Annotated in this window: 54 protein-coding genes and 1 pseudogene (1 of these 55 running past the window's edge); 35 read left to right on the top strand and 20 right to left on the bottom strand. The window is 67.8% G+C overall.

What is annotated here, in order from left to right; all coding sequences use genetic code 11:
- From F3087_RS44690 to der, 6 genes and pseudogenes are all read left to right on the top strand, one after another.
- Nucleotides 1-419, top strand: partial view of a ParA family protein gene (locus tag F3087_RS44690; protein WP_150408303.1) — the final stretch only. It extends 526 nt beyond the left edge of the window; only the last 419 of its 945 coding nucleotides appear in the window; the start codon falls outside the window, past its left edge; the stop codon is at nt 417-419.
- Between the two features lie 395 nt (nt 420-814).
- The gene (locus tag F3087_RS44685) at nt 815-1,705 is read left to right on the top strand and encodes a segregation and condensation protein A (protein ID WP_150408302.1); all 891 of its coding nucleotides are present in this window, start codon (nt 815-817) and stop codon (nt 1,703-1,705) included.
- 590 nt (nt 1,706-2,295) lie between these two features.
- Nucleotides 2,296-2,940: an SMC-Scp complex subunit ScpB gene (scpB, locus tag F3087_RS44680; protein ID WP_150408301.1), complete on the top strand. Its 645-nt coding sequence runs from the start codon at nt 2,296-2,298 to the stop codon at nt 2,938-2,940.
- Between the two features lie 597 nt (nt 2,941-3,537).
- Nucleotides 3,538-4,629, top strand: a pseudogene (locus F3087_RS47035) (pseudouridine synthase); the annotation flags it as partial.
- Nucleotides 4,629-5,372, top strand: a complete 744-nt coding sequence (gene cmk, locus F3087_RS44670) for a (d)CMP kinase (protein WP_150408283.1) — start codon at nt 4,629-4,631, stop codon at nt 5,370-5,372. The pseudogene F3087_RS47035 and the gene cmk, both read left to right, overlap by 1 nt.
- Nucleotides 5,373-5,383: 11 nt before the next feature.
- On the top strand, nt 5,384-6,793 hold the full coding sequence (gene der, locus F3087_RS44665) for a ribosome biogenesis GTPase Der (RefSeq protein WP_150408300.1): 1,410 nt from the start codon (nt 5,384-5,386) through the stop codon (nt 6,791-6,793).
- 197 nt (nt 6,794-6,990) lie between these two features.
- Here der and F3087_RS44660 read toward each other — a convergent pair whose 3' ends face one another.
- Complete coding sequence (locus F3087_RS44660) at nt 6,991-7,737, bottom strand: alpha/beta fold hydrolase (protein ID WP_150408282.1); 747 nt, start codon at nt 7,735-7,737, stop codon at nt 6,991-6,993.
- 211 nt (nt 7,738-7,948) lie between these two features.
- Between F3087_RS44660 and F3087_RS44655 the strand changes: the two genes are divergently transcribed.
- Nucleotides 7,949-8,707, top strand: coding sequence for an acyl-[acyl-carrier-protein] thioesterase (locus F3087_RS44655; protein ID WP_150408281.1), 759 nt, complete (start codon nt 7,949-7,951; stop codon nt 8,705-8,707).
- Nucleotides 8,708-8,720: 13 nt separating this feature from the next.
- Here the strand turns inward: F3087_RS44655 and F3087_RS44650 are convergent, their stop codons facing one another.
- A complete protein-coding gene (locus F3087_RS44650; protein ID WP_150408280.1) occupies nt 8,721-10,208 on the bottom strand; it encodes a mannitol dehydrogenase family protein in 1,488 nt (495 codons plus the stop codon).
- A gap of 101 nt (nt 10,209-10,309) precedes the next feature.
- Between F3087_RS44650 and F3087_RS44645 the strand changes: the two genes are divergently transcribed.
- From F3087_RS44645 to F3087_RS44620, 6 genes are all read left to right on the top strand, one after another.
- The gene (locus F3087_RS44645) at nt 10,310-11,311 is read left to right on the top strand and encodes a sugar-binding transcriptional regulator (protein WP_150408279.1); all 1,002 of its coding nucleotides are present in this window, start codon (nt 10,310-10,312) and stop codon (nt 11,309-11,311) included.
- Complete coding sequence (locus tag F3087_RS44640) at nt 11,298-12,659, top strand: ABC transporter substrate-binding protein (protein ID WP_150408278.1); 1,362 nt, start codon at nt 11,298-11,300, stop codon at nt 12,657-12,659. The genes F3087_RS44645 and F3087_RS44640 overlap by 14 nt, the downstream gene beginning before the upstream one ends.
- A gap of 2 nt (nt 12,660-12,661) precedes the next feature.
- Entirely contained in the window at nt 12,662-13,627 is a 966-nt protein-coding gene (locus F3087_RS44635; RefSeq protein ID WP_150408277.1) for a carbohydrate ABC transporter permease, read from the top strand.
- An 83-nt stretch (nt 13,628-13,710) separates the two neighbouring features.
- Complete coding sequence (locus F3087_RS44630; protein ID WP_223885827.1) at nt 13,711-14,505, top strand: carbohydrate ABC transporter permease; 795 nt, start codon at nt 13,711-13,713, stop codon at nt 14,503-14,505.
- A 9-nt stretch (nt 14,506-14,514) separates the two neighbouring features.
- Nucleotides 14,515-15,624 carry an ABC transporter ATP-binding protein gene (locus F3087_RS44625; RefSeq protein WP_150408275.1) on the top strand — a complete coding sequence of 370 codons (1,110 nt, stop codon included), beginning with the start codon at nt 14,515-14,517 and terminating at the stop codon, nt 15,622-15,624.
- A 126-nt stretch (nt 15,625-15,750) separates the two neighbouring features.
- Nucleotides 15,751-16,830, top strand: coding sequence for an amidohydrolase family protein (locus tag F3087_RS44620; RefSeq protein WP_150408274.1), 1,080 nt, complete (start codon nt 15,751-15,753; stop codon nt 16,828-16,830).
- Between the two features lie 72 nt (nt 16,831-16,902).
- On the opposite strand, the gene F3087_RS44615 is transcribed toward F3087_RS44620, so the two are convergent.
- Nucleotides 16,903-17,652 carry an IclR family transcriptional regulator gene (locus F3087_RS44615; RefSeq protein WP_150408273.1) on the bottom strand — a complete coding sequence of 250 codons (750 nt, stop codon included), beginning with the start codon at nt 17,650-17,652 and terminating at the stop codon, nt 16,903-16,905.
- Nucleotides 17,653-17,954: 302 nt separating this feature from the next.
- On the opposite strand from F3087_RS44615, the gene F3087_RS44610 reads away from it, so the two are divergent.
- From F3087_RS44610 to F3087_RS44590, 5 genes are all read left to right on the top strand, one after another.
- A complete protein-coding gene (locus F3087_RS44610) occupies nt 17,955-18,776 on the top strand; it encodes a hypothetical protein (RefSeq protein ID WP_150408272.1) in 822 nt (273 codons plus the stop codon).
- Nucleotides 18,777-18,887: 111 nt separating this feature from the next.
- Entirely contained in the window at nt 18,888-28,103 is a 9,216-nt protein-coding gene (locus F3087_RS44605; protein ID WP_150408271.1) for a Tc toxin subunit A-related protein, read from the top strand.
- A gap of 1 nt (nt 28,104) precedes the next feature.
- On the top strand, nt 28,105-29,364 hold the full coding sequence (locus F3087_RS44600; protein ID WP_150408270.1) for a Kelch repeat-containing protein: 1,260 nt from the start codon (nt 28,105-28,107) through the stop codon (nt 29,362-29,364).
- A complete protein-coding gene (locus F3087_RS44595; RefSeq protein WP_150408269.1) occupies nt 29,361-30,536 on the top strand; it encodes a Kelch repeat-containing protein in 1,176 nt (391 codons plus the stop codon). Before F3087_RS44600 ends, F3087_RS44595 begins: the two co-directional genes overlap by 4 nt.
- The gene (locus F3087_RS44590; RefSeq protein ID WP_150408268.1) at nt 30,533-31,672 is read left to right on the top strand and encodes a Kelch repeat-containing protein; all 1,140 of its coding nucleotides are present in this window, start codon (nt 30,533-30,535) and stop codon (nt 31,670-31,672) included. Before F3087_RS44595 ends, F3087_RS44590 begins: the two co-directional genes overlap by 4 nt.
- A 4-nt stretch (nt 31,673-31,676) precedes the next feature.
- On the opposite strand, the gene F3087_RS44585 is transcribed toward F3087_RS44590, so the two are convergent.
- Nucleotides 31,677-31,874, bottom strand: a complete 198-nt coding sequence (locus F3087_RS44585) for a hypothetical protein (protein ID WP_150408267.1) — start codon at nt 31,872-31,874, stop codon at nt 31,677-31,679.
- 64 nt (nt 31,875-31,938) lie between these two features.
- Nucleotides 31,939-32,145 (bottom strand): CsbD family protein, encoded by a 207-nt coding sequence (locus tag F3087_RS44580; protein WP_150408266.1) that lies wholly within the window; start codon nt 32,143-32,145, stop codon nt 31,939-31,941.
- 167 nt (nt 32,146-32,312) lie between these two features.
- Between F3087_RS44580 and F3087_RS44575 the strand changes: the two genes are divergently transcribed.
- From F3087_RS44575 to F3087_RS44530, 10 genes are all read left to right on the top strand, one after another.
- Nucleotides 32,313-32,879, top strand: coding sequence for an RNA polymerase sigma factor (locus tag F3087_RS44575; protein WP_223885824.1), 567 nt, complete (start codon nt 32,313-32,315; stop codon nt 32,877-32,879).
- Nucleotides 32,870-33,472, top strand: coding sequence for an Asp23/Gls24 family envelope stress response protein (locus F3087_RS44570; RefSeq protein ID WP_150408264.1), 603 nt, complete (start codon nt 32,870-32,872; stop codon nt 33,470-33,472). The genes F3087_RS44575 and F3087_RS44570 overlap by 10 nt, the downstream gene beginning before the upstream one ends.
- On the top strand, nt 33,469-33,846 hold the full coding sequence (locus F3087_RS44565; protein WP_150408263.1) for an Asp23/Gls24 family envelope stress response protein: 378 nt from the start codon (nt 33,469-33,471) through the stop codon (nt 33,844-33,846). The genes F3087_RS44570 and F3087_RS44565 overlap by 4 nt, the downstream gene beginning before the upstream one ends.
- Entirely contained in the window at nt 33,843-34,160 is a 318-nt protein-coding gene (locus F3087_RS44560) for a hypothetical protein (protein WP_150408262.1), read from the top strand. The genes F3087_RS44565 and F3087_RS44560 overlap by 4 nt, the downstream gene beginning before the upstream one ends.
- 97 nt (nt 34,161-34,257) lie before the next feature.
- Nucleotides 34,258-34,770, top strand: a complete 513-nt coding sequence (locus tag F3087_RS44555; protein WP_150408261.1) for an Asp23/Gls24 family envelope stress response protein — start codon at nt 34,258-34,260, stop codon at nt 34,768-34,770.
- On the top strand, nt 34,770-34,958 hold the full coding sequence (locus F3087_RS44550; RefSeq protein WP_150408260.1) for a hypothetical protein: 189 nt from the start codon (nt 34,770-34,772) through the stop codon (nt 34,956-34,958). Before F3087_RS44555 ends, F3087_RS44550 begins: the two co-directional genes overlap by 1 nt.
- The gene (locus F3087_RS44545; protein ID WP_150408259.1) at nt 34,955-35,281 is read left to right on the top strand and encodes an Asp23/Gls24 family envelope stress response protein; all 327 of its coding nucleotides are present in this window, start codon (nt 34,955-34,957) and stop codon (nt 35,279-35,281) included. The genes F3087_RS44550 and F3087_RS44545 overlap by 4 nt, the downstream gene beginning before the upstream one ends.
- Complete coding sequence (locus F3087_RS44540) at nt 35,278-35,814, top strand: DUF6286 domain-containing protein (RefSeq protein WP_150408258.1); 537 nt, start codon at nt 35,278-35,280, stop codon at nt 35,812-35,814. Before F3087_RS44545 ends, F3087_RS44540 begins: the two co-directional genes overlap by 4 nt.
- Nucleotides 35,814-36,389, top strand: coding sequence for an Asp23/Gls24 family envelope stress response protein (locus F3087_RS44535; RefSeq protein ID WP_150408257.1), 576 nt, complete (start codon nt 35,814-35,816; stop codon nt 36,387-36,389). Before F3087_RS44540 ends, F3087_RS44535 begins: the two co-directional genes overlap by 1 nt.
- A gap of 235 nt (nt 36,390-36,624) precedes the next feature.
- Entirely contained in the window at nt 36,625-36,993 is a 369-nt protein-coding gene (locus tag F3087_RS44530) for an STAS domain-containing protein (protein WP_150408256.1), read from the top strand.
- Nucleotides 36,994-37,017: 24 nt separating this feature from the next.
- On the opposite strand, the gene F3087_RS44525 is transcribed toward F3087_RS44530, so the two are convergent.
- The 4 genes from F3087_RS44525 to F3087_RS44510 form a co-directional block, all read right to left on the bottom strand.
- Entirely contained in the window at nt 37,018-37,461 is a 444-nt protein-coding gene (locus tag F3087_RS44525) for a response regulator (RefSeq protein ID WP_150408255.1), read from the bottom strand.
- Nucleotides 37,462-37,488: 27 nt separating this feature from the next.
- Complete coding sequence (locus F3087_RS44520; protein WP_150408254.1) at nt 37,489-39,123, bottom strand: sensor histidine kinase; 1,635 nt, start codon at nt 39,121-39,123, stop codon at nt 37,489-37,491.
- Entirely contained in the window at nt 39,120-40,412 is a 1,293-nt protein-coding gene (locus F3087_RS44515) for a PP2C family protein-serine/threonine phosphatase (protein ID WP_150408253.1), read from the bottom strand. Before F3087_RS44515 ends, F3087_RS44520 begins: the two co-directional genes overlap by 4 nt.
- 211 nt (nt 40,413-40,623) lie before the next feature.
- Nucleotides 40,624-41,262 (bottom strand): hypothetical protein, encoded by a 639-nt coding sequence (locus F3087_RS44510; RefSeq protein WP_150408252.1) that lies wholly within the window; start codon nt 41,260-41,262, stop codon nt 40,624-40,626.
- Between the two features lie 413 nt (nt 41,263-41,675).
- Between F3087_RS44510 and F3087_RS44505 the strand changes: the two genes are divergently transcribed.
- Complete coding sequence (locus F3087_RS44505) at nt 41,676-44,246, top strand: MFS transporter (RefSeq protein WP_150408251.1); 2,571 nt, start codon at nt 41,676-41,678, stop codon at nt 44,244-44,246.
- A 5-nt stretch (nt 44,247-44,251) separates the two neighbouring features.
- Here the strand turns inward: F3087_RS44505 and F3087_RS44500 are convergent, their stop codons facing one another.
- The gene (locus F3087_RS44500; protein ID WP_150408250.1) at nt 44,252-44,947 is read right to left on the bottom strand and encodes an SDR family NAD(P)-dependent oxidoreductase; all 696 of its coding nucleotides are present in this window, start codon (nt 44,945-44,947) and stop codon (nt 44,252-44,254) included.
- Nucleotides 44,948-45,061: 114 nt separating this feature from the next.
- Between F3087_RS44500 and F3087_RS44495 the strand changes: the two genes are divergently transcribed.
- Complete coding sequence (locus tag F3087_RS44495) at nt 45,062-45,517, top strand: MarR family winged helix-turn-helix transcriptional regulator (protein ID WP_191094456.1); 456 nt, start codon at nt 45,062-45,064, stop codon at nt 45,515-45,517.
- Here F3087_RS44495 and F3087_RS44490 read toward each other — a convergent pair.
- Nucleotides 45,509-45,850 (bottom strand): MazG nucleotide pyrophosphohydrolase domain-containing protein, encoded by a 342-nt coding sequence (locus F3087_RS44490; protein WP_150408248.1) that lies wholly within the window; start codon nt 45,848-45,850, stop codon nt 45,509-45,511. The genes F3087_RS44495 and F3087_RS44490 overlap by 9 nt on opposite strands.
- Nucleotides 45,851-45,992: 142 nt before the next feature.
- Between F3087_RS44490 and F3087_RS44485 the strand changes: the two genes are divergently transcribed.
- Nucleotides 45,993-46,664 carry an esterase/lipase family protein gene (locus F3087_RS44485; RefSeq protein ID WP_150408247.1) on the top strand — a complete coding sequence of 224 codons (672 nt, stop codon included), beginning with the start codon at nt 45,993-45,995 and terminating at the stop codon, nt 46,662-46,664.
- Nucleotides 46,665-46,735: 71 nt separating this feature from the next.
- On the opposite strand, the gene F3087_RS44480 is transcribed toward F3087_RS44485, so the two are convergent.
- The 4 genes from F3087_RS44480 to F3087_RS44465 form a co-directional block, all read right to left on the bottom strand.
- The gene (locus tag F3087_RS44480) at nt 46,736-47,068 is read right to left on the bottom strand and encodes a hypothetical protein (protein WP_150408246.1); all 333 of its coding nucleotides are present in this window, start codon (nt 47,066-47,068) and stop codon (nt 46,736-46,738) included.
- A 207-nt stretch (nt 47,069-47,275) separates the two neighbouring features.
- Complete coding sequence (locus F3087_RS44475; RefSeq protein WP_150408245.1) at nt 47,276-47,866, bottom strand: DinB family protein; 591 nt, start codon at nt 47,864-47,866, stop codon at nt 47,276-47,278.
- Nucleotides 47,867-48,047: 181 nt separating this feature from the next.
- Nucleotides 48,048-48,479, bottom strand: coding sequence for a hypothetical protein (locus F3087_RS44470; RefSeq protein WP_150408244.1), 432 nt, complete (start codon nt 48,477-48,479; stop codon nt 48,048-48,050).
- A 28-nt stretch (nt 48,480-48,507) separates the two neighbouring features.
- Nucleotides 48,508-48,954, bottom strand: coding sequence for a hypothetical protein (locus F3087_RS44465; RefSeq protein ID WP_191094455.1), 447 nt, complete (start codon nt 48,952-48,954; stop codon nt 48,508-48,510).
- 170 nt (nt 48,955-49,124) lie between these two features.
- Here F3087_RS44465 and F3087_RS44460 point away from each other — a divergent pair, with 170 nt between their 5' ends.
- Nucleotides 49,125-49,724 (top strand): DUF3710 domain-containing protein, encoded by a 600-nt coding sequence (locus tag F3087_RS44460; RefSeq protein ID WP_150408242.1) that lies wholly within the window; start codon nt 49,125-49,127, stop codon nt 49,722-49,724.
- 15 nt (nt 49,725-49,739) lie between these two features.
- Here the strand turns inward: F3087_RS44460 and F3087_RS44455 are convergent, their stop codons facing one another.
- From F3087_RS44455 to F3087_RS44445, 3 genes are all read right to left on the bottom strand, one after another.
- Nucleotides 49,740-50,078, bottom strand: a complete 339-nt coding sequence (locus F3087_RS44455) for a YciI family protein (protein ID WP_150408241.1) — start codon at nt 50,076-50,078, stop codon at nt 49,740-49,742.
- Nucleotides 50,079-50,086: 8 nt separating this feature from the next.
- The gene (locus F3087_RS44450; RefSeq protein WP_150408240.1) at nt 50,087-50,530 is read right to left on the bottom strand and encodes a VOC family protein; all 444 of its coding nucleotides are present in this window, start codon (nt 50,528-50,530) and stop codon (nt 50,087-50,089) included.
- Between the two features lie 100 nt (nt 50,531-50,630).
- Nucleotides 50,631-51,311, bottom strand: coding sequence for a TetR/AcrR family transcriptional regulator (locus F3087_RS44445; protein WP_150408239.1), 681 nt, complete (start codon nt 51,309-51,311; stop codon nt 50,631-50,633).
- Between the two features lie 70 nt (nt 51,312-51,381).
- On the opposite strand from F3087_RS44445, the gene F3087_RS44440 reads away from it, so the two are divergent.
- Together F3087_RS44440 and F3087_RS44435 are read left to right on the top strand one after the other, a co-directional pair.
- Complete coding sequence (locus F3087_RS44440) at nt 51,382-52,491, top strand: FAD-dependent oxidoreductase (RefSeq protein ID WP_150408238.1); 1,110 nt, start codon at nt 51,382-51,384, stop codon at nt 52,489-52,491.
- A gap of 388 nt (nt 52,492-52,879) precedes the next feature.
- Nucleotides 52,880-53,350: a hypothetical protein gene (locus tag F3087_RS44435; protein WP_150408237.1), complete on the top strand. Its 471-nt coding sequence runs from the start codon at nt 52,880-52,882 to the stop codon at nt 53,348-53,350.
- Between the two features lie 49 nt (nt 53,351-53,399).
- On the opposite strand, the gene F3087_RS44430 is transcribed toward F3087_RS44435, so the two are convergent.
- On the bottom strand, nt 53,400-54,206 hold the full coding sequence (locus tag F3087_RS44430; RefSeq protein ID WP_150408236.1) for an SDR family oxidoreductase: 807 nt from the start codon (nt 54,204-54,206) through the stop codon (nt 53,400-53,402).
- A 470-nt stretch (nt 54,207-54,676) separates the two neighbouring features.
- On the opposite strand from F3087_RS44430, the gene zomB reads away from it, so the two are divergent.
- Entirely contained in the window at nt 54,677-56,569 is a 1,893-nt protein-coding gene (gene zomB, locus F3087_RS44425; protein ID WP_150408299.1) for a flagellar motor control protein ZomB, read from the top strand.
- Between the two features lie 115 nt (nt 56,570-56,684).
- On the opposite strand, the gene F3087_RS44420 is transcribed toward zomB, so the two are convergent.
- On the bottom strand, nt 56,685-57,023 hold the full coding sequence (locus F3087_RS44420) for a DUF732 domain-containing protein (RefSeq protein ID WP_150408235.1): 339 nt from the start codon (nt 57,021-57,023) through the stop codon (nt 56,685-56,687).
- Nucleotides 57,024-57,233: the final 210 nt, after the last annotated feature.

The following is a 57,233-nucleotide window of genomic DNA, read 5'->3' as shown; positions in this document are numbered from 1 at the left end:
ATCGCTACGACTACATCATCATCGACTGTCAGCCGTCGCTCGGCCTGCTCACGGTCAACGCGCTGGCCTGCGCCGACGGTGTGATCATTCCGATGGAATGCGAATACTTCTCGCTGCGCGGGCTCGCGCTGCTCAACGACACCGTGGAGAAAGTGCGTGACCGGCTGAACCCGCGGCTGAGTCTCTACGGCATCGTGGTCACCATGTTCGACGCGCGACTACTCCATTCGCGTCAGGTCATGGCCCGCGTCGTCGAGGTGTTCGGCGACCTGGTCTACGACGCCGCGATCTCCCGCACCGTCCGGTTCCCCGACGCCAGCGTGGCCGGCGAGCCGATCACCACCTGGGCGCCGAAATCCAGTGGAGCCGAAGCATATCGGGCGATGGCGCGGGAAGTCATCCACCGGTCGGGCCGGTGATCGGCGGCCCCGACGCCGCGCCACCCGCTACCACCCACTCGACCGGCCAAGGGGTCGCGCACGGCGACGACCACCCCTCGGGCGACCTCTTGGAGCGGGCCTCCGCGCGCGCCGACCACCCGGCAACGCCGGACCTGGGCGAAGCCCCCGACACCCCCGTGCTCGATGATGTCGAGATGCCCGACGAGCCCACGACCACGGATTCCGACCTGCTGTCGGAGTCGATCGAGGGCGACATGGCGGGTGCCGGCGATGTGGTAGTTGCCAACGACGCGAGCGATGCGGCTGCCGCAGACGAAACGGCTGGCACCGACGTTGTGGGCGACGCGGCAGACGCTGTGGCCAGCGGCGCAGACGATGCGGCGGGCGTGGGCGGCGCGGTGGTTGCGGGCAAGGTGGCGTCGAGCGATGCGGTTGCGGCGGGCGGCTCGGAGGAAACTGCGGCGGAGGAGAAGAAGTCCGGGTTTCATCTGCGGCTGAGTAACTTTCAGGGGCCGTTCGATCTGTTGCTGACGCTGATCAGTTCGCGCAAGTTGGACGTCACCGAGGTGGCGTTGCATCAGGTCACCGATGAATTCATCGCGTATACCAAGGCTTTGACCGCCGCGTTGTCCGGTAATACCGCGGCGGTGACTTTGCGCGCGGACAAGATCCTGGATCAGACCACCGAATTCCTGGTTGTCGCAGCCACCTTGCTCGATCTGAAGGCCGCGCGGCTGCTGCCGTCGGGAGAGATGACCGACGCCGAGGACCTCGAGCTGCTCGAGGCGCGGGACCTGCTGTTCGCGCGGCTGCTGCAATACCGGGCGTTCAAACAGGTGGCCGAGTTGTTCGGCGAGCTGGAGGCCGTCGCGCTGCGCCGATACCCGCGCGCGGTCGGCCTGGAGGACTGCTTCGCCGACCTGCTGCCCGAGGTTACGCTGGGAGTAGACGCGCACGAGTTCGCCGCGATCGCCGCCGCGGCGTTCCGCCCGCGCCCGGTGCCCAGGGTCGGCCTCGACCACCTGCACTCGCACGCCATCTCGGTCGCCGAACAAGCCGCGCTCGTGCTCGAACGGTTGAAGTTGGCCGGCAAGGGTGGCTGGACCACCTTCAGCCAGCTGGTCGAGGACTGCGAAGCCCCGATCGAGATCGTCGCGCGCTTCCTGGCCCTGCTCGAGCTCTACCGCGGCAAGACGATCGAGTTCGACCAGCCCGACCCGCTCGGCCAACTGTCCATCAGCTGGATCGGCGACGACGCCCCCGAAGCCGAGCAAAACCTGAACATCGAGGAGGATTACGGGTGAACGACTCCGTGGACGCCGAGGTCGCGAACTCCACCGACCTCCCCGCCGACGCCCCCGAATCCGTCGGCCACCCCGCCGCGCCGACTTCGGGCGACACCACCGCGCGCGAAACCAGCACCGCCGCCCCGGAATCCGCCGATTCCTCCGCAGCCGACAACACCGCTCGGCCCACAGACACCGCAACCCCAGCCGCCCGAGCCACAGCAGCAGCCGGCCGGACCTCAGCCGTCGCCGCTGCTACCGCCGCGCCTTCGGACGCGGACATCGCAACCGAACCAGACACCTCGACCGCAGTTACTGACAGCGCGACGTCCGCAGGTGTCGCCGACGCGACCGCTGTTGTTGCCGAGGATGCCTTGTCCGGTGAGAACGGCGCGACGGCGGTTGTCCGCGATGCGACGTCCGCCGGCGTGGACGGCGCGACATCGGCCGCGGACGCCGCCACTTCAGACGTGGACGGCACGACTTCGGACGCGGACGATGCACCCTCCGACGCCGACGACACAACCTCAGCTGCGAAGGCTGGGACTCCGGAAACCGACGCTCCCAACTCGACCACCTACGACGCGACACCAGTCGCCAAGAACACAGTGGCGGAGTTCACGCCTGAGCATTTGGAGGATGCTGAATTCCGGTCGGCGTTGGAGGCGATGTTGCTTGTCGTGGACGCTCCGGCCCCGGTAGAGCAGCTGGCGGCGGCGTTGGACGACACCACCGAGCGGGTGGACGAGGTGTTGCGGGAGATGCGGGCCGAGCTGTCCGCGCGGGGGAGCGGGATCGATCTGCGTTTCGTCGGGGACGGCTGGCGCTTCTATACTCGCAGCGAGTACGCACCATATGTCGAGCGGGTGCTGCTCGATGGCGCCCGCACCAAATTGACGCGGGCGGCTTTGGAAACTCTGGCGGTGGTGGCATACCGTCAGCCGGTGACCCGGACCAGGGTCAGCGCGGTGCGCGGCGTGAACGTCGATGGGGTGATGCGCACGCTGCTGGCCAGGGGCCTGCTCGCCGAGGCAGGCGTCGACCCGGAAACCAACGGGACGACGTATTGCACGACCGAGCTGTTCCTGGAACGGATCGGACTCGCGTCGCTGACCGATTTGCCGCCGCTGGCGCCCTTGCTCCCGGGCGTCGACCTGATCGATGAGATCAACGAGAGCCTGGATACGGACCCCCGTTACACCAGGCTGAAAAAACCCGCCGAGGCCGACTTGGACCTCGGCAGCGAGGATTGACAGGACAAAATGAATACTTCCGCTCGCCGAGATGGCACACCGGATCGCAGGAAACGCAGTGACGAGCAGCGCCCCGTGCGCGGCGCCGCTCGAAGGGGGACAGAACGCGGCGCGGCGCGCAGCGAGGGCGGCTACCGCGGCGCAGCCCCGTCGGGCGGCTCGCGCGGAAACGCGCAGGGCGGCAACGCATATCGCGGTGGCGCAGCCCAAGGCGGCGGCTACCGCGACCGCTCCGAAGGTGGCAGCCCGCGCGGCCGCTCCGATCGTGGCGCGCAGGCCGGCGGCTCGTACCGTGAGCGCTCCGAGGGCGGTAACGCCTACCGCGGCCGCAGTGAAGGCTCCGCCCAGGGCGGCTATCGCGGCTCGCGCGACAACAACTCGCAGGCCGGCGGCTACCGCGGCAACTCTTCGCAGGGCGGCACTTCTTACCGCGGCCGCTCCGAAGGTGGCTCGTCGCAAGGCGGCTACCGCGAGCGCTCCGAGGGCGGCAACGCCTACCGCGGCCGTAGCGAAGGCTCCGCGCAAGGCGGCTACCGCGGCTCGCGCGACAACAGCTACCGCGATCGCAGCGAGGCCGGTACCGGCGGAAACGCTTACCGCGGCCGCAGCGAAGGCAACGGCTCGCGCGGCGAATCCGGTTCGGCCGCCAACGCCTACCGCAACCGCAGCGAAGCCGGCTCCGGCGGGAATGCCTACCGCGGCCGCAACGAAGGCGGTTCCGGTCAGGGCAACGCCCAGTCCGGCAACTCCTACCGCGCCGACGCGCAGCCCGGCGCCAGGTCGACCGGCAGCATCCCGCAGCGGCGCGCCGCCCAGTCCGCGCCGACCGGCAAGAAGAAGAACCCCAAGCCGCAGAAGCAGACCCAGTCGAACCCGACGCTGAACAACGCCAAGCCCGCCAAGCGTCAGCATGTCGAGCCGGCCACGTCCGAGGGCCACGACAAGATGCCGTGGGGCGAGGGCGAACGCTTGCAGAAGGTCCTCGCCAAGGCGGGTGTGGCCTCGCGCCGCGCCGCCGAGGAGATGATCGCGCAGGGCCGCGTCGAGGTCGACGGCGCCATCGTGGTCGAGCAGGGCCTGCGGATCGATCCGGAACTCGCCGTGGTCCGCGTCGACGGCACCCGGGTGATGGTGCGCTCGGAGCTGGTGCACATCGTGCTGAACAAGCCGAAGGGCTGGCAGTCCACCATGTCCGATGATCTCGGCCGCCCCTGCGTCGGTGACATCGTCGCCGAGCGCATCGCGGCCGGTCAGCGGCTCTTCCACGTCGGCCGCCTGGACGCCGACACCGAGGGCCTGCTGCTGCTCACCAACGACGGCGATCTCGCACACCGCCTGATGCACCCGTCCTACGAGGTCTCCAAGACCTACCTGGCCACGGTCAACGGCGAGGTGCACAAGGGGATCGGCAAGAAGCTCAAGGACGGCATCGAGCTCGAGGACGGCCCGGCGAAGGTCGACAGCTTCCAGGTGCTGGAGATCAACGAGGGACGATCCCTGGTGAAACTGGTGTTGCACGAAGGGCGCAAGCACATCGTGCGCCGGCTGCTCGACGCGGTCGGTCATCCGGTATCCCGGCTGGTGCGTACCAATATCGGTCCGGTCGCGCTCGGCGACCAACGCCCCGGCACGCTGCGCGTGCTCGGTCGCGGTGAAATCGGCAAACTCTACGAGGCGGTGTCGTTGTGATGGGTGTGGAGATTCCGGTCGAGGCGCCCCGGCAGCTGTCGGGGACCAGTCCGCTCGTCGTGGCCATGGACGGCCCGTCCGGCACCGGTAAATCCAGCGTCTCGCGTCGCCTCGCCACCCGGCTGGGTGCCCGCTACCTGGACACCGGCGCGATGTACCGGGTCGCCACGCTGCGCGTGCTGCGGGCCGGCATCGAGCTGACCGACGCCGCCGCCATCGGTGCGGCGGTCAAGGAGCTGCCGCTGTCCATCGGCACCGATCCGCGCCGCGAGGTGATCGAGCTCGACGGTGAGGACGTGTCCGCGGAGATCCGCGGCGACGCCGTCACCAAGGCTGTCTCCGCGGTCTCGGCGGTGTCCGAGGTCCGCGATCTGCTCGTCGCGCTGCAACGCGACCTCGCCGCGGCCGCACAGCGCATCGTGGTCGAGGGCCGCGACATCGGCACCGTCGTACTGACCGACGCGGACGCCAAGATCTACCTGACCGCCTCGGCGGAGGCTCGTGCGCACCGGCGCAACCAGCAGAACATCGCCGAAGGCCGCGGCGACGACTACGAGGCCGTGCTCGCCGACGTGCAGCGACGCGACAACCTCGATTCCACCCGCAAGGTGTCCCCACTGCGTCCGGCCGACGACGCCGTGCTGGTCGACACCAGCGACCTGAACATGGATGAGGTCATCGACGAGCTGTACCGCGTTGTCGCGCAGCAGATTTCGGCGACCAGGACGGGAGGTCCGCAGTGACTGAAGACGTGATGGCCGGCGACGGCATCTGGAGCGACGAAACCGATTGGGAGCTCACCGATCTCGACGGCGAGTTCGACGGTGAAGAAGTTCTGGCCATGCCGACGGTGGCGGTCGTGGGCCGCCCGAATGTCGGCAAGTCGACCCTGGTGAACCGCATTCTGGGCCGGCGCGAGGCGGTCGTCGAGGACATCCCCGGCGTCACCCGCGACCGAATCTCCTACGAGGCCAACTGGTCCGGGCGCCGCTTCCTGGTGCAGGACACCGGCGGCTGGGAGCCCGACGCCAAGGGCCTGCAACAGTCGGTGGCCCGGCAGGCCGAGGTGGCCATGCAGACCGCCGACGCGATTCTGCTCGTGGTCGACGCCGTGGTCGGCGCGACCGCGACCGACGAGGCCGCGGTGAAGATGCTGCGCCGCTCCGAGATCCCGGTCATCCTGGTCGCCAACAAGGTCGACGATCAGAAGGTCGAATCCGAGGCGGCCGCGCTGTGGTCGCTGGGTCTGGGCGAGCCGCGGATGGTCAGCGCGGCGCACGGTCGCGGCACCGGCGATCTGCTCGACGACGTGCTCGCCGTGCTGCCGGAAACCCCGCGCGAAGGCACCGGCGGCACCGGTCCGCGACGCGTGGCGCTGGTCGGCAAGCCCAATGTCGGCAAGTCCAGCCTGTTGAACAAGCTGGCCGACGACGAGCGCTCGGTCGTGCACGACGTGGCGGGCACCACCGTCGATCCGGTCGACTCGCTGGTCGATCTCGGCGGCAAGATCTGGAAGTTCGTCGACACGGCCGGCCTGCGCCGCAAGGTCTCGCACGCCAACGGCACCGAGTTCTACGCGTCGCTGCGCACCAAGGCGGCGCTGGAGGCCTCCGAGGTCGCGATCATGCTGATCGACGCGTCCGAGCCGATCACCGAGCAGGACCTGCGGGTGATCAGCATGGTCGCCGACTCCGGTCGCGCGCTCGTGCTCGCCTTCAACAAGTGGGACCTGGTCGACGAGGACCGCCGCCTGCAACTCGACCGCGAGGTGGATCGCGACCTGGTCCGCGTCCCGTGGGCGCAGCGGGTGAACATCTCCGCGCACACCGGCCGCGCGGTGCAGAAGCTGGTGCCCGCCATGGAAACCGCGCTCGAGTCCTGGGACAAGCGCGTCTCCACCGGCCGCCTGAACACCTGGCTCAAGGAAGTCGTGGCGGCCACCCCGCCGCCGATGCGCGGCGGCCGCCTGCCGCGCATCCTGTTCGCCACCCAGGCGACGACTCGCCCGCCGACGTTCGTCCTGTTCACCACCGGCTTCCTCGAGGCAGGCTACCGCCGCTTCCTGGAGCGCCGCCTGCGCGAAGAGTTCAACTTCGACGGCTCCCCGGTCCGCATCTCGGTCCGCGTCCGCGAAAAGCGCGAACGCACCTCCAAGAAGCGCTGACCCAGCCGATCAGCTGAAGAGCCCCGAGACGCGTCCGCGCCCCGGGGCTCTTCTCCCTCGACAGCTCCGCCTAGAAGCCCCCGCCTGCGCACTTTTTCGCAAGTCGCGCACGAAATCGCCCGCAATTTCAAGCGCGGCCGCATAACTCATGCGCGGCCGCACGACTCGTGCGCGGTGGCCACCCTTGCTGATGGTGCTCAGGCGGGGACGGTGGCGTGGAATTGGTGGAGTATCTCGGCGCCGCGGGCGGGGTCCTGCATCATCCAGTAGTGGGTCAGGCCGTCCAGGACGGCGTGACTTGCGCCGAGGCGCTGTGCCATCTCGGTATCGCCGGCTACATCGGCCATGGGGTCGGCGGCGGGGGTGATGACCAGGCCGGGAATGCTTGCCGGGCCGGTGATCTCGCGGCCCCAGTCGGCATGCAGATTGGGCGTCGAGGATCGGTAGAGCGCCAGGATCGCCGCGCTCATGGTTTCGTCGTGGGTGGCGTCTATCTCGCCGGCCAGTGCGGCGCTCACCCCGCGCGGCCGGAGATAATCGCCGAAGGTGCCGCCGCTGCCGGGTACGGCGGCGCGGGCTCCGGCCATCGCCGCCTCGCCGTCGCCGGTCTGCCAGAGTTGCGCGATCTGATGCCACACGTAGTCGGGATGCCAGCCGTATACGACGTCGCTGACCCAGCTACGTATCGGCACGTCGGACGCCGTGGCCACGCGCAGTGCGAGGTGCCCGCCCCAGTCGTGTCCGACCAGATCGATCGGCCCTTCGATGGCGCGTAATTCGTCGGCCAGCCAGGCCGCGTAATCATCCTTGCCGCGTAAGTGCGCGGCGCGCGGGCTGCCGAAACCCGGGAGCCGCAGCGCCACGGTGTCGCCTTTCGTATGAGCCCGAACCTCGTCCCAGATGCTGGGCACTTCCGGTACGCCGTGGACGAACACTGTCGGCATGAGGATCACTCCGTAACTAGAGGGCGAAATCGACGTCATCGGACGCTTCTGCGCCATCGAACGTAGGTGTCGTGCGCAGCGGCGGGTACCGGCCGAACGGCTGAGATTCCCCGCCTGAGCGCTGGTATCCGACCGCCGACGGGTGTGAGATGCGCGACGCGCTGACCGTGCCGACGCGCGCGCGGGGGAGGTGACCTGGCATTATCCGTCCATGGTCATTCCCAGCGTGCTGCCGGAACGTCCGACCGCCGGAACCCCGTTCGAAACGGGGTGGCCGGTACGTCTCGCCGACACCGACGGCGATCAACGCCTTCGGCTCGACGCCATCGCCCGCTATCTGCAAGACATCGGGTTCGAGCATCTCGATGCCGTCGAGGACGGCGACACCCATCGCGGCTGGGTGGTGCGCCGGACGGTGATGGATGTGCTCAAGCCGATCCAGTTCGGCGAGCGGGTCACGTTGCGCCGCTGGTGCTCCGGGCTGTCCACCCGCTGGTGCAATATGCGGGTGCAGATCAGCGGCAGCGCCGGCGGCCTGGTCGAGACCGAGGCCTTCCTGATCCACTTCGGCACCGAATCCGGCGTGCCCGCCCGGATGAGCGACCGCTTCATGGAGCCGATGCTGGCCGCCACCACCGAACACCGGCTGCGCTGGAAGGCCGCGCTCACCGATCCGGCGCCGGCCGCCGACGCGGACGGCGTCACCGTGCGCCCGTTCCCGCTGCGCATCACCGACATCGACATGCTGGACCACGTCAACAACTCGGTCTACCTCAGCGGCGTCGAAGAGGTCCTGGCCGACCACGACGACCTGAAGTCCGGCCCGCATCGCGCGATCATCGAGTACGTGAAGCCGTTGAAGTCCGGCGACGACGTCGACCTGGCCGCCTTCCGCACCCGCTCGGCCCTCGACATCTGGTTCACCGTCGCCGGCGAAACCCACGCGGTGACTAAGGTCGTCCCCATCTGAATCCGGTCGCCGGCTAACCTCCCAGCTCCGCGACGGTGGCGTGAGCGCCCTTGGCGTACAGCGAGTCCAGCACCGCGACATAGGCGCTCACGAACCGTGGTTCATCGATCAGGTCACCGAAAACCGAACGCGCAGTGAGGAATGCGGTGCGATCGTCGCGCTGCCGGCGGGCCAGCGGGATCAGCTGTTCGCGCAGGGGGTCCACGATGTCGATCGTCTCGCCGTGTTCGTCGATACCCTCCGCATAACGTGCCCAGCTCGCGACAATCGCGGCGGCGCAGGCGATCTCGCCGTCCGCCGCGAGTCGCTGCCGGATCACCGGGAGCACCCACTTCGGTATCCGATCGGAGGACTCCGCGCACAACCGCGCCACGGTGTCGCCGATCGCCGGATTGGAGAACCGTTCGATCAGCGTGCGCTTGTACGCGTCGAGGTCGACCCCTGGCACCGGTAGCAGGGTCGGCGTCGCCTCGATGTCCATGTACCGCAACAGGAATCGCTGGAATGCCGGATCCTGCGCCGCGTCGTGCACCAGCCGGTACCCGCTGAGATAGCCGAAGTAGGCCAGCGCCTGGTGACTCGCGTTCAACAGCCGCAGCTTCATCAATTCGTACGGCGCGACATCATCGACCAACTGCACGCCGACCGAGCCGTAGTCCGGTCGTCCGAGGGTGAACGAATCCTCCAGCACCCATTGGGTGAACGGCTCCGTCACCACCGGCCACCGATCCGCCACTCCGTACCGCCGGGCCACCTCCGCCGCCGCCTCGGGCGGGGTGACCGGTGTGATCCGGTCCACCATCGAGTTCGGGAACCGCACCTCCCGCGCCACCCACTCGCCGAGTTCGGGGTCGCGTAACCGGGCGAACGCGCTGAACGTCGCCCGCGCGACATGCCCGTTCCCCTCGATGTTGTCGCACGACATCACCGTGAAGGGCGCGACGCCGTGCGCTCTGCGCCGCGCCAGTCCCTCGACGATCAGCCCGAAGATGGTGGCGGGCAACGCATTCGGCGCGATATCGGCCTGAATGTCGGCGGCGTCGGCATCGAATTCGCCGGTGGTCGCGCAGATGTGATACCCGCCCTCGGTGACGGTGAGCGAGACGATCCGGGTGGCCGGATCGGCGAGCTTGGCCAGTACCGCCTCGGGATCGTCCGGCGCGTACAGGTATTCGACGATCGAGCCGATCACCCGGGTGGCCCAGCTGCCGTCCGGTGCCAGCACCGACAGCGTGTACAGCCCGTCCTGCGCGGCCAGCGCGTCCCGCATCCGGCGATCGGCGGGCAGCACGCCCACCCCGCAGATGCCCCACTCCCGTGCGCCGCCGGCCTCCAGCAGCCGGTCGATGTACATCGCCTGATGTGCGCGATGAAACCCGCCGACACCGAAATGCACTATGCCGGTGGTGATTCCCGTCCGGTCATAGGTCGGCACGGCGATCGCCGAGTCGAGGTCGTGCAGCGTCGCGGCACGCAACGGCTTGCTTGTGTCCCAAGTCATAACTACCCCACCACTGTTGTGTACGTCACATCTCGGATGGTACCCTCTGTGAGCAGTAGCTCACATGCTGAGCATATGTTCAGCCTCGATGAGGAGGCCGCGTGGCCACCGTCCCTTCCCGCCCGGGTACGCCCGATGACGTCCGGCTCGCGCTCCGCGCCGCGCAGCTCTATCACCTAGAAGGCGCGACTCAGGCCGAAATCGCGGCCAAACTCGGGGTCTCCCGCCCCACCGCGGGCCGGCTCATCGCCAGGGCCCGCGCACAAGGCCTGGTGCGCATCGAGATCAGCGTCCCCGACGAACTGCGCGACGCCGTGCACACCGACCTGGAGAGCGACCTCGAGCGCGCCTTCGGCCTCACCGAGGTCGTCGTGCTCCGCGACGTCCCCGACGGCTCACCCTCGGGCCTGCTGCCGCTGGCCCGGGCCGCGGTCGGCGTGCTCGCCCGCCGGCTGCAACCGCAGTCCACCCTCGGATTCACCTGGGGCCCAGAGACAATCGCCGTCGCGCACGAATTACGCACCAAGTCCGCGCGTTGCGCCACCGTCGTCCAGCTCGACGGATCGATGACCTCGGTCGACTACCAGACCGGCGTCGACTACACCCTCGGCCGCTGCGCCACCGTGCTCCAGGCCACCCCGGTCCGCCTGAACGCCCCGCTCTACGCCGACGCCGCGACCGTGACCGCGCTGGAACAGGATTCGCTGCTCGGCCATCCGATGGCGCTGGGCCGCAACGCCGACGTGATGATGTTCGGCGTCGGCACCGTCTCCACCGCGACCACCCTGTTCGAGGGCAGCTACCTCGACAGCGCCATCCTCGACGAGCTGCGCGGACTCGGCGCGGTCGGCGAGATCGGCGGCCGTTTCTTCCGCGCCGACGGCGCCGACGTTCCGGGATCGCTTGCCGCACGTACGGTTTCGGTCGGTCTCGACGCGATCCGCGCCTGTCCGGCCACGCTGCTGATCGCCGGCGGCGCGGTCAAACACGAGGCGACCCTCGCGGTGCTGCGCGGCGGCCTGGCCAAGATTCTCGTCACCGACCTCGAATGCGCGCGGTGGCTGCTGGAGCAGAAGGAGGGCGCGGCCGATGAGCAGGCATAGCCCATGGCGGAGAAACACACTGGCGCTGGCCGTTTCGACGGTTCTCGCCACGGCGGGCTGCGCGGGCGCGGGTTCGTTCACCTCCGGCGGCGGCGACACGGTCACCATCGCCATGGTGTCGAACTCGCAGATGCAGGACGCGATCAAGCTATCCGGTGAGTTCGAACGCGAAAACCCCGGCACCAAACTGAAATTCGTGTCGCTGTCGGAGAACGAGGCGCGGGCCAAGATCACCGCCTCGGTCGCCACCCACGGCGGCGAGTTCGACGTGGTGATGATCAGCAACTACGAGACCCCGCAGTGGGCCGCCAACGGCTGGCTCACCGACCTGTCCAGCTACGCCCGCAACACCCCCGGCTACGACGAGCAGGATTTCATTCCGTCGCTACAGAAGTCGCTGTCCTATCAGGGCAATATGTACTCGGTGCCGTTCTACGGCGAGTCCTCGTTCCTGATGTACCGCAAGGACCTGTTCGAGCAGGCCGGGCTCACCATGCCCGCCGAACCGACCTGGGACCAGGTCGCCGACGCCGCCGCCAGGCTCGACGACCCGGACCACGGCCGCTCCGGCATCTGCCTGCGCGGCAAGCCCGGCTGGGGCGAGGCGCTGGCCCCGCTCAACACCGTGATCAACACCTTCGGCGGCCGCTGGTTCGACGAGAACTGGCACGCCCAGCTGAACAGCCCGGAAGTCGTTCGGGCCGTGGAGTTCTACATCGACCTGGTCCGCGAGCACGGTGAACCCGGCGCGGCGACAAGCGGTTTCGGGGAATGCGCCACGCAGCTCTCCCAGGGCAACACCGCGATGTGGTACGACGCCACCTCGGCCGTCGGCGTGCTGGAAGATCCCGCCGCCAGCAAGGTGGTCGGCAAGATCGGCTACGCGCTCGCGCCGATCCAGCAGAAACCCAACTCCGGCTGGCTCTACACCTGGTCCCTCGGCATCCCGAAGACCAGCGACAAGCCCGACGCCGCCTGGAAATTCGTCTCCTGGATGACCAGCAAGCCGTACATCAAGATGGTCGGCGAGAAACTCGGCTGGTCCCACGTCCCGCCGGGTAGCCGCCTGTCGACCTATCAGATTCCCGAGTACAGGGAGGCCGCGAAAGCGTATGGGCCGCTGACCTTGTCGGCGATGGAGGGTGTCGATCCGGAACACCCGGGGGTGCGGCCGGTGCCTTACACCGGCATCCAGTTCATCACCATCCCGGAGTTCCAGGACCTCGGCACCCGGGTGAGCCAGCAGATCAGCGCCGCGATCGCCGGCCGGATCAGCGTCCGGGCCGCGCTCGACCAGGCCCAGCAGTACGCCGAGGTGGTCGGCCGGTCGTATCGAGAGGGCCAGTAATCATGTCCGAAACAACCACCGCCCCACCGCCGTCCGCCGAGAAGCCGGCCACGCCGCCGCCGCTCGTCTCCCGGCGCGACCACGTCTCCCGCGCCGAAGGCTGGCGACGCCGCGGACCGCTGCTGCCCGCGCTGATCTTCATGCTCGTGGTCACCCAGGTGCCGTTCGTCTTCACGCTGTACTACTCGACGCAGTCGTGGAACCTGGTGCGCCCCGGCTCCCGGCACTTCAACGGGTTGCAGAACTACGCGGATGTGTTCCGGGACAGCCAGTTCCGTGAGGTCGCGCTGAACACCGTGATCATGATCGTCGGCACCGTGCTCATCTCGGTGATCCTCGGCCTGCTGCTCGCGCTCCTGCTCGACCGCGCGTTCTTCGGCCGCGGCGTGGTGCGCACCCTGCTGATCACCCCGTTCCTGGTGACTCCGGTCGCGGCCGCGCTCATTTGGAAGACCACCATGCTCGACCCGATCTTCGGCCTGGTCAACTTCGTGCTGAAACCGTTCGGCGTCGGCCAGGTCGACTGGGTGAGCAAATATCCGCTGCCCGCCGTGATGGCCGACCTGGTCTGGCAGTGGACCCCGTTCATGATGCTGCTGATCCTGGCCGGGTTGCAGTCCATGCCGCGCGACATCGTCGAGGCCGCGAAGGTCGACGGCGCGAACTCCTTCGCCGTCTTCCGCGAACTCACGCTGCCGCACCTGCGCCGGTTCATCGAGCTCGGCGCGGTGCTCGGGGCCATCTACCTGGTCAACACCTTCGACGCGGTGTACATGATGACCTCCGGCGGTCCCGGCATCGCCAGCTCCAACCTGCCCTTCTACATCTATCAGCGCGCGTTCCTCGGCTTCGACATCGGCCAGGCCGCCGCGATGGGCGTCGTCACCGTCATCGCCACCACCGTGGTGGCCACCCTGGCGTTGCGCCTGCTGTTCAAGTCCTTCACCGGAAAAGAGGAAGCAGCATGACTGCGCACACCCTCGACCAGAAGTCCGCCGCCGACGCCGCGAAGCCCGCCGCCAAGGTGCGCAGGCGGCGCAGCAAGGCGGGGATGTTCTGGAGCGCCCTGGCCTGGGTGGTCGGCATCGGCTTCTTCTTCCCGGTGCTCTGGATGGTGCTCACCGCGTTCAAACAGGAGGGCGACGCCTACACCGACCCGCCGAAGCTGTTCTTCACCCCGACCCTCGACCAGTTCGCCGCGGTCCTGGACAGCGGCATCGGCACCACGCTGCTGAACTCCACCTTCGCCACCGCGATGTCGACGATCCTGGTGCTCGTCCTCGGCCTGCCCGCCGCGTTCGCCCTGTCGCTGCGCCCGGTCCGCCGCACCCAGGACGCGCTGTTCTTCTTCATCGGCACCAAGATGCTGCCGGTGGTCGCGGCGATCGTCCCGCTGTACGTGATCGTCGGCGACATCGGCCTGCTCGACAACATCTGGGCGCTGGTCATCCTCTACACCGCGATGAACCTGCCGATCGCGGTCTGGATGATGCGCTCGTTCTTCCTCGAGGTGCCCAGCGAACTACTGGAGGCGGCGAGCATGGACGGCGCGAGCACCTGGACCGGGGTGCGCGAGGTGATCCTGCCGCTGGTCTCGCCCGGCATCGCCGCCACCGCGCTGATCTGCGTCATCTTCTCCTGGAACGAATTCTTCTTCGCGGTGAACCTGACCGCCGTGCAGGCCCAGACCATTCCGGTGTTCCTGGTCGGCTTCATCACGGGGGAGGGCCTGTACTGGGCCAGGTTGTCCGCCGCCGCGGTGCTCACCGCGCTGCCCGTTGTCCTGGCCGGTTGGATCGCGCAGAACAAGCTGGTGCGCGGTCTCTCGTTCGGCGCCATCAAGTAAGGAAAAACCATGGCCACCATTCGTTACGACTCGGCTTCCTGCGTCTACCCCGGCGCGGAAACCCTGGCGGTCGACTCGCTCGACCTGGACATCGCCGACGGCGAATTCATCGTGCTGGTCGGGCCTTCCGGCTCCGGCAAGTCCACCGCGCTGCGCATGCTCGCCGGCCTGGAGGAGATCGACGCGGGCTCGATCCGCATCGACGGCGCCGACATGGTCGGCGTCCCGTCCAAGGACCGCGACATCGCCATGGTCTTCCAGAACTACGCGCTCTATCCGAACAAGACCGTCGGCGAGAACATGGGTTTCGCGCTCAAGATGCTCAAAGTGCCGCTGTCCGAACGCAAACGACGCGTCGCCGAGGCCGCCGAACTGCTCGGCCTCACCCCGTACCTGGACCGCAAACCGGCGAAACTGTCCGGCGGGCAACGGCAACGGGTCGCCATGGGCCGCGCGATCGTGCGCGAGCCGCGGGTGTTCTGCATGGACGAGCCGCTGAGCAACCTCGACGCCAAGCTGCGCGTGCAGACCCGCACCCAGATCGCCGCCCTGCAACGGCGCCTGGGCACCACCACCGTCTACGTCACGCACGACCAGGTCGAGGCCATGACCATGGGCGACCGGGTCGCGGTGCTGCGCGACGGTCGGCTGCAACAGTTCAGCACCCCCGCCGAGCTCTACGACCGCCCCGCCACCGCGTTCGTGGCCGGCTTCATCGGCTCGCCGTCGATGAACCTGTGCACCGTCGCGCTGGTCTCCGGCGGCGTCGAGATCGCGGGCACCACACTGGAATTGCCGCGCGACGCGATGACCCGGCTGGCCGCGGCGAACCTGGACACGGTCACCATCGGCATCCGCCCCGAGCAGCTCGAACTGCGCAGGGACGGAACCGGTTTCGCGGTCACCGTGGAACTCGTCGAGGAGCTGGGCAGCGAATCCTATGTCTACGCCCGGCCTTCGGCGAAGGTCACCGGCCTGGACGGCGAATCGTTCCTGTTCGTCTCCCGCTCGGCGATCCGGTCGCCGGCCAAGCTGGCCGAATCGGTCAGCCTGACCGTGACCGACGCCGCCGCGGTGCACCTGTTCCACCCGGTGACCGGCGAACGGATCACCGAATAGGCGTGCCGATACGTGAACAATGCGTTATCACTTCGTGTGCGGACAAATGCACGGTGGGCTACTAACGTTCCCTAGCGGAGCGGCCGCATCCCGCCGCTGTATGGACAACCCGCACCGGAGGCATGCGTGACCGTCGACTCCTCAGCGATCGGTAAAACCGCCCTGCACAACGTTCGCGTCTTCGATGGCCACGGCCTGACCGAGCCGACGACGGTGGTGATCGACGGGGCAGTGATCGGCACCGACGCCAGGGGGGCCGACCGGGTCGACGGTCACGGCGCGATCCTGCTACCCGGCCTCATCGACGCCCACGTCCACCTAGCCGGGCCGGAATCGCTCGACCAGCTGGCCGCGCACGGCGTGACCACCGCACTGGACATGACCACCTTCCCGCCGGACAAGCTCGCCGCACTGCGTAATCGGCCGGGTACCACCGACATTCGCAGCGCGGGCACGCCGATCATCGGCGCGGGCGGCATGCACGCGCACCTTCCCGGCCTAGCCGAGCACGCGGTCATCCACGGTCCGGAGCAGGCCGAGGCGATGGTCGCCGAGCGCGCCGCGGCCGGATCGGACTACATCAAGCTCGTGCTGGAGGCGCCCGGGGAGGGCGGCCCCGACGAGGCCGCCGCCAAAGCCGTTGTGGCGGCGGCGCATGCCCTGGAGCTGCGGGTGGTCGCGCACGCGGCGTCGCTGGGCGCCTACACCCTCGCCCTGGATGTGGGCGTCGACGTCGTCACGCATATTCCGTCCGACGGCCAGTTGCCCGCCGAGGATGTGCGCCGGATGAAGGCGGAAGGCCGGGTCGCCGCGCCGACGCTGGTCATGATGCAGGGCATCGCGACGGCTTTGGGCCGGCTCGGCTTCGCCGACAGCCTCGCCAGCGTCGCGACCCTGCACGCCGCGGGGGTGCCCATTCTCGCGAGCAGCGATGCCAATGCCGAGCCGGGCGTGCCGTATCAGCCGCCGCACGGCGACTCGCTGCACCGCGAACTGGAACTGCTCGTCACCGCGGGCTTGACGCCGGTGGAGGCGTTGAACGCCGCGACCACCCTGCCTGCCCGATACTTCGGCCTGCTCGACCGCGGCGCCATCACCCCCGGCCTGCGCGCCGACCTCGTGCTCGTCGACGGCGACCCGCTGGCCGACATCCACGCCACCCGCGCCATCACCCGAGTCTGGTGCGGCGGCATTCCACCCGCCTGATCGGCGGAAGACAAGGCGAGCCGTCGGGGTATCGCCCAACTGCCTAGGCGACACCCTGACGGCTCTCCACCTTCAGAGCGACACGACTCCCTGCGATCTGAGCAGCCTGGTCAGGTTCGCGCTCACCAGACCCGCCGCTCGCAGCACCGCCTCCGCGATCGCGGGCAGCCGGTTGAGCTCGCCCACCGTCCCGGCCAGCGCGGCCACCACCTCACCGGCGGGCCCGCGCACCGGCGCCGCGACACAGGCCAGCCCGAACCGGCTCATGTCGGTGTCGTAGGCCAGTCCGCGATCCCGCGCCACCGTGATCTGCCGGTTCCACTCGCGCGGCGAGAACCCCTCCGGTGGCGTGTGACTCGGATGCCCGATCGCCAGCACCTGTTCGGCCGCGGTGCCCGAGGGCAGCAACACCCCCGCGCGCAGCGGGAAGACCTCGTCGATCTCCCGCCCGATGCCCCCGATCAGCATCGTGTGCCCCCGATCGGTCACCGACAGGCTGAAACCACCCCGGTCCGTCGCCGCCGTCAGCTGTCCGAGCGGCCGGGCCGAGGCCGCCCGCAGCAAGCGCGCCGGTTGCCAGGTCTGCCCGAGCCGGAACACCCGTGGCCCGATCTGATAGCGCCCACCGCGGCGTTGTACTGCTCCTTCCACCACCAGTTGATTGAGTAACCGATAGGCCGTCGCCTTCGGTAGGCCCGCTGTCGACGCCAGCTGGGTCAGGCCCAGCTCGTCCCCGTGCGCCAGAGCCTCCAGCAGGGCAAATGCCCCCTCCAGCACGCCGCGGCCCCCCATGGCCGGCTTTTCCATCGTCGTTTCGTTCACTCTCTGTCCTCCCGTGCAGATACTGCAACGAACCGAGCACGTGGTGCTTATCGTTCACGGTCCAGCAAATGGAACGCCCGGTTCGCTCATCAGACCGACAACTTCCGCGGGCGGCCGACCAGCTACAGCATTGGTCCGTCGCGCCGAACCGGCACCGGGCGGTTCTTCTACACGGAAGAGTCTCCGGTTTCGGCCCTTCACCCACGTTTCATCGACGTCTCACGGCGTCGAGGGCGGTGAAATCGTCGGCGCGCGCAACCACTCGGGGGAAATTTCGGGCAGACGAAATCGAGGGAGATCACATGGTCGACAGTCTTTTCGCGGACGTGTCATATTTTCAGGCGCCGGTGGACGATTCCTATCCGCACGGCATCCTCAGCTTCCGCTCCAACGACGGCACGTTCCGCGATCCGAACTTCGCCGTCAACTACGAATGGGCTTGCCGGGCAGTCGATTCGGGGCGGCTGGCGTGCTTCGTCGTGTACTTCTACTGGCGGCCGAACTGGCTGGAGACGGTCGAGACCCATCGCGAGATGGTCGCGGGGATGGGCGGCCCGCATCCGCGGATGATCGTCATGATCGACGTCGAATCCGGGGGTAATCCCGGCGGCGATCAATCCGAGGGCATCAACGCCGCCTACTGGAATCTCGCCGACTGGCTCGGCGACCGCCGCCGGGTGATCGGCTACGCCAACCAGGGCGACTTCTACGCCATGTGGTCCGACCGTCCCGACGGCCTGCGCGTGGTCGGCGCCGGTTACGGCCGCAACCCGAACCTGCCCGGCCAGCTCGCCCACCAATACACCGACGGACAAGGCTTCGGCGGCGGCCTGCCCGAGGGCTGCCCGCCGTTCGGCGACTGCGACATGAACGCCGCCTACGACATGTCGCCCCAGGATTTCGCCGCGGCCTGCGGCGTCGGAATAGAGGAGGAATTCATGTCCGCATTGAACGAGCTCGAGCAGCGCGAGCTGCTGGACAAGACCCGGGCGATCTGGATCCAGCTGCTCGGCCCCGAGGGCAGCGGCTGGCCCCAGCTCGGCCAGAACGAGAAGGGCCAGAACCGCACCCCGGTCGACGCCCTCGCGGCCGTCGAAGACGCCCTCGAACGTCCACGGAAATAGCCGCGCACTCGGTCGCGGTGCCGGCCCGACACCACCGGCGCCGCGACTTCGTGCTGCCCGCCGCCGAGACCATCCGACGATTCACCAGATCTGACATCGCAAAGGACATCAATGACTGCCAACGAGGTCGTCACCCAACAAAGCTCGGTCGTCGGAACGGTCAAGGACCCCGATGGCAATCCGATCGCGGGGGCCGTGGTCACCGTGGCGGAGCGCCGCCTGCGCTCGGAATCGTCGCTGGGTTCGGGGGTTACCGCGCCTGACGGCCGGTACCGCGTCGACATCGGCGCGGACTCGCGGCGCGCGGTGTTGGTCGTCCGGGCCACCCTCGACGGTCAGCCCGCCATCGAAACCACGCACCAGCCCAACGGATCCGCCACGGCGACAGTCGATCTGCGTGCGCCGGTCGAGCCGCGAACCGAATACCGGACCGTGATCGACCGCGTCACACCGCTGTTGGACGGCGTGGCACTCGGCGGCCTCGGCGCGGCGGACATCACCCATCTGGCACAGGTCACCGGTCAGGATCGAGCGGCGATCGCGGCGCTGGTGGCGGCCGAGCAGCAGGCCGCCGGCACCGGCCAGTCCGTAGAGCTCTTCTATGGCGCGCTGCGCCGATGCGATCCGCTCGAGCTGGGACCCCTCGGCCGTAAGCAGCCGGTCGACCTCGAAGCCGCGCTGAGCGCGGCCGCTGCCGCCGGTGTCATCGAATCGGCCGACGGCGCCGCCGAATTCGCCCGGGCGGTGCGGGCCCGGCAGGTCTCGGACGCGGTGAATCCGGACGCCGGGAGCGCGGACGCGGTGGGCGCGCTGATCGCCGCGGTCATCGCGGATCCGGCGGCCCGCGAGCGCAGCTACGCCGCCTACCTCGATCGGTCTGCCGACTCGACGGAATTCTGGGGTGCACTCGCCGAGGACACGGTTGCGGCACCGGATGCCGAACGTCTTCGGCTCGCGTTCCGCTTGCACGGATTGACCGCGGGCAATCTGCCGCTGGTCATGGAGTTGCTCGCCCGGTTCGACGCGGGCGAGTTCCACGATCCCCGGGAGCTGGTGCGGCTCAACGGCTCCTGGTCCGACCTGATCGAGAAGTCCGGCGGCATACCGGAACAGGCGAAGACCGCACTGGATGCGGATCAGGTGCCGGAGTACGCGCGCGAATTGCGCCGCCGCCTCATCGAGGCCTACCCGACCGCGCACTTGGCGCACGAGATGTCGGCCCGCCTCGCGCACGCGCAGGCGCCCGCGGCCCAGTTCCTGGCCGCCAACCCCGATTTCGACATCGTCGGCACCCCGGTCAATGCCGACACGGTGCCTGACGAACCGGCGCGTGCCGAACTCGGCCAGATCCAGCGCACCTTCAAGATCACCCGGGACTTCGACGCCATGCAGGCGTTGCGCGACAACGGCTTCGACTCCGCCCAGTCGGTCGCCGCGATCGGCCGGGACCTGTTCGCGCGCAAGCTTTCCGGCACCCTCGACGCGGACACCGCGCACGCCGTGCACGAGCGCGCGACCCAGGTCAACGCCGCCGCCGCGAACCTGGTCGCGGACTTCCGCACCGCCGGCCATTTCGACGTGCCCTGGCTGCCGAGCCTGGCCGACCCGGCCGCGACCGAACTGCCGCAGCCCATTCCGGATTGGGAAGAACTGTTCGGCTCCGCCGACTACGGCACCTTCGCCGCCTCCCGCTCCGTGTACGGCCAACCCGCGTACCTCGCGGACCTGCTGTATTACCTACGCCGATTGGGTGCGGGCACCCCGGCGAACGAAGGCCCGGTCGCCAAGGCGCTCTACGCGCGCCGCCCTGATCTGTGGGACGTCGAATTGTCCGACGACAACACCGATCTCAGCGTGCCGTACGTCGACCTGGTCAACGAGTTGCTCGAGTCGATCGTCGCGCCGGCCACGGCGATTCCGGACAAACAGCGGCAGAGCACCGGCGACCAGGCGACGCTGCGCATCCAGCCACAGCACGTGAATTCCGGCGCATACGAGGTTCTGCGCGCTGCTGTCTACCCGTGGGACCTCCCGTTCGACCTGTTCCGCGAGCAGACCGACGCCTACCTGGCCAACGCCGGCGTCTCGCGTATCGCACTGCTGGAAATGGTTGGCGCGGCGGCGGATTCGCCGACGCTGCTGGCCGACGAGCGGCTCGGGCTCAGCACGGTCGCCGCGCGCATCATCGCGGGCGAACCGCTCACACCGGGCCGCACGCTCGCGGAGTTCTACGGCAAGCCCGCCGACACCGACCTCATCGGCGTAATGCGCAATGTCCGAACCCTGTTGGACGCGGGCTCGCTGCGCTACGCGGAGCTGACCCGGCTGCTCGACACCCGCTTCGTCAACCCGGGCGGCGTCATCTCGATCAAGGCCGACGCCGGCTCTCCGTATGACACAACGCGAATGACCGTCGTCGGGTTGGATATGCCCGCGCTCGACCGGCTGCACCGGTTCGTCCGCCTGCAACGAGTGCTCGGCTGGTCGGCGCACCTCCTGGATCGGGTGATCGCCGGCTGCAACACCCGGGGCGAGCTGGACCGCCAGACCCTGCGCACCATCGCCGCCGTCCGCAAACTCGCGGTGCGCCTGGATCTTTCGATCGAACAGGTGCTGACCTTCTACAACACCGTCGAGACCTTCGCCTATCGCGCCGACACCGAGGCGCCGCTCTACGACCGGTTGTTCCTCGACCCGTCCGTGGTCAGCACCCAGCCCGGCGCGCGAAATCCGTTCGCGCTACGCGCCGATCGCACCGAACTCTCGGTCCTCGGCAGCCTGACCGAACCGGTGATCACCGCGGCGCTACTCGCGGTATTGCAGGTGAGCGATGCCGACCTCACCGCGCTGACCACCGGGCCGCGCGCGGTGACGCCCAACCGGATCCTCGATCTGGCCAACCTGTCGGCGCTGGTCCGCACCGTCACGCTCGCCCGAGCGCTCGCGCTGCCCATCCCGGATCTGCTGCGGCTCATCGAGCTGTACGGCGGCGGTGGGCCTTTCCCCGCGTTGGCGAGCGTGTTCACCGGGGCCCCGGCGGAGAACGAGGTCGCCGCGGGCGCGCCGCTGCAGCTGCGGATGCCTGTGACCTTGCCCGCGTACGCGGACGGCATCGAGGGCGAGGTCGCGGGCGGCGCCCGGATGCTGCCGCCCGGTCGGCTCGACACCGCGCCGTTGCCGCCGATCTATGCCCAAACTGTGCTCACCGAACGGTTCTTGGACGCCGTCGACGCGATAACGGACGCGGAGCTGACGGTCGAGGAGGTGGACGCGGTACTCACCGCGACGCTGTCCCCGCAGGGCACGGTCGTCCCTGACGATGCCGCGCTGGCGGCCACGCTGACCGCGCTGCGCGCCGCGTTGCAGACGGTCTACCAGCAGACCGGGCAGACCCTCGACGAGCGCGGCGAGCTGACCCGCAAGCATCTGACCCTGCTCGGCTGGGACCCGGCGCTGGCTCAGCAGGCGGTCTCGACCTTGCTCGGCACCGTCACCTACGCGGCGAAACTGACCGAGCTGCCCGACGACAAGGTGTTCCCGCCGAAGCTGCCGATCCGCTTCAGCGCCGCCGACCAGCAGCTGTTCTTCACCGGTCCGATGACCGACAGCCAGCAGGTCCTGTTGAAGAAGGTGTACAACGGCGCCGAGTATCAGGCGGCCATCGACGAGTTGTGCAAGGCGCCACGGCGTTTCGTCGCGACCCGGATGAAGGCTCGCCGCATCCCGGTGTTCGCGGCGAGCCAGCCGACGATGCCCGCCGACTATCAACTGCCGAAGGCGTTGATCGGCAAGGTGTTCTACGACATCAACGACCACATGCTCAAGTGCCGCGGCTACCTGAGCGAGGCCGAGGCCGAAGCGTTGACCAGCGCACCGTCCGGCGCGGCCCTCGACGGCGCGGTGAAAACCCTGCTGCGCGTGCAGGAAGCCGACATCGTCGGCCCGAACAAGTTCCTCGACGCCACGATCGCGGACACCTTCTTCAAGGACGACACCACGGTGCCCGCCGACCGATTCCGGTTCGTGCTGGGCATGCTCAATCCGCTGCTGCGCACCACGCTGAGCGAGATCACCATCAAGCAGCAGCTCGGCCAGGCCACCGAGCTCGATCCGGCGACCGCCGACGTGCTGTTCGGCACGCTGCTGTGCTCGACCACGGGTCCCGTTGTGCTGAACGACTTCCTGGTGCCCGAGTTCGTCAGCAGCGACCCCGCGGTCCCGATCACCCGATCCGCGTTCGGGCAGCAGTTCAGCACGCTCAGCCGGATCTATCGAGTGGCGCTGGTGGTCTCGCGCTTGCGGCTCGGCGCGGTCGAGCTGCCGTTCGTCTTCGGCTACGCCGGCCGCGCCGGCTGGGCCGACCTGAACGAGCTGCCGCCGGCCCGGATCGTGGGCCCGGCCCCGTTGTTCGCCGAGTTCATTCGGCTGCTGGATCTCGCGCGGCTACGGGCCGTGCTCCCCGGCGGCATCGACACCCTGGACCAGGTCTTCGCCGAGGCCGACCGCCGCGACGCCACGCCCGCGGACGTGATCGGGCGGCTGGCCACCCGGACCGGTTGGAACGCAACGGATCTCACCACCCTGGCGACGCTGCTCGGCCTGTCCACCGCGGCACGCTTCCGCGACGTCGGGGCCATGCGCACCGTGCGCGAGAGCGTACGCCTGCTGCTGCGCCTCGGTGTGCTCGCCGACCGCCTCGACCTGTGGATCCACGCCGCGGTGACGCCGGCGGCGGCCGACGCCGCCTGGCAGGCGGCGAAAGCCAAACACGCACTGGCCGATTGGTCGGCGGTCGCGGCGCCGATGCAGGACGCGATCCGGGAACGGCAACGCGCCGCGCTGGTGTCCTACCTCGTCGCCAACCCGCTCTACGCCTCCGACCGGATCACCCTGCCGATCTGGACCGACGCCAACGGCCTGCACGACTACCTGCTGATCGACGTCGAGATGGGCGCGACCCAGCAGACCACCCGGATGGCGCAGGCCATCTACAGCATCCAGCTGTTCGTCCAGCGCTGCCTGCTGAATCTCGAGCCGCAGGTGCACACCGCCGACACCAGCCTCTGGGACCAGTGGGAGTGGATGAAGCAGTTCCGGCTCTGGGAGGCCAACCAGAAGGTCTTCCTGTACCCGGAGAACTACTTCGAGCCGGACCTGCGCCGGGACAAGACGCCGTTCTTCACCGAGCTGGAAAACGAGCTGACGCAAAAGGAGCTGACCGACGACAGCGCCGCGACCGCGGCCCACCATTACCTCGAACGCCTCGACGAGGTCGCCCGGATACATCCGTGCGGCATCTACGTCGACAAGGATCGCGGCATCACCTATGTCTTCGCGCGCACCGATTCCACGCCGCGGACCTATTACTACCGAACCTGGGTCAAGCGGGCCTATTGGACGGCGTGGGAAAAGATCGACCTCGATATCGGCAGCGACACGCTGATCCCGACGGTGTGGCACGACCAGCTCTACCTCTTCTGGCCGACGTTCACTCCCGCCGCCGATTCCAGGTCGGTGCGGAAATTGCCCGACGACACCCCGGGCAACGAGATGCGACCGGCGGACAAGTACTGGAACATCCACCTGAATTGGAGCAAGCTCACCGAGAGCGGGTGGCAGGCGAAACGCGTTGCCGAGGAGACAATTTCGACCAAGTATCCGCACGTCGGTGACAAAGAGACCGACTTCGATCAGTCGAATACCGCCGCCTACTACTTCCAGGTCTTCCCCGGACGTACCAGCCTGACGATGTCGGCGACATACAACAAGCTGGTGTCCTACACCGACTCCAATTCGATCAAGTACAAGGCCGTTTTCTCCGGATACTTCACGCTGAACGCCAAACAGGGGATGGTCCGGGTACTGCCGCTCGGCAGCTATGGGTATCAGGTCGACGACAACGGCAGCCCGATCGACCCGGACGAGGAAATGGAGGCCAAGGACCGCCTGGTCAAGAGCCCCTTCGAGTCGGAACCGACCAATAACGAGTTCACCGGCCACAGCTCGCTGCTCTATTTGCCCAACATACGGCACCACCCGAGCGGGCACGAGGTCGGCGGATTCTTCCCGCTGCTGCACCACTTGGCCGGCTATTTCTACCAAGTCTTCTATCAGTCGAAGCCGGGCACGGACTGGCGCGATTTCTTCGCCTTCATCTCCGACGGCCTGCGCAGCTACGTGGCGGAGTTCCTGGACGCCGACGCCAGCGTGCTTGCGGCGACCCGCTTTTCGAACTTCTATCACCCGTACGTCGAGACGTTGCTGTCCAGCCTGAAATTCCGTGGCCTGGATGCGATGCTCTCCCGTGAGATCCAGCTGATCGATGCGCGCACCGCGGGCACGTTCGAGTTCAAGAAGGAGTACGAGCCGGACCCGTCCTCGGTGGTCGAGCCCTACCCCGGCGAGGACATGGACTTCACCGCGGAAGGCGGCTATTCCCAATACAACTGGGAGCTGTTCTTCGACGTCCCGCTGCTGCTGGCCGAACGTCTGACGACCAACCAGCGCTTCGCCGAGGCGCAACGCTGGTTCCACCGCATCTTCGATCCGACCGATCGCTCGACACTGTCCTCACCGCAACGCTTTTGGCAGACCAAGCCGTTCTATCTCACCTCGAAGGAGGAGGGGCAGCCCGGCAGCTACTACCAGCAGCGCATCGAGGAGATCCTGCGGCGACTGGCCGACGGCAACCTGTCGGAGCAGGCCAAAGTGGATGCCTGGCTAGCGAATCCGTTCCAGCCCGACGTCGTCGCACGGCTGCGCACCACCGCCTATCAGAAGGCCGTGGTGATGAAGTACCTGGACAACCTGATCGCCTGGGGCGACCAGCTGTTCCGGCAGGACACCGGCGAGTCGATCAATCAGGCACTCCAGCTCTACATTCTGGCCGCCGAACTGCTCGGCCGCCGTCCGGAGGAGGTGTTCGACCCGACGCCCGGCGGCGCACGCAGCTTCCGGGACCTGGCCGGGCCCGCGACCTCGCCGAGTCCGGTCGTGCTGGCCGAGCACCTGGTCGGCGGTAACCCACAGACCTCGGCGACACCGCAGATCACCGTCGGTGTCGGCCCGGCCTGGTTCGACTACTTCCGCATCCCGCGCAACGAAAAGCTGCTCGGCTATTGGGATCTCGTCGCGGACCGGCTGGGCAAGATCCGCAGCGGCCGCAACATCGACGGCCGGGCCAGGCAGTTGGCGGCGTTCGGCGCCGTCATCGATCCGAGCCTGCTGGTGCGGGCCTACGCCTCCGGGCTCGAGCTGTCCGCGGTGCTCGACGACATCAGCGCGCCGCTGCCGCACTACCGGTTCGCGCCGATGCTCGCCAAGGCGAAGGAACTCGCGGCGGAGGTCACCTCGTTCGGCAACGCGCTGCTGAGCGCCTTGGAAAAGCGGGACGGCGAGGCACTCTCGCGCCTGCGGTCGCGGCACGAGAAGGCGATGCTGAAGGCCGTGAGCCGGGTGAAGAAGGAGCAGATCACCGAGGCCGAGGACGCGGTGCAGGTCGCCAACCAGACCATCGCGCTGGCGCAGGGCAAGCTCGACTACTACTCGAGCCGGGACTTCATGAACGGCTTCGAGATCACCCACACGGTGCTCGCCGGCGGCGCCCTGGTGGCGCAGTCGGTGGCCGCCGGCATCCACATGGCGGGCAGCGCGACCTCGCACCTGCCCGATTTCAAGGTCGGCTTCCCGACCACCGTCGGCGCCACCTACGGCGGCAGCAACGTGTCGAATTCGCTACAGAACCTGGCGAATTCGCTCGGCGAGGTGGCTACCGTGCTCAACGGCGCGGGTGCGCTGGCCGCGACCATCGGCGGCTACAGCCGCCGCCAGGACGACTGGGACTTCCAGGCGGGCCAGGCCAGGGTCGAGATCGAACAGGCCAAGCAGCAGCTCTTCGCGGCCTCTTCGCGGCTGAACATCGCGACCTCCGAGCGGGACAACAACGACCTGGAGATCGCCAACGCCACCGAGGCGGACAAGTTCCTGCACGACAAGTTCACCAACCAGGAGCTCTACGACTGGATGGTCGGGCGGCTGGCCACCAGCTTCTTCCAGGCCTACCAGCTCGCCTACGACGTGGCCAAGCGGGCCGAACGCGCCTACCGGCACGAATTGGGCGTCGAGGACTCGGGTTTCGTCAACTTCGGCTACTGGGACAGCCTGCACAAGGGCCTGCTCTCGGGCGAGCAGCTGAGCGCCGATCTCAACCGGATGGACGCGGCCTATCTCGATGCGAACGCGCGCGAGTTCGAGCTGACCAAGCGGATCTCGTTGGCACAGTTGGATGCCAAGGCGCTGCTGCGACTCAAGGAGACCGGCGTCTGCTACGTGTCGCTGCCGGAGGCGCTGTTCGATCTCGATACGCCGGGGCACTACTTCCGGCGGATCAAGAGCTTGAGCATCACGGTGCCCTGCGTCGCCGGACCGTACTCGGCGGTGAACCTCACCGCGACCCTGACCAATAGCAGCGTCCGGGTCGACTCGCGGCTGCCGGACGGTACGTATGTGCGAAAGACACCGCTGGACACCAGGTTCCGCGACTACTCAGGGCCGATCGAATCGATCGTGACCAGCACCGGGCAGGACGACTCGGGTCTGTTCGAGACCGACCTGCGCGACGAACGGTTCCTGCCGTTCGAAGGTCTCGGCGCGATCAGCCAGTGGAAGTTGTCGCTGCCCAACGATTTCCGCCAGTTCGACTACGAGACGATCACCGACGTCGTGCTGCACCTGCGCTACACCGCGCGCGACGGCGGCAACACCCTCGGCGACGCGGCGGTCGGCGAGATGAAGAAGGCCCTGGATCAGTGGATCCGCGGCGGTGGCGGCAGCGGCCCGGTGCGGGTGTTCAGCGCCCGGCGCGAATTCGCCGACCAGTGGCAGAAATTCCTCGCCACGCCGGCCGACGGAACCGGCACCGTCACCTTCGCGTTGTCGAAATCTCGCTTCCCTCAACTGTTCCGGGACCACCGCTACAGCGTCTCGAAACCCGAGCTCGTCCTGGTGCTTTCTCAGGATCTCGGTCCGGACGGCACCAAACGCTATGTCGATTGGTACGGCGAATCCGCGCTGAACACCACCGTGGACGGCGGCCCCCTGCCGCCGGCCGAGTTGAAGGCCGATCCGACGCTGGGCGGTCAGCCGCGCGCTGCCTTCCCGAACATCAAGGACGTCGAAGTGACCGACGCGGGCCGGGACTGGGTCGTCACCGTCGCCCTCGCCGGGCTCAGCCCGCAACTGCTCGACCCCGATCGACGGCTCAATCCGGATGCGGTGCTCGACCTGCTCCTGGTGTGCCCGTTCGCCCTGAAGAAAGGACAGAACTGACATGAGGATTCATCCGGATCCATTGCGGCTGCGGCCGATACCCGCCGACCGGCAATTCGATCGGGCCGCCGCGGCGGTGCCCGGCGCGTGGCGCACCCTGCCTGGCACCCTGCCGCAGGCCGCCAGCTGGGCCGAGCCGAACGACACCGCCGTCCGGCTCGACGACGGGCGGGTCCTGCTGGCCGGCGGCGAGGACGGCCGCCGCACCGCGCTGTTCGCGTCGATGGTCTACGACGTGCCCACCGGCGTCGGCACACCGATCGCCGGCCGGATGCAGACCCCACGCCGGCTGCACACCGTCACCAAGCTCCGGGACGGCAAGGTCCTGGTAACCGGCGGCGTGACCGGGGCGGCCGCGACACCGGCCCGCGGCATCAACTCGGTGGAGTTGTTCGATCCGGCCGTCGGCGGCGGCGCGTGGCGGCCGGTCGCCTCGATGAACGAGCCGCGGTTCTCGCATTCGGCCACGCTGCTCACCGACGGCTCGGTGCTGGTCGCGGGCGGTTGCTCGGCGCGCTCGGCCGACACCGATCGCGCACTGCGCTCGGCCGAGATCTACAACCCCGCAACGAATACGTGGACCACGGTCAAACCGATGACCGATATCCGGTTCGGGCACAACGCAATTGCGCTGACCGGCGGCAAGGTGTTGGTGATCGGCGGCGTCATCACCATCGGCCGCGGCCAGTACGCCGCGCTGGGCTACTGCGAGATCTTCACTCCCGGAGCGACTCCGGACAAGGGAACGTGGGCGCCGACCGCCAGCCTGCGCACGCCGCGCAAGGGTCACCAGGCGACCGTGCTGAAAGACGGCTCGGTCCTCGTGACCGGCGGCGACGTGATCACCCGCTCCTACAGTTCGATCATCGATCCGTACAGCCTGAAGTCCTGTGAGCGGTTCCGGCTCGACGCGAACGGTGTCGGCACCTGGACGGCCGACGCGGACATGCCGTGGGGGGTGAGCCAGCATCGGGCGGTGGCCCTGCCCAATTCGGGCAAGGTGCTGGTGATCGGCGGCACCGACAGCGGCGTCTTCGATGTGGGCTACTCCGACACGATTCTCTACACGCCCGGTGCGGCCGGGGCCGCAGGCACCTGGACGATCGCCGCGAACATGGCGGTCGGGCGCTGGGCGATGGCCGCGGTCGGTCTGCCCGATGACCAGGTGTTCGTCGCGGGCGGGATCAGCCGATCCGGTGCCGCGGCACCGGTTTTCGGGGAGAGCGCGCTGACCTCGACCGCGGAGGTGTACACGCCGTGACCACAGTGCGTACCACGGAATTCGCGGCCTCGATCGCGGCCGGCTCCTGGCGGACCGCGAAAGACCTTGCCTTGGCTGTGAATTGGCAGGGCATGGGCGACAATCCGGTGCAGCTCGCGGACGGTCGCGTGCTGATCGCGGGCGGGCAGGACGCGAACTTCGGATCCGTCTCCGCCAGCGCCGTATTCGACCCCGGCCCGGGCACCTGGACGGCCACCGGTCCGCTGACCGACGGGCGCAGCGGGCACACGCTGACCCGGTTGCCCGACGGCACGGTGCTGGCGGCCGGCGGCCTGCCGACGCCGCAGACCTCGCCCGCGGGCCTGGCGACGGCGGAACGCTTCGAGCCGGGCTCCGGGAAATGGGTCTCCGCCGGATCGATGAGCGTGGGCCGCGCCGCCCATTCGGCCACCCTGCTCGCCGACGGGCGCGTCCTGGTGGCCGGCGGCTTCGCGGACCGGTCCGGCACGTCCGGCACCACCGCGACCGCAGAGATCTACGACCCGGACGCCAAGACGTGGACATCCATCGAGCCGATGAACGACGCGCGATCGGTGCATCAGGCGGTGCTGCTGCTCGACGGCCGCGTGCTGGTCATCGGCGGCACCGCCGACGTCGGCTCGGGCACCTACACCGACCTCGCGTTCTGCGAGATCTTCGATCCGGCGACGGGGGAGTGGACGCCCACCGGCAGCACGACCCGGCCGCGCTTCGACGGCACCGCGACGCTGCTGCTCGACGGCACCGTGCTGGTCACCGGCGGCGGCTGGCCCGGCTGGGTGGCGGGCTGGGTGCACAACACGGGCAGCGATTGGACGACCGAGCGCTACAACCCGATCACCGGGGCGTGGACGCGCGACGCCGACTTGTCCTGTGCCCGTTTGTATCACCGCGCCGTCCTGCTGCGCGACGGCCGGGTGCTGGCGATCGGCGGGGCCAACGCCGCCAACATGTCCACCGGCCTGCGCAGCACCGCGCTCTACGACCCGGATACCAAGTCGTGGCAGCCGGCCGCCGGACTCGCCACGGGCCGTTGGGCATTCGGCGCACTCGCGCTGACCGACGGCCGGGTGCTGGTCACCGGCGGAGTCGACCATCTCGACGGGTCGTCGTACAACTGGCGGCTCGCCGCGAGCACGGAGATCTACACGCCCTCGGAGGGACAACAGTGACCGCACTCGACAGCCCACCGGTCCAGACAGCCGTGTGGACCTATGCCTCGGACCTACCCGAACCCAACCGCGCCTTCGAAAACGACGATGCCCTGGTCTCTTTGGACGGTGGCGCCGCCTTGCTCGTAGGCGGTGCCGACGCGACGTTCGCCGCGGTCGCCGCCACCGCGCTGTTCGACCCAGTCACCACCAGCTGGTCTGCGTCGACGCCGATGACCCTCGGTCGCAGACTGCATTCGGTGACTCGATTGCCGGACGGGACGGTGCTCGCGGCGGGCGGCATCTCCGGCCCGTACCGGGAGCCGTTCAATACCCTGGCGGCGGCGGAGCGCTTCGACCCGAAGACCAAGACGTGGACGCCGACCCGGGCGAACATGACCGTTCCGCGCAGCATGCACAGTGCCACACTGCTTTCGGACGGCCGAGTGCTGGTGGCGGGCGGGGCGAAACCCCGGGTGAGCACCAACGATCTGGGGTCGGCGAACTCGGCCGAGCTGTACGACCCGGTCGCCGACACCTGGGAGCCGACCGGGCCGATGGTCGACGAGCGGACCTCGCATCAAGCGGTGCTGCTCGCGGACGGACGGGTGCTGGTGGTCGGCGGCGCGGCGGTCGTCGGGCACCGTGAGGCCGTGCCGATGGCGTTCTGTGAGATCTTCGATCCGAAGACCGGAAAGTGGAGCGCGACCGGCTCTTTGGCGGTGCCTCGGCTTTCGCATCAAGCGGTGCTGCTGCCCGACGGCAGTGTGCTCGTGCTCGGCGGCGCTGCCCACGGCTGGATACCGGGCCCGGTGTATGACACGCATTCGCTGAACACCGCTGAACGGTGGTATCCGGTCACCGATCGCTGGGCGCCCGCGGCGCGAATGCCGTTCGGGCGGGACCGTTTTCACGCGATCACGCTGAAATCCGGGAAGGTGCTCGTGTTCGGCGGCGGGGACGAGCAGTATCTGTTCGCCAAGTTCCTCGCCACGTCGCTCTACGACCCGTACGCCGACACCTGGAGCGCGGTGGGGCCGATGTCCTACGGCCGCATGGATTTCGCCGCCACGCTGCTGACCGACGGCCGGGTACTCGCCGCTGGCGGTAGCAGTGGGGACGATCTGGCGGCCTCGACGGAGATCTACACCCCGTAGGCCGTCAAGCCTTGCTCGGCAGAATCGCCAGCACCAGCGCCAGCCCGGCCACGATGCTCACGCCGGCCGCCACGGTCGCGACCACCGACTGCGTCAGCGCGGCGACGCCGATGGTCAACGCCAGACAGGTGGCCACGGCCAGCATGGCGGTCACCGGTTCGACACCGGCGATTCTGGTCGGTCGATGGTTGATCACTGTCATAACACCTCTGTTCGAACCGGGCGGTGTGCGGCCGTACTCGCGGCCGCACACCGCACACATCGGGCTACTTGCCCAACGCGTTCTTCGTTTTGTCCACCGCGTCGCCGATGGCGTCCTTCACGTTCTCCACCGCGCCCTTGATGGCGGACTCGACCTGGTCTGCCTTGCCTTCGGCGCGCAGATCGTCGTCACCGGTCGCGTTGCCCGCGGCTTCCTTGGCCTTGCCGCCGAACTCGTCGACCTTGTTGCCGATCTTGTCGCTCAGAGACATCGAAACCTCCGCTGTGTCGCGGCACACCCGGGATGGATGCACACGCTGTATTGACACGGCCGTCCGGCAAACCGCACGCAACAACGCCTGAGACAACGATCACGTCATACTGGCCGTGACGGTTTCCAATCCCCGGTGTCTGACTGATGAGCGGTGGAGGAGGTGCTGTGACCACGACAGAAGCGGTTGCCGAGACCGCGCCCGATGACGCAACCCTGGTGAGCAGGTCGCGCGACGGCGATATGCGGGCCTATGAACAGTTGGTACTGCGCTATCAGGCCCAGATGTTCCGGCTCGCGGTCAAGATGCTCGCCGACCGCTCCGACGCCGAGGATGTCGTCCAGGAGGTTTTTCTCGGTGCCTGGCGTCGCCTCCCACAGCTCAACGAGGACGCCGCGTTCGTCGGCTGGCTATATCGCATGACGACCAATCGCTGCTTGAACGTGATCCGGGCCCGCAAGCCGACGGTCGAGGTCGACCCGGAGGCCACCGAATCACCCCGCTCGGACATCCAGCCCGAGCACGCGGTGCAGGTGAGCACGCAATTGGAAGCGCTGAACGCGGCGCTACAGCTGCTCACGCCCGAACAACGCGCCTGTTGGCTGTTGCGCGAGGTGCACGGGCTGACCTACGAGGAGATCGGCGACATCGTCGACGTGAATACGACGGCGGTGCGCGGCCGGATTGCCCGCGCGCGAGCCCACTTGTCCGAGGTGATGAAACCATGGCGGTGAACGGCACGACAGAACAGGATTACCGGTTGCCCTGCGGCCGGGAGATCGAACAGGTCTGGGATCGGCTCGACGCGGTCGAGGCCGGTCTCGGCGACGAACACGAGCAGACCTGTCCGCACTGCCGGGCCGCCCGCGACAGCCTGGTGGCGTTGCGCGCGGCGACCAAGGAACTGATCGAGGAGCCGGATCCGGCGCCGCCCGACCTGACCGGACGGATCATGTCCGCGGTCCGCGCCGAGGCCCGGCGCGGCCGGACCCTGGTGCTCCCGACCCCCGCGCCCGGCACGGTCGAGGTGAGTGAACAGGCCGTCGCGACGGTGCTGCGGTATGCGGCCGACTCGGTGCCGGGCGTGCGCGCCAGGCAGTGCCGGGTGCGCCGGGTCGGGATGGGCATGGACGGGGAAACCGTGGTCGCGGTCGAGCTGTCGGTCGCCATCCGGTTCGGCCACGCCACGGTCGGCGACGCGCTGCCGGTGGTGCGCGAACGAGTCACCGCCGCGCTGGCCGCGCAGGTCGGGCTGGTGCTGGAGACGCTGGATCTGGTGGTCGCGGACATCTACGAGGACGACGAAACGGGGGGCGCGCGGCGATGACGACCGATGCAGTGTCCGAGGTACGGATCGAGGCGCCGGTCGTCGCCGCGGTGGCCGCACAGGCGGCGCGCGCGGTGCCGGGCGTGGTCCGGCTGGAACCCGGTGTGCGCGGGCTGGTCTCGTCGCTGGTCCGGGTCGGCAAGCAACGCCTGACCAACACCGACCCCGCGGCGTCGGAGGGCGTGCGGGTGCGGCGCAGCGCCGGCGGAGCGCTGAGTGTGCAAGTGGACGTGGTGATTTCGGCCGTCCGCCCCGCGGCGGTGATCGGTCACGCGGTGCAACAGGAGGTTTCGCGGGTGGTGTTCGAACAGACCGGGCAGACGGTCGACGAGGTGTCGGTGACCATTCTCGATATCGAGCCGGAGCGCCCGTGACGTCTCCCAGCGATGTCATCGCCGTGATCCTGGGCGCGCTGGACACGATCGACGGAATCAGGCCCGCAACACCCCTCGGCGCGGAGAGCCCCGCTTGGTGGCCCTGGGACGCAAGAGGTTTCGCGGTCGATGTCGGACCGGGCCGGATCGAGGTGCGGGTCGCGGCGGCCGAGCTGCCGTTGGCGCCGCTGCTGGAAAAGGCAACGGCCGCACTGCGTGCCGCCTTGGCCGGCACCGACTGGTCCGGCGCCCGTTTGCGCTTGGTAGTGGCCGAACTCGATGCCGGAGCGTTCGGCGGCGAGGGGGTTACCTAGGTCACATAAACCCGCCCGTGACGATCGGGCCGGATCCCGTGTCGATCCAGATGAAGAGCCGATGTCCGCTGTACCGCAAGGGAAATCAGGAGGAGCTATGAGCACCACGACGACGACCACTGACAAGAACACGGACACCAAGGCGCCCGCGGACACCAAGGCGGCGGTCAGCCGAGTCGCCGATTCGGCCGCGACGCCGGACAAGAACAGCAAGCTGGCCAGCGACCAGGGCACCACCTCTATCGCCGACATCGTCGTGCAGAAGGTGGCCGGGCTCGCGGCCCGCGAGGTACGCGGCGTGCACGACTTAGGTGGCGGCGCGGCGCGCGCGTTCGGCGCCATTCGCGATCGCATCCCCGGCGCGTCCGCCAGTATCGGACAAGGGGTTTCGGTCGAGGTCGGGGAGACCCAGGCCGCGGTCGATCTGGAGCTGGTCGTCGAATACGGCGTCGCCATCGCGGAATTGGCGCGCGCGGTGCGCCGCAACGTGATCAACGCGATCGAGCAGATGACCGGGCTGGACGTGGTCGAGGTCAATATCAACGTCAACGACGTCTACATCCCGGGCGACGACGACGAGCGGCCGGTGCAGAGCAGCCGGGTGCAGTAATGAGCGCCACTACTATCTGCCTCGCGGTCGGCCTCGCGCTCGGCTTCGCCGGTGCGTTCGGCGGATTCGGCGCCTTCACCATCGTGCTGCTGTTCGCCGTGCTCGGCCTGGTGGTCGGCCGCTGGCTCGACGGCGAGCTGGACCTGGCCGGGCTGCTCCAGTCGGCACAGCGCAAGGGCAGGCGATGACCGCCGTTGTCGCGGACGAGTATCCGGGCGTCACCACGGTCGCCCCGCGCGCGGTCCAGCGGATCGTCGCGCAGGCGGCGCGTGAGGTGGCCGGGGTCGGCGCCGATGTGCGGGTCGACGCCAGGGTTTTCGCGAACCGGACCTCGCTCGACGTGCGACTGCCGATTCTGTATCCGTCACCGGTGAGCCGGGTGACCGAGGCGTGCCGCGCCCACCTGGCCCGCCGGACCAGCGAGCTGACCGGGCTCGCGGTGAGCGGGATCGACATCGTCGTCACCGAGCTGAGCATCGAAACCGTCGGCGGCGGAAGGAGAGTCACGTGATCCGCAGGCCGCGCCGGGCAGGTCCGGCGGTCGTCGTCGCGGTGCTGCTGCTCGCCGTCTGCGTGGCGGTGGCGGTGTCGCTGATCCAGCGCCTGGTCGGCGCGCACGAATTCCTGTCCTATAACAGCGTCGCGCATGACCTGCACGGCATGACCTGGCACGACACGCCGGTGCTCGCCGTGGGTATCGGGGCGATCGTGTTCGGCGTCGGGCTGCTCGCACTGGCGCTGTGGCCCGGCCGGGCGGCCGTGCTGCCGCTCGGCGCCGACGACGGCATGTCGGCCGGCGTGACCCGCGGTGGCCTGCGCACGGCGCTGCGCAGCACCGCGGGTTCGGTGGACGGCGTCAGCTCCGCGCGAATCCGCCTGCGCCGCAAAGCGGTCAAGGTGTCCGCGCGCACCGAACGAACCGGCGCGGACGGCCTGCCCGAGGAGATCTGCGAGACGCTCACCCGCCGGGTACAGGAGATCGGCCCGCAGCGGGTCCGGCACGTGCGGGCCAAGCTGCACGGACCGAAGACAGGAGAGGCGTGATGAGTAGCACCAACCGTCCGGCGGCGTTGAACCGGACCGTGCTCGGGCTGACCGGCGTGCTTTTGCTCGCGGCCGGCGTGCTCGCCGTCGCCGCGCACTACGGCCGGCTGCGCTGGGTGCGGTCCGACGACACCCTCGTCCCCGGCACCGACGCGCCGCCGACCTGGGTGCTGTGGGCCGCGGTCGCCGCCGCGGTGCTGATCGGCCTGCTGTGCCTGCGCTGGTTGCTGGCGCAGGTGTTCCGGATGCCCAAGTCGGTCACCTGGCGCACCGGCGGCACCGAGTGGGCCGGGACCACCGTGCTGGAGTCGGTGACCGCCGCCGCCCCGGTGGCCACCGACATCGAGAGTTACGAGGGTGTGCGCAGTGCCTCGGCCTGGTTGTCCGGCGGCCGCAGCGCACCCGAACTGCACCTGGTGGTCACCGCGGAACCGACCGCCGACATCGCCGAACTGCGCCGCCGGATTCTGGGCCACGCGGTCACCCGGCTACGCGAGGCGCTGGAGGTGGAGGTCATTCCGGTGACCTTGGAGCTCGACTTCGCCGAGGACCGGCGACCGGCCCGGGTTCGCTGATAATTCTGCACACGCGGCAGGCCTGGGCGGGCGCGGCGTTCGGGGACGGCCTACGGTAGTTTGGCCAGTTGGATCATCTCTGCGCCGTGCTCGAGCGGGCGGAGGGTCGACGCGTCGGAGGTAGCGAAGTGGCGATGCCAGGCAACCGGTTTGGTGTAGCAGGCTCAGTTCGGTCGAGCCGAGGGCGAATGGCGCTCGGTGGCGCCCTCTGCGTCGGTGTCCAGGAGAGTGCCCGATGAGTGCGGACGGAAAGGCGAAAAGCTTGGACACGGACGTGCGCTCGGTGGATTCCGCGCGAATCCTGTCGCTCACCGGTGAAATCGACATGGCGTCCGCACCGCAGTTCCAGGCCGCGGTGGACGATGCGTTGCGGGACCAGCCGAGCACGCTGGTCATCGACCTGTCCCAGGTCGAGTTCTTCGGCTCCGCCGGACTGAGCGTCCTGCTCGTGGCGGCGGAGTCGCTGCCGTCGGGCCGGCTGCGCGTGGTGGCCTCGCCGCCGGTGCGCCGCCCGATCGAGGTGACCGGGCTGGACAAGCTGCTCAGCCTGCACAACACCGTGGACGAGGCGCTCGCCGTCGAGGAGCCGCGCCGCCCGGCCTGAGGCCGGGGCAGCGCACGCTCGCGCTCAGCGCTGCCGGGGGAGCCGGACGACCTGGACGAAGAAATCGTCGATGTGCTTGATGGCAGAGACGAATTGGTCCAGGTCGACCGGCTTCGTCACGTAGGCGTTGGCGTGCAACTTGTAACTGCGCAGGATGTCTTCCTCCGCCGCCGAGGTGGTGAGCACCACCACCGGGATATGCGCCAGCTCCGGATCGGCCTTGATCCGCTCCAGCACCTGACGTCCGTCGTATCTGGGCAGATTGAGATCGAGCAGGATCAGATCCGGCCGTGGCGCACCCGCGTGCTCGCCCTGCTTGTACAGGAAATCCAGGGCTTCCTGACCGTCGTGCGCGACGTGCAGGGTGTTGCCGATCTTGTTGTCTTCGAAGGCTTCCCGAGTCATCAACTCGTCGCCGGGGTCGTCCTCCACCAGGAGGATGTCGATGGGCTGGCCAGGAATGCTCAAAAGGAATCTCCTGTGTTGTATCGGGGATCAGCCGGGCAGGCTGGGTTCGGCCTGCGCGACGATTTCTGCCGGTTCGCTCAGGTCTTCGGTCGGCACCGGGGAGTTCAGGGTGAACCAGAATCGAGTGCCGCCGGTGTATTCGGGGTCGAGCCAGATCTTTCCGCCGTGGTGTTCGACGATCTTCTTGCACAACGCCAGCCCGATACCGGTGCCGGTGTATTCCTCGCGGTTGTGCAGCCGCTGGAAGATCACGAACACCTTCTCACCGAACTCCGGCGGGATGCCGATCCCGTTGTCGGACACCGAGAACAACCAGCCGCCGGTGTCGCCGTCTGCGACACATGCGAGCTCGACCACCGGCGTCCGATCGGGCGCGCGGAATTTGATCGCGTTGCCGATCAGGTTCTGCCACAGCATGGTCAGCAGCGTCGGGTCGCCATTGATCTCGGGTAACTCGTCGGGGCGTTCCAGGCGCAGCTCGGTGTCCTCGGCGGTGACCGAGAGGTTGGTCATCGCCTTGTCCAGCGTCTGGTCCAGGCCGATCGGCACGTTGCCGTCGATGACCCGGCCGACCCGGGAGAAGGTGAGCAGATCGTTGATCAGCACCTGCATCCGCTTCGCGCCGTCCACCGCGTAATCGATGTATTGGATGGCGCGCTCGTCGAGTTTGTCGGCGTAGCGCTTCTCCAGCAGCTGACAGAACGCGGCGACCTTGCGCAGCGGTTCCTGTAGATCGTGCGAAGCCACGTAGGCGAACTGCTCTAGTTCGGCATTGGAGCGGCGTAGCTCCGCGGTCTGCGCGTCCAGCTCGGCGGTCTGCGCGGCCAGCACCGCCTCCTGCACGCGCGAGGACTCGAGCTCGGCGACGACCTGGCGGCGCATGGCCTCCACCGCCTCCGCGACGGTCGCCAGGTCGGCCGGGCCGTGCGCGGTGATGTGGTGTTCGTAGTCGCCGTCGGCGACCCGCCGGGAGGCGGTCTCCAGATAGCCCAGCGGGCGCGCGACCAGCCTGCGCACCAGCACGGTCAGCGCGAACGCGGCGATCAGGAACACGGCGACCATCGCGCCCAGCGCGGTATCCCGCACGGTGCGAGTGCTTTTCAGCTCGGCCTGATCGCGGTCGACCTCGGTGGCCAGGTCGGCGTTCTGCGCGGTGAACAGGGCGCGGAGCTTGTCGAAGGCGGCCTTGCCGCGCGTCGCGTCCGCCTCGCCGATGGCCCGGGGACCACGCGCGGCGACCGCGCTGACCAGCGGTTCGGCATAGCCGCTGCGCCAGTCCGCGGCCGCGCGCTCCACCGCGTCGAGATCGGCCAGCAGCTGCGGGCGGTCGGCCAGCAGCTCGCGGATCTTGGCCGCGGATTGTGCTTCGTCCTGTACGCCTTCGGAATACGGGGCGAGGAACTGAGCATCGGCGCCGATGGCATAGCCGCGGATGCCGGTCTCCTGGTTGATCAGCGCGCCCTGCAACCGGTAGGTCTCGGCGGTCGCGGGTTGCAACTCCTCGACCATCCGGTCGGCGACCCGGTTCGTCTTGCTCAGTTGCTGCGCGCCGATCGCCGTGCCGATGATCACCAAGATCACCATCAGGGCCAGCACGAGCATGAACCAGCCCTGCACGGTCAGCCGGCCGGCCACCGACTGCTTGCCGGGGGGAGTTGTCATCGATTGTCCTGCTTCAGGTCTCGGTGATTCCACTGCAAGTACATGACCGCCACGTCGTCTTCGAGCCCGCCGTGCGACTCGGCCAGCTGCTCCGCGCGCCGGACCAGCTCGTCGACGAATACCGCGGGATCCGCCGCGCTGATCGTGCGGGCCAGGTCGAGCAGCCCTTCCTCGCCGAGGCGGTCCCGGCCCGCGTCGGTGTGGCCCTCGAAAAGTCCGTCGGTGAACAGCATCAGGCCACTGCCGAGCGGCAGCGCGACCTCGTAGGTCGACCATTCGGCGCGGCCGGGCAGGAAGCCGAGCGCGGGACCGCCCGGCACCTCGACCCAATCCACCTGCGCGCCGGTGCGGATCAGCATGCCGGGGTGCCCGGCTCTGGTGACGACGACGCGGTGATCGCGGGGGCGCAGAACCAGGCTGGTCAGCGTGGCGAAGGTCTGCTTGCCGCTGCGTTCGGCGAGCAGGACTTCCTCCAGCAGCTGCAATTGACGCAGGCCGAAGATGTCACTGAGCACCAGGGTGCGCCAGGCCAGGCGGAGCGCGACGCCGGTCGCGGCCTCGTCCGGGCCGTGGCCGGCCACATCGCCGATCAGCGCGTGCACGGTGCCGTCGGCCTGCTGCACCACGTCGTAGAAGTCGCCGCCGAGCAAGGCGTTGGCCCGGCCGGGGCGGTAGCGCGCGACGATGTCGACCGCGCGTTCGCCGCGCAGCAGCGGGGTCGGCAGCAGGCCGCGTTCGAGGCGCGCGTTCTCCTGCGCGCGCATCTGACTGATCCGCAGGGCCGCGGCCGCGCGTTCGGCCTGTTTACGCTGGATGGCGTAACGCAGTGCGCGACCGAACAATTCGGGCTCGACCCGGCCCTTGACGAGGTAGTCTTGGGCGCCGGCGGCCACTGCGGCGAGCCCGATCTGCTCCTGGTCCAGCCCGGTGAGCACGATTACCGCGACCCGGTCGGTGTACTCGCGCACCACGCCCAGGGTCTCCAGGCCGTGCGCGTCGGGCAGGTGCAGGTCCAGCAGCACACAATCGGGTAGCTGTTCAGCGAGTAGTGCACGCGCCTCGGCCGCGGAGCGCACCCAGCGCACCGGCAGACCCGGCGCGCCATCGGCGATCAACTCCTCGACCAGCAACGCGTCGGCTTGATCGTCCTCGACCAGCAGCACCGACAGATCCGGCCAATTCCAGACGGCAGCGCGGTCTGGTCGGCGCTCAGGAATCGGTGCTGCTGCGCGGGGGGTGCTGTCGCCGTCGCCGAGAAGGCCTATCTGCCCACTCTGCCCGGAAAGCATCGACTCCGGTCTCCTTCCATCCGCGTTGACCTACTCGGTCGTCGTCGAATACGACTAACGCGGAGTACCCACATTCGCGCGGCGCACCCTCGGGCCTTGTACCACGCGACGTGCCAACATTACCGTCCCCGCGGGATCGGACGAGACTTACTGGGTGCAGTGGGTGTCGCGTACGCCGACCGGTACGCTCCCGGGCTCGCGCGGCAATGGTCTACCTGGGACGCCAGGTGGTGAAGTCGAATTCGAGGTATTGCTCCGCCGCTGAAGGAATGTGGGTGAGCGTGAGTTCGGCGAGATTGCCCTGGTCGGTTTGCACGCAGAGGTGACTGCCGGTGGGCAAGTGATAGGTGTTGTCCAAGGTTTGGCTCCATGCGCCGGGGGCGATCGCGGTGCAGCGGTCCAGGCCGGAGCCGGCGTCGGTGCGCGGGATGGCGAAGCGGGCGTGGCCGTCGGTCATGGCGTTGAGGGAGTCGGCGGTTCTGGACGGGCTCATGTCTACGCCGGGTTGGTTCTGGTCGCGGACTTGTCCGGTGTCCAGGTCGATGCCCTCGACGTTGGCGATTTTCTGGTGGCCGTGGGTGAGGGAGGGGGGTGCGGGGGTGGTCGGTGGCGTGGACGGGACCGGAACCGGCGAGCCGGTCGGGGTGGCCGAGGGCGAATTCGAGCCCGCCCATTGGGCGATGCCGACGATCAACGCGATCACCGTTCCGACACTGCCCACCACGGTCCAGAAGAGTGACGACCGCCAGAAAGGCGTCGGGTCGGTCGTTCTGGTGTCGTTCGGTGCGGGCGTCGGGTCGTTGGGCGGGTTCGGCGCCGGTGGCGCACCGTTGGGTTCGTTTTCAGACATCTGCTTTTCCCCCTGTCGCCGGATGCTGGTCGGAACCTGCGCCGAGGGCATACCGCAGCCCGCGCCGCAGAAGCTTGTCCCGCGCGCGGCGAGACACGAAAGACCTTACATAGCAGGCGGCTATCCCGGCGCGGGTTTCTCCGGAACCCGATACCCGCGGTGATAATGGATTGACGGGCTTATGTATTGTTCGCGATAGCAACTAGTTGCGCGGTTCTGGTAGGTCGCCGAACTGTCGCACCGCTGAGAGTTTTACCAGCAGTAGTTAGTGCAGATCGCTTGTGTCACAAGGCTTGGTGAGCGCCGAGCCGATCCGATCGATGGCCGCGCAGCGTATTCCGGGCGACCGACGAGCGGAAGCGCGTGTTCGAGAAAGACCGCTGACAACGCAGCCGACCAGAATTAGGGCGCACATGACGAATTCCACCACCCAGGCAATGCCGCCGGGCCTGGAAGCGGACGCGGGTCCCGCACTGTCACACCGGCAGATCCTGACCATCCTGTCCGGCCTGCTGCTCGGTATGTTCCTGGCCGCGCTCGACCAGAACATCGTCAGCGTGGCGATCGTGAAGATCTCCAACAGCCTGCACGGCTTCGACGAACAGGCGTGGGCGACAACGGCTTACCTGATCACCGCGACGATCACCACGCCGCTCTACGGCAAGCTGGCCGACATCTACGGGCGGAAGCCGTTCTACCTCACGGCAATCGGGCTGTTCATCGTCGGCTCGGTGGCCTGCACCTTCGCCACCTCGATGTACGAGCTCGCCGGGTTCCGCGCGTTCCAGGGGCTCGGTGCCGGTGGTCTGATGTCGTTGGCGTTCACCATCGTCGGCGATATCGTGCCCGCCCGGGAACGGGTGCGGTACCAGGGCTACTTCATGATGGTCTTCGGTTTCGCCACGGTGCTCGGGCCGGTGCTCGGCGGCTTCTTCTCCGATCTGGACACGCTCGGCGGGATCGCCGGCTGGCGCTGGGTGTTCCTGGTGAACGTGCCGGTGGGGGTGCTCGCCTGGCTGGTGGTCGCCAAGGTGCTGAATGTGCCGCACCAGCGGCAGAATCACCGCATCGACTGGTTCGGCGCGGTGACGCTGACGATCTGCACCGTGCCGCTGCTGGTGGTCGCCGAGCGGGGCCGCAACTGGGGCTGGGAATCGCATCGGGCGCTGCTCTGCTACGGGGTCGGCGGGGTCGGGCTGCTGCTGTTCCTGCTCGTCGAGTTCCTGATGAAGGACGCGGCGCTGATTCCGTTGCGGCTGTTCAAGAGTTCGACGTTCAGTGTCACCATCGCGGGCGGGTTCATCGTCGGCATCGCCATGTTCGGCGCGATCACCATGGTGCCGCAGTACTTCCAGGTGGTGCGTGGGTTCACCCCGACCAATGCCGGGCTGCTGATGCTGCCGCTGGTCATGGGCATCACGGTCGGCGCGCAACTCGGCGGGCGGATCACCAAGAAGACCGGACGCTACAAGATCCTGCCCGTGGCAGGCACTTTCATCACCGCGGTCGGCTCGGCGCTGTACGCGCAGGTGCACTACGACAGCGTGCTGTGGCAGCCGCTGGCGTACTGCGCGGTGATCGGGCTCGGGCTCGGGTTCTGCATGCAGACGTTGGTGATCGCGGCGCAGAACGCGGGGCGGCGTTCGGATATGGGCGTTTCGACCGCGGCGGCGACATTCTTCCGGCAGATGGGCGGCACCCTCGGCGTCGCGGTGTTCCTGACCATTCTGTTCAACCTGTTGCCCGACAAGATCATCGACGCGTTCGGCGGGACGTTGCCGCCCGGGTTCGATGCCGAACAGCTCAGCAATATGCAGAGCAACACCAGCGGCATCGAGGCGCTGCCCGACGAGCTGAAGGTGCCGATCCTGATCGGCTTCACCAACGCCATGCACTGGGTGTTCTATGTCGCCGCGGCGGTGGCGTTGCTGGCGTGCCTGGTGTTGATGTTGATGAAAGAGATTCCGTTGCAGGATGCTCCGGTGCCGGCCGTCGCGCGGAAGGCGGCGCCGGTCGCGGAGTCGAGCTGGGACGAGGACCAGATCTGGGAGGGCGCCGCGCAGGCGCTCGCGGAACCCGAACCGGTACTCGCCGGGGCGGTCGGCCGGCAGGTGTCCGCCGAACACCGCGGCAATGGTTCGCACGAGTTCGCCATGGCGGCAACCGGTTCCACGGTGACGGTGCTCGACTCGGTGGAGGGGTTCGAAGGTTACGGCGACGGCGCGATCGGCGGACGTATCCGGCGGGAGAACGGGCATCCGGTGCCCGACGCCGCGCTCACCCTGATCGATCAACGCGGACATCAGGTTTCGCGGGCGACCGGCGATGCCGACGGTGGTTACGTCATCGGGGTTCCCGAGAGCGGCAGCTACGTGCTGATCATCTCGGCGACCGGCCATCAGCCTGCGGCGGTGACGGTTTCGGTCGGCCAGCGGGCCCAGCACCTGGATCTCACCTTGCTCGGCTCCGGTGAGCTGTCCGGCATCGTCCGGTCCGCCGCTCGCGGCACCCCGCTCTACGGCGCCACCATCACCCTGACCGACCTGCGCGGCGAGGTGGTCGGTGCGGCGATGACCACGGCCGACGGGCGTTACGTGTGCCACGGGATCGTTTCCGGTACTTACACATTGGTCGCCGTGGCCGAACATATGCGGCCGAGCGCGACCACGCTTACCGTTCCTGATGCCGGACTGCTCCGGCACGACATCGATATGTCGCCGATGGCGGTGCTCGTCGGTTCCGCTCTGGCCGAAGACGGGCGTCCGGTGCCGGACGCGCAGATCAGCGTGCTCAACACGACGGGTGATCTGACCGCCACCGCTCGCACCGACGACAACGGTCGTTATCTGGTCACCGATCTGCCGCAAGGGCAGTACACCGTCGTGGCTCGTGGCTATCCGCCGTCGACCAGCCAGATAACCGTCGCCGGTGGTGAGGTCAACCATGACGTGAAACTCGGCTACCAGCTGGAAGATTCGCAGTAGGCGGATCAGCGGATGTAGGTGACGTCCGCTTCGTCCCTGGTGTGCTGCATGGTCCAGAGCAGATCGGCGAGGTGGGTGGGGGAGACGGTCGATACCTCGAACACCGGCTCGCCCGCTGCCCTGGCTCGTTCCAGTTCGGTGTGCCAGGCGCTGTTTTCGATGGCCGCGCCGATGTAGAGACCGCCGACGTAGACGCCCTTCGCGGCGACCTCGGTGTGCAACGCCTGGAGGTAGTTGCGCTGAGCGGCGAGGGCGAGTCCACCGGCGACGCGCGGATTGCCGTGCACGGCACTGGCTCCCTGTGCGCTGAGGATCACGCCGTCCCCGCGGGAAAGCATGGCGGGCAAGAACTCTCGTACCAGCTCGAGCAAGGTGTAGACGCCGAGCCGCATGAGGTCTTGTACGCGCTGTGGGGTCAGATCGAGCACCGGGACGAAACCGTCGGCCGCCGCACCGTAGTAGAACGCGTCGAGATCGCCGACCGCGGCCCGAATCTGCTCGGCGAGCGCGGGAACCGCGTCGGTGTCGGCTAAGTCCGCGGTGATGACATGTGTTGTCCCAGGCAGCTTCTCGGCCAACGACTCCAGCGGTTCCCGGCGCCTGGCGACCAGCACCACGTCGTAGCCCTCCGCTGCGTAGCGGTGGGCGACGGCCTGGCCCAGGCCCGCCCCGGCGCCGAGTACTGCGATCGACTTCGACATGAATACCCCTCGAGAGCAATGAGATTCGGAGAAACCCGCACTGGCGACCCCCATGGTAGTCATGGCGACTGATCATCAGCAATACTGACGATCAGAAAAGTATATGGTTACCGCGTGCCCATTCCCGCCCGCCCGCCGCGATCGACCGACGAAGCCCCACTCCCTCGGCTCGGGTACCTGCTCAAACACGCAGCCTTGCAATACGCGGACCTGACCTCGACCGAACTGGCCCCGCTGGGCATCACCCCTCAGGAATGGGCTGCCCTGAACTGCCTGGATGATCAGCAAGAACGCTCCCAAAAGGAAGTCGCAGAACTCCTCGGCATCGACCGCACAACCATGGTCGCCCTCATCGACCGCCTGCAATCCCAAACCTGGGTCGAACGCCACCCCCACCCCACCGACCGCCGCAAAAACACCGTCACCCTCACCCCCGCCGGCCGAGCCATCCTGAAAACCGGCGCAACCATCATCGACAACTGCGAACACCAATTCCTCGCCGCCCTCCCCACCCCCACCCACCTCAAACACGCCCTGCAAACAGTGATCACCGCCAACCAATCACGCTGAACCTGTTCCGCTCGCAAGGCGTGTCGAGATGATCTCCTCCAGCTCACCCATGGTCTGGGTGAACACGCTTTCGAGATCGACCTCATACCGTTGCGCCAGAATCAGAACCGACCAAAGACAGTCCGCGAGCTCATGTTCCAAGGCTGCCTTCCCGCCTGGCATCGCCCGGGTACCCTCGGCGGCCATAACCAGCTTCGCGAGATCCCCTACATCCCCGACGAACCCGAGCATGAAGTCCGCCCGGGTCCAAGTCCGTCCCCGCTCAGCAAGATTCAGCGCGTCATAGAGGTCATGAATCGTCATCGCTCGCGCCTGAAGTTCTCGAATATCCACTCTTCGTGTCTACCTCGTGAAGCTCCGAGGGGCCTCGATATCGCCGGTTTGTCCGAAAGATCGACCAGAACAGCTGATTTCGCGTTAGTGTCACTCCCTGAGGGGTGAACTGGAACGTGTTCTAATCGGAGGGGGCTTCATCATGGCGGAATGGCGAATCGGGTCGGTGCTGTGCGCGGTGGCGGTGGTAGCAGGAGTGGGTGCAGGGCCTGCGCAGGCGGAGTTGCCGGTGGAATACAGCACGTTCAGTGGGATTCGTGCCGAGCTGTCGAATCCCGGTGGGTCTATGCCGGGCAGTAATGATTGGGGCTGTAAACCCAGTGTGGCGCACCCGAATCCGGTGGTGTTGGTGCACGGGGGAGCGGGGGCGGGCGCTCAAACCAATTGGGGGACATATGTTCCGTTGCTGGCCAATGAAGGCTACTGCGTCTTCTCTTTGACCTACGGCGCTCTCGATCTGCCGTGGCCGGTTTCGGCGCTCGGCGGGATGAGCGGCACTGCTGAGCAGAATGCGCGCACCATCGGCAGTTTCATCGAGCGGATACTGGATGCGACCGGTGCGCAGAAGGTCGATGTCCTCGGCCATTCGCTGGGCACTTACACGAATATCGTCACCACCCACGACCAAGTTGTCCTGCCGTACACCTCTGGGCTGCTGCCCGGGGACGGGGTGACGAATATCGTTCTGCAAGATGGGTGTTCGCAGGATATGTCCGATCATCTGGGAATCGTCGCCGATCCGCGTGCAGCCGCCTACGTACTCAATGCCCTTGATCCGCAGCACCCGCACCCGGTGCCCTGTCCCGCTGGATAATTCACGGCTTCCGTTCGGCAGTGGTTCCGAAGGGTTGATCCGGTGGTGGTGGTGGTGGATCCGGTCGGCGCTCAGTCTTCTACCGGCAGGTGGGGCGAGTGATAAAGCAGCGCCTCGGCGACGTCCCAGGGGTCGGTTACCGTGGGCAGGTTATCGAAATCCGCAGGAGAAATATCGACGGTGAAACTGACCGTTCCACGCCCGTCCAGGGTGACTCCGGCGTAACACCGCCAAGCCTGGAGCCGCCCCGCGCCGTTGGTCTTGGCGCAGATCGGGATCAACACGACCGAGACTATCTCCGTCAGCACAGCTTTGGTCCACAGCGGCCGGCCGTAGGCGGAGAACCCGTGGGACCGAGCCGCCGTACCGAGTTCGAGCAGTCCGAGACCGTTCACGCGCTTCACGAACGAAGGTACTTCCTGCCCAAGCAGTCCCGGTCGCGTCGGCCGCGCCTTCCCGAATCGCATCGTGCACCTTCCGAACAAGCGGCCGGGGCCGTCGCACCCGAACCGCAACGGTCACCCGACCGATGATTCCGGCCGAACGGCCCGCCCGCCACCCCCGGACCACACAGCGGCTCTCATCTGCGGCGTGGCCAACCGGCGACACGATCATTCGAGTCCGGCGGCCTGCTTCGCGGTGTTCTCCAGTGTGGCTCGATAGTTCTGCCACCAGGCCGGGTCGCCGGTGGGCATGTTGTCGTTGTGGGGGAGTAGCCCGGCGGCACCATCGATGAGTTCGCGAACGATGTCGGCATGCCCGGCATGCCGATTGGTTTCGGTGGTCACATGCACCAGAATTCGGTGCAGCGTGACGACCCGGTCCTTCGTCCACCACGGAACCGAACCTTCGGTGGTGAGGTCGAGAGCGTCGATCGTGGCGTCAGCGTGCGCCCACGCGCGGTGATAGAACGCGATGATGTCTTCCCGCGATTCGTCAACGGTCGCCCACATGTCGGCCGTCGGATCTGCCTCGAAATCAAGTTTGGTGAGCGGCTCGTCGGCCGGACGGCCGAAGGTGTCCCCGAAATACCCGAACTCGATCGTCCCGAGGTGCTTCACCAGCCCCAGCAGATTGGTCCCGGTAGGTGTCATCGGCCGGCGAACGTCATACTCGGACACACCATCGAGCTTCCACAACACAGCTTCACGGGCATAACGCAGATAACGGTGCAGATCCGTCTTAGGGTCGGAGGAAGTCATGCCCAGCACTCTGCCAGGCGATCCCCCACCCCAACTGATTTCCCCCTCCACCAACAACATTCACCCGACGGACGCGGTCAACCCGTTCGCATCGGGATCGGGCGGCGGATTACATTGCACCCCAGTGGAAGTACGAGCATCCCGGGTGATGGCTCCGCGCTGCGGCGGGGCGACGCACTCCCTAACCGGGGCAATGAATCTTCAGCTGAAGTTTCGTCTGCGTCCCGTTCTCGAGGTTCGCTGCCTGTGCCCGGGTTACGCCGTGGCGGGCGTAGGGGGCGGCGGTGGGGAGGAACCGTTCGAGTGTCAGTGAACAGCCTTGGGGTGCGTCGCCGACTGCGATGACGAGGGAGTCGGGTGGTGGGTCGCGGAGGGGGTCGGATCTGGGGAAGATCCGGGTGTTCGGTGCGTGGAGTCGGTCGAGTATGTGGTCGGTGGTGTCGCCGAGGTAGGTGGCGTAGGCGGAGGGGGGATCGTCGAAGATGACGCCGGATGTGAGTTTGGTGAAGCCATCGATGGTCACCTGATCGACCATGATCAGTGCGGGATTGGGGCCGAACCTGTGGTCGCGCCACCACCACACGCCCGCGGTGATGAGCACCAGCAATGACACGGCCACCACTATCCAGCGCCGAAATCGGTTATTCGGGTGCACAGTTCACCAGGAATTCGAAGAGAACCGACGTGCCCGCCCGGATCGCCTGACGCTGATCATCGGACAACCCCAACCATGGATCGAGCATCGCGGTCTGCTCGTAGCGCTCCACGGTCATCGAGCACGCCTCCGGCCCGGTACCGCTGAGCACATACGTCGAGCCCGGATCGACGGTGAACAGCGCACGTGTGGGCGCCCGAAGTTCGAACCGCGGCGCGATCACCGCGGCCCGGAGATCGTCCGGCGGCGGTCCGAAGAAGAACGCTCGCGAGCAGTCGATCCGGTCGACGAACTGCCCGCTGCGCACCGAATGTCGCTGCAACCCATCGACTTCGATCGCGTCCGCCAGCCCACAGGCTTGGCGGTGATACCGCACGGACTCGTCGCCGCATCCCGTGACTACCGCCGCCGCGAGCACGAGTCCACCCACCACACACCAAACACCCACTCGCACCGCGGTGCCCCCTCACCATCCACCTCGCAACACGCTACCCGACCCCCTGCGCCGCATTCCGTCCCGATCCGCCGGTGCGGCGAATCGGGAGCGGGTGCCGATAGCTCTGGTGGCTATTGCGGTGGGGCCCTGATGGATAGCCTGATGGGGTGACCGATCAGCTGGGTCCGATCGTCCCGAATCCGCACGGGCCCTACGACGAAACGAACGCACCGGATGACGATGTGCGCCGGCTGGACCTCGGGTCGATACGGATGCCGGTCCCTGCTTGGGGCGAGTGCCTGGTCGATATGGCGCCGGACGATTCGATGGTGCACTTCGTGCACTGGCAGACCCCGCTCGGGCGATTCACCGTGACCGCCTATGCCGCAGCGCCTTCCGGCGGATTGTGGGCGAGCATCGTCCCCGAACTCATCGTCGGCCTACAGGAAGATTGCCGCGGAGTGCACAGCGAACCCGGCACCTGGGGTGCGGAGGTGGCAGCCACGATGGATGATCGCGCCTTGCGGATCATCGGCGTCGACGGGCCGCGCTGGATGTTGCGCGGTGCCGCGCTCGCCGCACCGTCCACGGCCCGGCACAGTGCGTCAGCTCTGCGAGATCTGTTGCGCGGCACCGTTGTTGCGCGCGGCGCGGTCGAACTACCCGACCGCACGATGTTGCCGCTGGTGCTACCTGCCGAGTTCGCGGTCCAGATCCCTGATATCCCGAAAGACGAAGAGGGCTTGCGCTCGTTCGGCGTGCTGTGAGTTCGGCGCGACAGCTCAGGCAGGCAGGGCGTCGCCGGGAAAACCGTGGCAGGGGTGTACCTCGCAACGGATCATGTCGGCTTGCACGCACGGGTCCTCGGCCATGATCCGCGCGGCTTCCTCGGGCGGCACGGTCATGATGGCGACGCCGGCGACGGTGTCGGAGGCGACCGGGCACAGGACCGCGATGACTCCGTCGGCGCGCAGCGACACCATGCGGCGCTGGTGTTCGAGTTCGATCGCGTCCGCGCCGTCCATGGTTCGCTTCGGGCCCCACTGAAGGAGCGCGAGGCTGAAGGGTTTCGCGGTCGCGGCCAGGGCTTGGATCTGTTCGTCGGTGACGGTCGTGGTCATGGTGTGCCTCAGTTCTGGATCTGCTCGGCCAGCGAAACGATGATTCCCTCGGGTCCGCGGACGTAGGCCATCCGCCAGACGCCTTCGTATTCGCCGATCCCGCCCACCAGGCCGTAGCCGTCGGCGGCAGCGTGGTCGACCGCGGCCTTCAGGTCCTTGACCACGAAGGCGACGTTGCGCAGGCCCAGCTCGTTGGCCGGGGCGGCGGGCGAACCGGGGAGGTGATCGGGCCGGACGAAGCTCGACAGCTCCAGCGTCGTTCCGCCGCCGGGCAGCCGCAGCATGACGATCTCGGTGACCGCGCCGGTCATGCCGATCACGGTGTCCAGGAACTCGCCCTCGACGGTCATCTTCGGATCGGCCTCCAGGCCGAGTCCGACGAAAAACGCTGTCGCGGTGTCGATGTCGGCAACGGTGATGCCGATATGGTCGAAGCGTTCGGCGAAGCCCATGGGATAACCTCCTATGTTTCTCGAAGACGCTCAGGACCGTAACATCTTTGAGTTCCTTAAGGGAACCCTATTCGTCGGATCGGTCCGCGCCGAACGCAGCTCAGCGCGCGACGCCGGCCTGGATGCCGTCGAGGAGGAAGCCGAGGCCGGTGCGGAAGGTCTGGTCGGCGTCCAGGTGCGCGGCATCGTGCACCACCGTGGCCAGTGCGGGGAATCGCCCGGTCGCGAAGGCGCGCATCAGATATGGACCGCGCGCGGCTTGCCAGCTCCGCTCGTCCATGCCGGTGTCCCGCTCGGCCCGCCGCTCGGCGATCTCCCGGCGCACCGCGCCGATCACGTACGCGTTGACCGCGGCGACCACCGGCATGACGGCGTCCACCTCGAGGTCGCTCAACGCGGCCGCGACCGTCTCCCCGTTGGCCAGTGCGTGCGGCCCGAGTTGCGGTCGGCCACCGAGTAATTCGGCGAGCCACTCGTGCTGGTGCGCGGCGTCCCGAGTGGCTTCGGCAAGCGATTGCAGCATCGCCCGCCACCCGTCGCCGCTCGGCCGGATCTCGGCTTGGACGGCGTCGACCATCAGGTCGAGCAACTCCGCCTTGTCGCCGATATAGCCGTACAGCCGCATCGGGCCGACGCCCAGCGCGGCGGCGATCTTGCGAAAGGACACCCCGTCCAAGCCGTCCGCGTCGGCCAGCTGGATCGCCGCTCGCACGATCTGTTCCCGGCTCAGCGGCGCCGGCACGGGTCGATTCGGTGGCTCCGGCCTTTCCCATACCAGCATGCAGTGACAATACATCGCCTCTGTCGATACAGTGTATCGAGCTATGCGGTGTATTGAAGGAGAGCAACTTATGACCATCGCCATCATCGGAGCGGGCCTCGGCGGCCTGGCACTCGCGCGGGTATTGCACGTCAACGGCCTCGACTCGGTCGTGTACGAGCGCGAATCGGCGCGCGACGCACGCGGTCAGGGCGGCATGCTCGACATCCATTCTGGCCAGCGGGCGCTGCGCGCGGCCGGTCTGATCGACGAGTTCCACGCGATCGCCCGGCGTGAAGGTCAGGACATGCGGCTGCTCGAACCGGACGGCACCCTGCTGCTCCAGGAAGACACACCCGACGACGCCCCGCTCGATCGTCCCGAGGTCGATCGCGTCGATCTGCGCAACCTGCTGCTCGATTCCCTTCCCGATGGAGTGGTGCGCTGGGGGCACGCATGCACATCCGCCGGCCACAGGGTGCTGCGCTTCGCAGACGGCAGTAGTGCGGCATACGACCTGTTAGTCGGCGCGGACGGCGCGCAGTCCCGGATTCGCCCGCTGCTCACCGACGTTCGTCCGGCACACATCGGTCAGCACGTCGTCGAGCTCGGCATCCCCGACATCGACCGCACGCATCCCGACCTCGCGGCGATGGTCGGGCGCGGCAACTACTGGGTCATCGGCAACGGAATATCGTTGGGGGCGCAGCGAAATGGTGACGGTCGCGTGCGCATCGGCCTCAGCTTCTACAACACCGCCGAGGATTGGTTCGCCACCGCCGCGATCCCGTTCGACGACCCGGCCGCCGCCCGCGCGCGACTGAGCGATCTGCTCCCCGGCTGGGACTCCCGTTTCGCCGCGCTGATCGCGGCTTGCGACGACGCGATCGTGCCGCGGTCACTCACCACCCTGCCCGTCGGCCTGACCTGGCCGTCGATGCCGGACGTCACGTTGCTCGGCGATGCCGCGCACCTGATGCCGCCGGTGGGGGAGGGTGCCAACATGGCACTGCTCGACGGGGCCGTGCTCGGCCTCGCGCTGGCCGCCAACCCGGACGACTTCCCAACCGCCGTAAAGGAATACGAACGCGAGATGTTCGCGCGCACCAGCGCCGCCGCCCGCATGTCCGCGGACATGCAGGAATTGCTGATGTCGCCGGACGCCGCCCAGAGACTCCTTGCCTTCTTCCAACCCGGCTGAGAGCGCCCCCACCACGATCATGGCGATCTGCCGAGCCGGAAAGCGCACCGGCTGTGGCTTTCGACCCCATCCGCCGGGATTCAGGAAGATCGTCGGCTTGGCGCGAGCTGTGCTGGTGAGCATCGAAGCCACGACGCAGGCTGCGGAGGCTCCGATTTGTCGAGGCCAGGCGGTCGAACGTCGTGCAGTACGGTGGGCGACCACGGTAGCTGTCACCGAATTTCCAACGTTGTCGTCACGGGGCTTCTGGTCGGCGTGTCCGTACGGTGTCGACACGCTGACGTGCCGGAGCAACTGGGGTCTCGCGGGGCTGGTGTCGGTCCGCGAGTATTGGCCCCGCCTCGGATCTGCTCGGGGCGGCCGTCGCAGGCGAAACCGCCTCGATGTCATGACGCCCAGCCAGGAGAGCTCATTGCGAATCGCCGGTTCGATTCCCTTAGTCGCAGCCACCGTCGCCCTCGTGTTGAGTGTGGGTGCATGTAGCGACACGTCGAGCGATGCCGGCTCGACGGCAGCCCCGGCGACCTCGACGCCGGTCACGCCGACCGTGCAGTCGGGCACCACGCAACCTCCGCCCCTCCAAGCCCCCTCAGCGGAGCCTGTCGCCATCTCTTGCGGCACAGGAGTTTTCGGTCTCGCGGTCTTCGCCGTCACCACCAAGGGCAGCGCCGCATGTGCCACCGCCATCGCGGTGACCAATGCCTACGGCGAGCAACCCGCCACCGCGCGCCGCGACGTGCTGACGGTCACCGTCGAGGGCGGTTCCTGGACCTGCCAGGAGCGGCAGGGACAGGTCAACCCCTATCAGGAATGCGTGAGCAAAGCCGATCCCGCTGAAAAGGTCAGGCTCTCTTCCTGATCGGCAGGATGACGGTGACAGGGCAGGCCGACAGGCCTGCCCACCCGGCTCAAGGAGTGCCCGATGCGGTCGTCGCGATGCCGCCGTCTACCGGGATGATGCTGCCCGTGAGGTAGGACCCGGCACGGCCGGCGAGAAACACGGCGATACCCGCCATGTCGTCGTCGCGGCCGAGCCGGCGCAGCGGGGCCGCCGCCGCGATCGTGTCGCCGATGGCATCGAGCGTGGACGCCATCATCTGCGACGGGAACACGCCCGGTGCTACCGCATTCACCGTGATGTGCTGTGGGCCAAGCTCTCTGGCAAACACCCTGGTGAGTTGATGGAGCGCCGCCTTGCTGCTGGCGTAGGAGTAATTGGGTGACTGGGCGACGTGGATAGCGGCGATACTGCCGATGTTGATGATCCGCGCGGGATCGTCGACGGTGCCCGCTCTGCCAAGTGCGGGGAGCAGCGCCTGCACCAGCCAGAACGGCGACTTGAGGTTGAGGTCGAGCACTGCGTCCCAGGCCTCGTCCGGAAACGTCGCCAACGGCTCGCGCCACATCGCCCCCGCGTTGTTGACCAGGATGTCCAGGGGTTGCGAGTCGGCCCCGACAAGATCAGCGAGGCGCCGGCACTCGTCATGCCGGGACAGGTCGGCGGGAATTGCCCGAACGTCACCGAATTCGGACAGTAGATGTTCTGCCTGCGCGCACGTGGCTGCGTCGCGCGAGCTGACGACGACGCGAGCGCCCGCCTGGAGCAGGCCGCGCGCGATCATCATCCCGATGCCCTTGGTGCCGCCAGTGACAAGGGCGTACTTCCCACTCAGATCGAAACGTTCCGCGTGAGTAGTGAATTGGTTGTCCACCATTGTTCTCCGTCCCATGTTGTCGGCGCTTTCGACTCAACGAGATTGACAGCCGTCGTGGACTTCCGGGAGACCCTGGTGATACAGGTACTGCGAGAACCCCCTCGCCTGGTGCGCTGCCCCAGCCCGCATCCACCGGCATGCGATGGAAAGCCTTGTCTATCAACAGTCGGACCTTCGTTTGGCGGCCGGCTGAAAGCGGTTGCGCGCGAGGGATCGTCGACGTAGGGCTGGGCGGATGGGAGACCCCAAGATTGCTGGGTCGTCGCTCATCGGTTGGCGCGGTATGGTTCGCCCGTACCAGATGAGGGGGATTCAGTGAGTTATCTTTTCAAGCGGGCCGGTCGGCGTGGCGGTCTCGTGCCCGATGGCCGTCCGCTGAGCGCGATGTCGGTCGGAATCCGGCTGCCCGCAGCGGTTCTGCGCGTCGTGGCGTTCGGTTCGCATAGGTGACGCTGGTCCTCTCGCCCGACCTGGTGGTGGACGAAGAACTTGTTGCTGTGCCGGCGCGGCGACCCTCTCGCACTGTTTTCGTCAGCGGAATGGTGTTCACCGCTGTGCTTTTCGCGATCGGTGGCTGGCGGCGGCGCTGGATCGCCGACGACGGCTTGACTGTGTTGCGTACGGTGCGGAATCTGTTGGCGGGCAATGGTCCGGTGTTCAACGCGGGGGAGCGCGTCGAGGTCAATACCAGTACCGCCTGGACCTATCTCATCTGGTTCTTCAGCTGGCTGACGCAGGCGCGGCTGGAGTATGTGGTGCTGGGTATCGCGCTGACGCTGTCGGTGGCGGCCATCGTTTTCGCGATTCTGGGCACGGCCCGGTTGTGGGGCGGCGGGGTCCAATTGCTGCTTCCGGCAGGCGCTCTCGTCTATATCGCGGTGCCTCCGGCCCGCGACTATGCCACCTCGGGGCTGGAGTCGAGCCTGGTCATCTGCTGGATTGCGGTGCTGTGGTGGGGGCTGATCCGGTGGAGTCGCGCCGACAAGACGGGCTTTGCAAGCATTCTCGGCCTTTCCTTCGTCGCGGGTTTGGCGCCGCTGATTCGGCCGGAGCTCACGCTGCTTGGCACGCTGGCACTGCTTATGATCTGCGGTGCGCCGCAGCCGGGAATTCGGTTGCGGCCATGGATCTTCCGTGCGCTGGTTCTGGCGACGGCCGGGCTGGTGCCGGTGGCGTATCAGATCTGGCAGATGGGCTATTACGCGCTGCCTTATCCGAATACGGCCGTCGCCAAAGATGCGGGCGGCGCGAAATGGCGGCAGGGTTTGGTCTATCTGTGGAATCTGATTGGGCCGTACTGGTTGTGGGTGCCGCTTATGGCGCTGGGTGTTGCGGCCGTGCTGGCGGTGCGGTCCCGACGGATCGCTGGTCAGGCCGCTGGGCTGGCGGAATTCGAGACGAAACCGGATGTGCGCGAACGTCTTCGCCGATTCCGCGCGTGGCTGCGGACGCCGGCCGCGGTAGTCGCCCTCATGCTCGCCAGCGGTGCTTTGCTGACCGTCTACGAGATCCGGGTAGGCGGCGACTTCATGCACGGTCGCATGCTGCTGCCGCCGCTGTTCTGCGTGCTGCTGCCCGTCATGGTGCTGCCGCTGAAGTTGTCGGCCGCGCGGGCGGATTCGCGCCACACCGACCGCGCCTTTGGGATCGGGGCGTTGGCGGTGACCGCCGGCTGGGCGCTGTTGGCGGCGAACGCCACCGCTCTCGAGAACGGCCGCTCGATCAGCACGGCCGGTATCGCGGACGAGCGCCTCTACTACGTGCAGAGCACCGGTCACGAGCACCCGCTCCGCGCCGAGGACTACCTGGACTATCCGCGGATGCGCACCATGATCGGCGATCTCGCCCGAAATCCGAACGGCGGCCTGCTCATCAATTCGCCGTCCTGGAACTGGCAGCTCGTCCCGCCGCCCACCCCGAACGGCGGCGCCGGACATACCGTGTACTTCATCAACCTGGGCATGATCAGCATGAACGTGCCCCTCGACGTCCGGGTCCTCGACCCGATGGGCCTGTCGTATCCGCTTGCCGCACACACGTTCCGGTTCCCGAACGCCCGCATCGGCCACGACAAGAACCTCGACTCGGACTGGGCGGTCGTGGACGCGGGCATGGCGAACGAATATCCCGGGCTGCCCTGGTTCATCGACGAGGGCTGGGTCACCCGCATCCGAACCGCCATGAACTGCCCGGCAACTCGGGACCTGCTGGCCTCCACCCGCGCCCCACTCACCGCCGGCCGCTTTCAGCGCAACCTCCAGCAGTCACTGCGATACGCCAAATATCGCATCGACCGAGTACCGGAGTTCGAGATCGAACGATGCCAGGTGATCGACCGCGGCAACCCCGGCGTACCGAGGTGACCGGGTCGCCGACGGGTAGCGGCTCTGCAGCACCGCCGCTGTCGACAACGGGGGAGTGGAAGTCGAGTAGCCCCGGGGCGGCCCCGTTCGATCTACACCTTCGACGCGCTGTCGATCAGGACGCGAAGTCCGGGCACAAGTTCGTCGTCGCCGCGCTGACGAACAACGTTCCCTGGCTGAACCGGTAAGTCCTTTCGACCGCGGAAATCTCATCGAGAACCGTCACACCCCTACGCAGGTCGTCACACGTCGCGTAGCCCGCGGTGATCATTTCGGCGGTCGATCGTCCGGGCAGGGTGGCGTTGTTCACGCTGATCTCGTCGACGAACGCGGCTTCGGCGGTCCCGGTATCGGCTGTCGCGGCGGCACCGCCGAGCACGGCACCGCCGAGCGCGACGAGTGTTGCGGCGCCGGCAATTGCGAAGGCGCGGAGCCGGATTCGGGTGATAGCCATGATGTCATCCTTGGGTTCAGTCGCCGTTGTCGACGTTGCATCAACGATCCCGCAGCCGACGTAACCGAGGAACCCACCCCAGGGCTGATGCGGGTCACCCCTGTATTCCGCCCGCCGATCCACGCCCACCGCAGAAGCGACCAGCTCGACCAGCTCGACCGCCAGTAGAACCCCGAACGCTCATCGGTGCGGGCTCAGGCGGTCAACGCA

This window comes from Nocardia colli (assembly GCF_008704205.1).
In the GTDB taxonomy this organism is placed as follows: domain Bacteria; phylum Actinomycetota; class Actinomycetes; order Mycobacteriales; family Mycobacteriaceae; genus Nocardia; species Nocardia colli.
Note: the sequence above shows the minus strand (reverse complement) of the source record. Positions and strands in the feature narration are given on the sequence as shown.

Excerpts from the sequence above, each read along its gene's own strand:
- F3087_RS44505 (WP_150408251.1), top strand. The coding sequence starts at position 41,676 with ATGACGAATTCCACCACCCAGGCAATGCCGCCGGGCCTGGAAGCGGAC.
- F3087_RS44555 (WP_150408261.1), top strand. The coding sequence starts at position 34,258 with ATGAGCACCACGACGACGACCACTGACAAGAACACGGACACCAAGGCG.
- der (WP_150408300.1), top strand. The coding sequence starts at position 5,384 with ATGGCCGGCGACGGCATCTGGAGCGACGAAACCGATTGGGAGCTCACC.
- F3087_RS44515 (WP_150408253.1), bottom strand. The coding sequence starts at position 40,412 with ATGCTTTCCGGGCAGAGTGGGCAGATAGGCCTTCTCGGCGACGGCGAC.
- F3087_RS44435 (WP_150408237.1), top strand. The coding sequence starts at position 52,880 with ATGACGCCCAGCCAGGAGAGCTCATTGCGAATCGCCGGTTCGATTCCC.
- F3087_RS44550 (WP_150408260.1), top strand. The coding sequence starts at position 34,770 with ATGAGCGCCACTACTATCTGCCTCGCGGTCGGCCTCGCGCTCGGCTTC.
- F3087_RS44565 (WP_150408263.1), top strand. The coding sequence starts at position 33,469 with ATGACGACCGATGCAGTGTCCGAGGTACGGATCGAGGCGCCGGTCGTC.
- F3087_RS44625 (WP_150408275.1), top strand. The coding sequence starts at position 14,515 with ATGGCCACCATTCGTTACGACTCGGCTTCCTGCGTCTACCCCGGCGCG.
- F3087_RS44570 (WP_150408264.1), top strand. The coding sequence starts at position 32,870 with ATGGCGGTGAACGGCACGACAGAACAGGATTACCGGTTGCCCTGCGGC.
- F3087_RS44580 (WP_150408266.1), bottom strand. The coding sequence starts at position 32,145 with ATGTCTCTGAGCGACAAGATCGGCAACAAGGTCGACGAGTTCGGCGGC.
- F3087_RS44530 (WP_150408256.1), top strand. The coding sequence starts at position 36,625 with ATGAGTGCGGACGGAAAGGCGAAAAGCTTGGACACGGACGTGCGCTCG.
- F3087_RS44610 (WP_150408272.1), top strand. The coding sequence starts at position 17,955 with ATGGTCGACAGTCTTTTCGCGGACGTGTCATATTTTCAGGCGCCGGTG.
- F3087_RS44520 (WP_150408254.1), bottom strand. The coding sequence starts at position 39,123 with ATGACAACTCCCCCCGGCAAGCAGTCGGTGGCCGGCCGGCTGACCGTG.
- F3087_RS44635 (WP_150408277.1), top strand. The coding sequence starts at position 12,662 with ATGTCCGAAACAACCACCGCCCCACCGCCGTCCGCCGAGAAGCCGGCC.
- F3087_RS44640 (WP_150408278.1), top strand. The coding sequence starts at position 11,298 with ATGAGCAGGCATAGCCCATGGCGGAGAAACACACTGGCGCTGGCCGTT.
- F3087_RS44485 (WP_150408247.1), top strand. The coding sequence starts at position 45,993 with ATGGCGGAATGGCGAATCGGGTCGGTGCTGTGCGCGGTGGCGGTGGTA.
- F3087_RS44600 (WP_150408270.1), top strand. The coding sequence starts at position 28,105 with ATGAGGATTCATCCGGATCCATTGCGGCTGCGGCCGATACCCGCCGAC.
- F3087_RS44655 (WP_150408281.1), top strand. The coding sequence starts at position 7,949 with ATGGTCATTCCCAGCGTGCTGCCGGAACGTCCGACCGCCGGAACCCCG.
- F3087_RS44650 (WP_150408280.1), bottom strand. The coding sequence starts at position 10,208 with ATGACTTGGGACACAAGCAAGCCGTTGCGTGCCGCGACGCTGCACGAC.
- cmk (WP_150408283.1), top strand. The coding sequence starts at position 4,629 with ATGGGTGTGGAGATTCCGGTCGAGGCGCCCCGGCAGCTGTCGGGGACC.
- F3087_RS44545 (WP_150408259.1), top strand. The coding sequence starts at position 34,955 with ATGACCGCCGTTGTCGCGGACGAGTATCCGGGCGTCACCACGGTCGCC.
- F3087_RS44445 (WP_150408239.1), bottom strand. The coding sequence starts at position 51,311 with ATGCTGGTATGGGAAAGGCCGGAGCCACCGAATCGACCCGTGCCGGCG.
- F3087_RS44440 (WP_150408238.1), top strand. The coding sequence starts at position 51,382 with ATGACCATCGCCATCATCGGAGCGGGCCTCGGCGGCCTGGCACTCGCG.
- F3087_RS44430 (WP_150408236.1), bottom strand. The coding sequence starts at position 54,206 with ATGGTGGACAACCAATTCACTACTCACGCGGAACGTTTCGATCTGAGT.
- F3087_RS44585 (WP_150408267.1), bottom strand. The coding sequence starts at position 31,874 with ATGACAGTGATCAACCATCGACCGACCAGAATCGCCGGTGTCGAACCG.
- F3087_RS44475 (WP_150408245.1), bottom strand. The coding sequence starts at position 47,866 with ATGACTTCCTCCGACCCTAAGACGGATCTGCACCGTTATCTGCGTTAT.
- F3087_RS44630 (WP_223885827.1), top strand. The coding sequence starts at position 13,711 with ATGTTCTGGAGCGCCCTGGCCTGGGTGGTCGGCATCGGCTTCTTCTTC.
- F3087_RS44660 (WP_150408282.1), bottom strand. The coding sequence starts at position 7,737 with ATGCCGACAGTGTTCGTCCACGGCGTACCGGAAGTGCCCAGCATCTGG.
- F3087_RS44500 (WP_150408250.1), bottom strand. The coding sequence starts at position 44,947 with ATGTCGAAGTCGATCGCAGTACTCGGCGCCGGGGCGGGCCTGGGCCAG.
- F3087_RS44605 (WP_150408271.1), top strand. The coding sequence starts at position 18,888 with ATGACTGCCAACGAGGTCGTCACCCAACAAAGCTCGGTCGTCGGAACG.
- F3087_RS44420 (WP_150408235.1), bottom strand. The coding sequence starts at position 57,023 with ATGGCTATCACCCGAATCCGGCTCCGCGCCTTCGCAATTGCCGGCGCC.
- F3087_RS44455 (WP_150408241.1), bottom strand. The coding sequence starts at position 50,078 with ATGACCACGACCGTCACCGACGAACAGATCCAAGCCCTGGCCGCGACC.
- F3087_RS44510 (WP_150408252.1), bottom strand. The coding sequence starts at position 41,262 with ATGTCTGAAAACGAACCCAACGGTGCGCCACCGGCGCCGAACCCGCCC.
- F3087_RS44535 (WP_150408257.1), top strand. The coding sequence starts at position 35,814 with ATGAGTAGCACCAACCGTCCGGCGGCGTTGAACCGGACCGTGCTCGGG.
- F3087_RS44450 (WP_150408240.1), bottom strand. The coding sequence starts at position 50,530 with ATGGGCTTCGCCGAACGCTTCGACCATATCGGCATCACCGTTGCCGAC.